Source organism: Streptococcus sp. V940 (assembly GCF_054353495.1).
In genome coordinates, this window is the sequence record NZ_JBTHHZ010000002.1 from 158,737 (window position 1) to 216,407 (window position 57,671).

Below are 57,671 nucleotides of genomic sequence, written 5' to 3' on the forward strand. Positions count from 1 at the left end.
ACCGTTCTCTGGGGTTTGAAGTCTTATCTACTTATGATTGTACAGGAATGATTTGGGTGGATCGAAAAAAATTTAAATAATTCTTTTATCTTAAGTTAACTTTAAGTTTACTCATGTATCATGTAATCATTAAGTAAAGACCTCCTAACTTTATTTAATAGAAATCCTAAACTTTTCTTTTTCATAATAATCTCCCTAAAGAAGCCACCAAATCAGGTGGCTTTTTTTATGTTCAAATGCTGAAGTTTAAAGTAGAATTGACCACATAATCATCCATTTCTACCACATAGCACCAAACTATATTTTTTCTTTTTCCTTTTTGTTAAACTGAAGGTGTAAAAAGGAGGAAGGAAATATGATTTTACAAGCAAAAGGCCTCACTAAGAACTATGGAGACCATACAGCAGTAAAAGATATAAATTTAGAGTTTAAAAAAGGAAGTTTTAACGCAATCTTAGGACCTAATGGGGCTGGCAAATCGACCACGATTTCAATGTTAATCGGACTTAAAAGAGCAACTAATGGTCAAATCATCTATGCGCCCAATACTCGGATTGGAGTTGTTTTTCAAGCAAGTGTATTGGATGAAAAGTTGACGGTCAAAGAAAACCTAGCCATTCGCGCCCAGCAGTATAAGGGGATTAAAGGTGGTCGTGTGGAAGATTTAATCAATCAACTAGGGTTGACTGCTTTTCAGAAACAACTTTATGGAACTTTATCAGGAGGACAGAAACGTCGAGTTGACATTGCTCGGGCTCTCCTATCCAATCCCGATATTTTATTTCTAGATGAGCCTACGACTGGACTAGATATTCAGACTCGCAAATCCATTTGGGATTTATTGTATCGTCTACAAAGAGATGAAGGGATGACTATTATCTTAACGACTCATTATCTGGATGAAGCAGATGAGGCAGATCAACTTTATATTATAGATCATGGAAAGGTTATTGCCCAAGGTTCTGCTGCTGAAATTAAAAGTGAGTACGCTTCCAATCTTTTAAAAATTTGTTTTAAAGACAAGCAGGTGGAGAAATTCTTACCTAAAAATATGCCTGTGGAAAAGGAAAATGAGTTTGAGTATAGTCTTTATCCTAAGAGCCAATTGGAAGCTATTGATTATTTGACCCAAGTTCGTGAGAAGATTGCTAGCTTTGAATTTCGTCCAGGAACTATGGATGATGCCTTCATAGCCCTTACAGGAAGAGAGGTACGCTAATGTTAGCCTTATTAAAACGTGATTTTTTGTTGTATTTTCGTAATCGTTCAGGAGTCTTTTTCTCATTACTGGGAGCTTTGATTTCCTTTCTACTCTATATCATTTTTTTGCAGAAAAATTTGATGGATGCCTGGTCCCAACTTCCTGATAATAAGAGCCTTTTAAATAACTGGCTGATGGGTGGAACCTTGGCTGTGACTGGGATTACAACCAGTTTTACAGCTTTGACCCAGATGGTACAAGACCGTGAAAATCAAGTGGATCAGGATCTCTTTTTGACAGATTTAGGGAGCTGGGGCTTGCAACTGTCTTATCTTATTAGTAGCCTTATCATTTCCTTTGTTATGCAAGCCTTTATGCTTATTGTTATGAGCCTTTATTTTCAAGAAATTCCAGCTATGAGTAAGCTATTTGAAATAAGTTTAATCATGCTGCTAAGTAGTCTCCTTTCAACATTGGTAAATGTACTCTTGATTTATCATTTCCAGTCAGTAGATAGTCTGGGTAAATTGGCTACCATTATAGGTACAGCTTCAGGATTTTTAGTGGGTACTTATGTTCCGATGGGAATCCTACCTAATTTTGCTCAACTTCTCATGAAGTGCACGCCAGCTACCTATATTGCTTCGCTCTATAGACAGGTCTTAATGAGGGAGCAATTAGATAGTACATTTATGGGGAATAATAGCTTGTTAGAAGAGTTTCAAGAAAAATTAGGAGTCCAGATTCATTGGCAGGAGCTATTAACAAAGGAAGAAACATACTTAATAGTGGTGAGTATCTGCCTCCTAACTTTTCTGCTTTGGTTGGTGTTGATTAAGATCTCTAGCAAGAAAAAATATAATCATTTTATCTTAAGTTAACTTTAAGTTTACTCATGTATCATGTAATCATTAAGTAAAGACCTCCTAACTTTATTTAATAGAAATCCTAAACTTTTCTTTTTCATAATAATCTCCCTAAAGAAGCCACCAAATCAGGTGGCTTTTTTGTTTGTAGGCTGGATTTTTGCTATAATAGGAACATGAGTAGAATTTTAGATAATGAAATCATGGGTGATGAGGAGTTGGTAGAACGTACCCTTCGTCCCCAATATTTACGTGAATATATCGGACAAGACAAGGTCAAGGATCAGCTTCAAATCTTTATCGAGGCAGCAAAAATGCGTGATGAGGCGCTGGACCATGTTCTTTTGTTTGGCCCTCCAGGTCTTGGGAAAACAACCATGGCCTTTGTCATTGCCAATGAATTGGGAGTCAATCTTAAGCAGACGTCTGGTCCTGTCATCGAAAAAGCAGGTGATTTGGTAGCGATTTTGAATGACTTGGAGCCAGGAGATGTGCTCTTTATCGACGAGATTCATCGCTTGCCCATGTCGGTAGAAGAGGTGCTTTACAGTGCCATGGAAGACTTCTACATTGACATCATGATTGGTGCGGGGGAAGCTAGTCGTAGTGTCCATCTAGATTTGCCACCATTTACCTTGATTGGTGCGACAACTCGAGCTGGGATGCTTTCAAATCCTCTTCGTGCCCGTTTTGGGATTACAGGTCACATGGAATACTATACCCATGATGACTTGACAGAGATTGTCGAGCGGACGGCAGATATCTTTGAGATGGAAATCACTCATGAAGCTGCATCTGAGTTAGCTTTACGCAGTCGTGGAACTCCTCGTATTGCCAATCGTCTCCTTAAGCGCGTGCGTGACTTTGCGCAGATTATGGGCGATGGCTTGATTGATGATGTGATTACGGATAAGGCCTTGACTATGCTGGATGTAGACCATGAAGGTTTGGACTATGTAGACCAGAAAATCCTTCGCACCATGATTGAGATGTATGGCGGTGGCCCTGTCGGTCTAGGAACTCTTTCTGTGAATATCGCTGAAGAGCGTGAGACAGTAGAGGATATGTATGAACCTTACCTAATCCAGAAAGGCTTTATCATGCGAACTCGTTCAGGACGAGTTGCGACAGCCAAGGCTTATGAGCATTTGGGGTATGAATATATTGAAAAATAAGGCTGAAATTTTAAACTCTTTTAGAGAAAATCCTGACATGATGGTTATTCTGACTGTCATCCGTGACTTGGAGTTGAAAGATTCCTGGCTAGCAGCTGGTTCGGTTCGAAATTTTATCTGGAATCTTTTGTCAGAGAAACCAGCCTTTGACCGTGAAACGGATGTGGACGTCATTTTCTTTGACCCAGATGTGAGTTACGAAGAAACGCTGGCTATAGAGAACAAGTTGAGAGAGGACTTTCCCCAGTATCAGTGGGAGCTGAAAAATCAAGTCTATATGCATCAGCATAGTCCCCATACGGATCCCTATGTGAATTCCTGTGATGCCATGAGTAAATATCCTGAGCGTTGTACGGCGATAGGTCTTCGCTTGAATGCAGATGCAACTTTAGAACTCTTTGCGCCTTATGGCTTGGAGGATATTTTGACCTTTCAAGTTCGTCCAACTCCTCATTTCTTGGAAAATGAAGACCGGATGAAGCTCTATCAAAAGCGTTTATCCAAGAAAAACTGGCGAGAAAAATGGAAAAATCTCACATTTAAAATAACTTAAGGAAACTTTAAGATAGGAGCTGTATACTTATCTCATAAGTTAAGAAGAACTTAACTTATACTCCTAAAACTTTTTCATAATAATCTCCCTATAAAAAATTAAGTCGCCCAATCAGGCGGCTTTTTTTGTTTTAAGGTCAAGAACTTTCATGATATAATAGCCCTATGAGATTAGATAAATTTTTAGTAGCCTGCGCTGTTGGGAGCAGAACTGAGGTTAAAAACTTTCTCAAGTCAGGGCGCGTGACGGTCAATGGTAAGAAAGAAAAATCTGCTAAGTTGCAAGTTAATGAAGAGACAGATGAGATTTGTTTTGATGGGCGAAAACTAGACTACGAGGAGTTTGTCTACTACATGATGAACAAGCCCCAGGGAGTTATCTCAGCAACTGAAGATCCCAAGCACAAGACGGTCTTGGACTTGTTGGATGACTATGCACGTGCCAAGGAAGTTTTCCCAGTAGGGCGCTTGGATATCGATACGCATGGACTCTTGCTCTTGACCAATGATGGCAAGCTAGCTCATGCCCTTCTTTCACCAAAACGTCATGTGGATAAAACCTATCTGGCGCAGGTCAAGGGAATCATGACAGATGCAGATGTTGAGACATTTGCGCAAGGAATTCCGCTCAAGGACTTTACCTGTCAGCCTGCCAAGCTAGAGCTTGTGTCTATTGATAGGGAAAAGGATCAAAGCCTGGTCCGAGTGACCATTGCAGAGGGGAAATTCCACCAGGTCAAACGGATGGTGGCCTACTGTGGCAAGGAAGTGGTGGACTTGCAACGTTTAACCATGGGAACTTTGACTTTGGATGAGGATTTGCAACGTGGAGAATGGCGTCGCTTAAGCAAGGAAGAACTGGAAGACTTGCTTGAGAGTGTTCAATAAACTGGATAATTGGAAAAGGTAGGGAAAATATCCCTGCCTTTTTCAGTTTTCGGTTGCTTCCTTTGTAAAAAGCGTTATAATAGACTGTAGATTAAAAGGAGGATTTTATGAACGCGATTCAAGAATCATTTACAGATAAATTATTTGCCAACTATGAAGCAAATGTAAAATATCAAGCTATCGAAAATGCAGCTAGCCACAATGGAATTTTTGCAGCCCTTGAGCGTCGTCAAAGCCATGTTGACAACACACCTGTTTTCTCACTTGACTTGACTAAGGACAAGGTCACTAACCAGAAAGCATCTGGTCGTTGCTGGATGTTTGCGGCACTTAATACTTTCCGCCACAAACTCATCTCTCAATACAAACTTGAAAACTTTGAATTGTCACAAGCCCACACCTTCTTCTGGGACAAGTATGAAAAATCTAACTGGTTCTTGGAGCAAGTCATTGCGACTGCTGACCAAGAATTGACAAGCCGCAAGGTTAGCTTCCTACTCCAAACTCCACAACAAGATGGTGGTCAGTGGGATATGGTAGTTTCTCTCTTTGAGAAATACGGTGTCGTACCTAAGTCTGTTTATCCAGAGTCTGTCTCATCTAGCAGCAGCCGTGAGCTCAATGCAATCCTTAATAAATTGCTTCGTCAAGATGCTCAAATCTTGCGTGACCTCTTGGCTTCTGGTGCTGACCAAGCGACTGTTCAAGCTAAGAAAGAAGACCTCTTGCAAGAAATCTTTAACTTCCTTGCCATGTCACTAGGTCTCCCACCACGTCAGTTTGACTTTGCTTATCGCGATAAGGATAACAACTACCAAAGCGAAAAAGGCATCACGCCACAAGAGTTTTACAAGAAATATGTCGACCTTCCACTAGAGGACTACGTTTCTGTGATCAATGCTCCAACTGCTGATAAACCATACGATAAATCATATACAGTTGAGATGTTGGGAAATGTCGTTGGAAGCCGTGCAGTTCGCTACATCAACGTACCGATGGAACGCTTGAAAGAATTAGCCATTGCCCAAATGCAAACAGGAGAAACTGTCTGGTTTGGTTCAGATGTCGGCCAGCTCAGCAACCGTAAAGCAGGGATTCTTGCGACAGATGTCTATGATTTTGAATCGAGCATGGATATCCAATTCACTCAAGACAAGGCAGGACGTTTGGACTATAGCGAAAGCTTGATGACTCATGCTATGGTCTTGACAGGTGTTGATTTGGATGAAAATGGTAAATCAACTAAGTGGAAAGTTGAAAACTCATGGGGAGACAAGGTCGGTACAGATGGTTACTTTGTTGCCTCAGATGCTTGGATGGACGAATACACTTACCAAATCGTTGTTCGTAAGGAATTGCTAACAGAAGAAGAACGAGCTGCTTACGAAGCAGAACCAATCGTGTTAGCACCTTGGGATCCAATGGGTGCCTTGGCAGAATAATTAAAGATAAAAAGAATCAGGTAATAAACCTGATTCTTTTTTTGTTTGTACATTCTCACCGAGATTACATGATACCGAAGAAACGAGCTGCGATACCAACTGCAAAGAGGGCAAGGATGATTGTGATTGGAGATACTTTTTTCTTAAGCAACCACATGCAGAGGAAAGTAAGGAGAAGTCCCATCAATCCTGGAATCAATGAGTTCAACTGACCTTGAAGCGTTTGTGGTTGAACGCTATCCAAGCTCATACCACTAAGTGCTTGACCAAGAATACCCTTCAATTCTCCACCTGTAACAGCACCTTCTGGGAAGTTGATGTAGGCACCTTCTGACAATTGTTTACCTGGAAGGTTGATAGTGAAGTTGATGGATACCCAACGTTGTACAAGAACGGCAAGGATGAACATACCAAGGATAGAAGCTCCTTTAGTGATGTCTTTCAAGATACCACCTGACATGTCTTTAGTGATTTCAGATCCAGCCTTGTAACCAAACTCTTGTGTGTACCATAGGAAAGACATACGAATTGCATTCCATCCAAAGAAGAAGAGGAGTGGTCCAACAATGTTACCAGTTGCAGCAAGTGAAGCACCAAGGGCACCAAGGATCGGACGAACTGTAAACCAGAAGACTGGGTCACCGATACCAGCAAGAGGTCCCATCATACCGATCTTAACACCTTGGATAGCAGCGTCATCGATTTCAGTACCGTTAGCACGTTCTTCTTCAAGTGCAAGAGTAACCCCCATGATTGGAGCGGCTACGTATGGGTGAGTGTTGAAGAATTCAAGGTGACGCTCAAGAGCAGCTGCTTGGTCTTCTTTTTTAGTGTAAAGTTTCTTGATAGCTGGGATCAAAGAGTAAGCCCAACCCAAGTTTTGCATACGTTCGTAGTTCCAAGAACCTTGAAGGAATTGTGAACGCCACCAAACTTTTTGGCGATCTGATTTTGATAATTGAATTTTTTCAGCCATGATTGTTCCCCTTTCTAGTAGTCTTCTAGGATATCACCGATTGGATCGTTAGAAGTTGCAGCTCCTCCGCCACCGTTTCCACCTTGTTTAGAAAGGTTGAGGTAGATGAAGGCAAGGGCAACACCGATGACACCAAGGGCAATCAAAGTCAATTGAGAAATCGCTGCAAGAGCAAAACCGATAGCGAAGAATGGCCATACTTCACGAGTAGCCATCATGTTGATAACCAAAGCGTAACCAACGGCAACGACCATGGCACCACCGACAGCCATACCACCGTTCAACCAGTCTGGCATTAAACCAAGAGCGTCTTGAACAGCAGAAGCTGGGATAGCGATAAGGAAGGCTGCAGGAATAGCGATACGAAGACCTTGAAGAATAAGGGCAAAGTAGTGAGCACGCTCAACAGCTGCGATGTTACCTTCTTTAGCAGCAGCATCTGCAGTATGAACCAAACCAACTGAGATTGTACGAACAATCATAGTCAAGAAAAGTCCAGCTACGGCAAGCGGGATAGCAGTTGCAGTTGCGACTGCGATACCTTCAGTAGTAAAGTTACCACCTTTAATCATGATGATTGCAGCGGCAACAGAGGCAAGGGCAGCGTCAGGAGCAACGGCAGCACCGATGTTTGCCCAACCAAGGGCGATCATTTGAAGAGATCCACCAAGCATAACCCCAGCTTCGAGGTTACCAGTTACAAGCCCGATAAGGGTACATGCTACGATTGGTTGATGGAATTGGAATTGGTCGAGGATACCTTCAAGACCTGCAAAGAAGGCAACAACTACAACCAAGATAGCAGAAATGATTGAAATATCTGACATGGTTTTATTCCTTTTCTATTTAATGTTAATTATTGAACGTTAGCTTTGCTAATCAAGTCAAACAAATCTTTTTTAGTGTCGTTTGGTACTTTACGTACGTCAAATTCAACACCAAGGTCACGCATTTTTTCAAATGTAGCAACGTCGTCTTTGTCCATTGACAATACATTGTTGATCATTGTTTTACCAGTTGAGTGAGCCATTGAACCAACGTTAAGAGTCTTGATTGGGACACCGCCTTCGATAGCACGGAGGGCATCTTGTGGTGTTTCAAACAAGATAAGGGCGTGTGTGTTACCAAAACGAGGGTCTTTTGCAACCTCAATCAATTTTTGGATTGGAACAACGTTAGCCTTCACTCCGTTTGGAGCTGCTTGTTTGATCAATTCTTTACGAAGGTCATCTTTAGCAACGTTATCTGAAGCAACGATGATACGATCCGCTTTTGAATCTGGTGTCCAAGCAGTTGCGACTTGTCCGTGAAGGAGACGTGTGTCAAGACGTGCAAGGTTGATTTTCAATTTACCGTCTCCAATTACAGTTCCTTCTGGAATAGCAGCTTGAGCTACAGGAGCAGTTGCAGCAGTTGCAACTTCCTCAGCTGGGTTTAGCTCTTCTGGAAGAGCCTTGATGCCATCTTTGGCTTCTTTAATGATGTTCGCAGCAACTTTAGCCACTCCGGCATTAGCGTCCATCAGGCGTTCGGTGTAGGCTTGGATTAACATCGGCAAGTTAAGTCCTGTGATGATGGCAAATTTACGCTCAGGATTTTCTCCCATTACGCGGCTAGCTTGGTTAAATGGAGAACCACTCCAAAGGTCAGCCAAGACTAGAACCTCATCTTCTGCGTCAAATGCAGCCACAGCATTGTTGAATTTTGCGTATAAATCATCTGGACCTTCGTTTGGCATAAAGGTTACAACTTGAACCTTTTCTTGTTCACCAAAGATCATAGATCCTGACTGATGAATACCCGCGGCAAATTCACCGTGACTCGCAATAATGATTCCGATACTCATTATTGTCATTCCTCCTTATAAAATGTTTGACTTGTAGTTTAAGAAAACTTTAAGACTAACTAAGTATAAACCGTTTTCATAAAAAAATCAACAAATTAAATTAAATTATACAAAAATTATAGGAGTAATGATTTTTGAAGATATTGATATATCAATATTTTTAGGAATTGCCTAGAGAATGGTAAAAAAATTTAATATAAAAAAGCGGTAGTGCAGAAGTCGACCAACCAAATCTCGGTAACTTACTTCCAGCCCCTTATACTTCACTCAACCACTGGATGCTGACAGAATGCGGATAGAAAAATGGTGTTTTCTTTAATGGTGTTATTGAGCGTTTAAAAAAAGAACTTTAAGTTCAATTAGTTGCTATGCCAAAATTTTATTGCTAAAAAACGAGGTGGGTCTTCTGTCCCTACCTCGTTTTGGTATTTATTATTTATCTTAATGAGTAAAGTCTAGAACCATGCGACCTTGGATGGTACCAGCAGCCATTTCATCAAAGACAGCAATGGCATCTTCGACAGGACGTTTTTGAACGACTGGAACAACGAGACCTTCAGCACCAAATTGGAAAGCTTCTTCCAAATCTTTACGTGTTCCAACAAGGGAACCGATGACCTGAATACCGTCAAGAACTGTTTTGACGATGCTAAGGTCCATCATTTCAGATGGGAGACCGACAGCTACTACACGACCGCCTGCACGAACAGAGTCCACTGCTTGGTTGAAGGCAACTTTTGATACAGCTGTTACGACAGCTGAGTGAGCGCCACCGTTTGTTTTTTCCTTGATAAGGCCTGGAACATCTTCGACTTCAAGACCATTAATCACGATATCAGCACCAACTTCTTTAGCTAGAGCAAGTTTATCGTTGTTAATATCTACTGCGATAACGTGAGCGTTGAATACTTTTTTAGCGTATTGAACAGCTAAGTTACCAAGTCCTCCAGCACCATAGAGTACAACCCATTGGCCTGGCTCAACTTTTGCTTCTTTAATAGCCTTGTAGGTGGTAACACCGGCACAAGTGATTGAAGAAGCTTGGGCTGGATCGAGACCTTCTGGAACTTTAACAGCATAATCTGCAGTTACGATACATTGTTCAGCCATACTACCATCAACTGAGTAGCCAGCATTTTTTACTGTACGGCAAAGGGTTTCGCGTCCGGTTGTACAATATTCACACATGCCACAGCCTTCAAAGAACCAAGCTACGCTGACACGGTCGCCAACTTTTAGGCTCTTAACATCAGGAGCGATTTCTTTTACGATACCAATCCCTTCGTGACCGAGAACACGTCCTGGCACTTTTCCAAAGTCACCATGGGCAACGTGGAGGTCTGTATGGCAAACACCACAATACTCAACTTCAACAAGTGCTTCGCCAGTTTCGAGCGGACGGAGCACTTTTTCTTCAATAGCAACACCAGTGCTTTCTGGATTTACAACAACAGCTTTCATAGCTATCCTCCTTGGTTAGTAGTTGAGGTGCAGAGGAAAAGGGGCTTACCTTAAATCGTGATTCAAGTGAAGTCAAATTTGAACTGCCCTCTTTTTTTGTTTATATGTGAATTATATCACTATATTTAATATAATACAAGGAGATTTATGCAAAAATATATGAAATCGCTTAACTAATTGATAAGTATGTGAAATTTGAACAATAATATCTGGTGTTTTTATATAAAATTTAATATAAAGAGGAACTTGTTTGGTCTCAAATATAGGGAGCGAGGTTGCAAACAGATTTTCTAAGATCCATCTCTAGGAGTTTTTGGTATAATAGAAAGTAATTTATTTTCTAGTATGAGAAGTTAGAGTGAGAGGTATGTATGTCCCCTTCAATTCAGTTATTAAAAGACCGCTATTTAAAAAATATCAAAGAAAATCCAGATCTCTACATCGGTATTGAGTTGGAGTTTCCTATTGTTCATACGAAAGGTCAGCCTACAGATATTGAGGTCAGCAAGGATTTGATGCGTTTTTTGGTTGATACTCTCAGTCTGGAAGTTGAAAAGGTAGACCAGGAGGGCAATCCGATTCAACTTGTAGAGCCGAAGAGTCAAGATCGGATTCTGTTTGAGGTTTCCTACACGACCTTGGAATTTGCCTTTGGTAGGGCTCAGAATATCCAAGAGGTTGAAGGACGTTTTCAGGCCTATATGAAGGTAATCCAGAAAAAGCTAGGCGAAAAGAATCATGCTATTCAAGGTTGGGGGATTCACCCGAACTGGGATAGCAATGATAATCGACCCGTGGCCTATCCACGCTACCAGATGCTGATGGATTATCTGAGTATGGGGAGTCACCAAGAAAGTGCGCATTTACATGACTTTCCGCAATACGGAGCCTTCATCTGCGGGAGTCAAGTCCAGTTGGATGTTTCGACCGATAACTACCTACGTGTCATCAATGCTTTCACACAGATAGAGGCAGCCAAAGCTTACCTGTTTGCCAATTCTGAGTTTTCTGGAGCGGACTGGGACACCCAGATTTCACGAGATATTTTTTGGGAAGACTCCATGCATGGGATTTATCCAGAGAATGTTGGTGTCAATACCAGACTCTTTAAAGATGAGGATGATTTCTTTGATTATTTAGACCATTCTGCGATTTTTACAGCAGAACGAGATGGAGAAACCTACTATTTTTCTCCGATTCGAGCTAGAGATTACCTAGCTACTGACGAGATTCCTGCCTATACTCTAAATGGGAAAGAAACACTTCTTGTCCCTCAAGAGAAGGATTTCCAAACGCACCGTAGCTACCAATTCCAAGATTTAACAACTCGAGGAACGGTCGAATTTCGGAGTGTTTGTACCCAGCCACTAGACCGCACTTTTGCTTCAGCAGCCTTTCATCTAGGTTTGTTGGTGAATCTAGATAAGCTTGAAACTTATCTAGAAACTGCACCTTTCTTTGAGAGATTTGGTCGTGACTACAAGTCTTTGAGAAGACAGTTTTCTAAGAAGCAACTCACAGATGAAGAAACAGTTGGGATAGTCCAGTTCTCCAAAGACTTGCTAGCGATAGCAGAGAAAGGACTTGAGATGAGAGGGCAGAGTGAAACGACTTATTTAGAACCTTTGAAAGAAGAAATGGACGTATAAATTTCTTATAACGGAAGAATTTTCTGAAAAATCATGTTATAATGAATGAGACTATAGATAAAGGATAGAGATTTATGACATTAGTTTATCAATCAACGCGTGATGCGAACAATACAGTAACAGCCAGCCAAGCGATTTTGCAAGGCTTGGCAACAGATGGAGGCTTATTTACTCCAGTTAGTTATCCAAAGGTGGACTTGGATTTTGACACATTGAAAGACGCTTCTTACCAAGAAGTAGCTAAGCTTGTCTTGTCAGCCTTTTTGGATGACTTTACAGCAGAAGAGTTGGACTACTGTATCACCAACGCCTATGACAGCAAGTTTGATACACCAGCAATTGCCCCTCTTGTAAAACTTGATGGCCAATACAACTTGGAACTTTTCCACGGTTCAACCATTGCCTTCAAGGATATGGCCTTGTCTATCTTGCCTTACTTTATGACAACGGCAGCTAAGAAACACGGCTTGGAAAACAAGATTGTCATCTTGACAGCAACATCTGGAGATACTGGGAAAGCTGCTATGGCGGGTTTTGCAGATGTTCCTGGAACTGAAATCATCGTCTTTTATCCAAAAGATGGTGTCAGCAAGGTACAAGAGTTGCAAATGACCACTCAAACGGGCGAAAATACCCATGTTATCGCTATTGATGGAAACTTTGATGATGCTCAGACTAATGTGAAGCATATGTTCAACGATGTGGTCCTTCGTGAAAAATTAGCAGCTAACAAGCTCCAGTTCTCATCAGCTAACTCTATGAATATCGGTCGTTTGGTCCCACAGATTGTCTATTATGTTTATGCCTACGCTCAGCTTGTTAAAACTGGCGAAATTAAGGCTGGTGATAAGGTTAACTTCACCGTACCGACAGGAAACTTTGGAAATATCTTGGCTGCCTTTTACGCCAAACAAATCGGCCTACCAGTCGGCAAGCTAATCTGTGCTTCAAATGACAACAATGTTTTGACAGACTTCTTTAAAACTCGTGTTTACGACAAGAAGCGTGAATTTAAAGTAACCACTAGCCCATCGATGGATATCTTAGTGTCTTCAAACTTGGAGCGCTTGATTTTCCATCTTTTGGGAAATGATGCGGTTAAGACAGCTGAACTTATGAATGCTTTGAACACTCAAGGTCAGTATGAATTGACAGATTTTGATACAGAGATTTTGGACCTCTTTGCAGCTGAGTATGCGACTGAAGCAGAAACAGCAGCAGAAATTAAGCGTGTTTATGAGTCAGATGCTTATATTGAGGATCCTCATACAGCAGTTGCTTCAGCAGTTTATAAAAAATACCAAGCGGCGACAGGCGATGCGGCTAAGACCGTAATTGCTTCAACAGCTAGCCCATATAAATTCCCAGTAGTTGCAGTAGAAGCTGTAACAGGGAAATCAGGCTTGACCGACTTTGAAGCTTTGGCTCAGTTGCACGAAATTTCAGGAGTGGCAGTACCACCAGCAGTTGATGGCCTCGAAACAGCTCCAGTTCGTCACAAGACAACTGTTGCAGCGGCAGATATGCAGGCAGCAGTAGAATCTTATTTAGGACTTTAAAAGAGAGGAAGTAAACTCGGTTGGGAAACTAACTGAGTTTCTTTTCATCAGGAGGAAGGATTGTTTAAGAAAAATAAGGATATTCTCAACATAGCTTTACCTGCCATGGGTGAAAATTTCTTGCAGATGCTCATGGGGATGGTAGATAGCTACTTGGTAGCTAGTCTGGGGTTGATCGCCATTTCGGGTGTGTCTGTAGCTGGAAATATGATCACCATTTATCAGGCTATTTTTATTGCCTTGGGAGCAGCAATTTCTAGTGTTATATCAAAAAGTTTGGGACAGAAAGATCCGTCTAGACTAGCCTACCATGTGACAGAATCAATCAAGATTACCCTGCTACTGAGTTTCCTTTTAGGAGTCTTGTCCATCTTTGCAGGTCAAGAGATGATTGGTCTTTTGGGTACTGAACAGGCTGTGGCTGAAAGTGGTGGCTTATATCTATCATTGGTGGGTGGATCAATTGTTCTCTTGGGCTTGATGACTAGTCTAGGAGCCTTAATTCGCGCTACCCACAATCCTCGACTTCCGCTTTATGTTAGTTTTTTATCCAATGCTTTAAATATCCTTTTTTCAAGTGTTGCCATTTTTATCCTTGATATGGGGATAGCTGGTGTAGCTTGGGGGACTATTTTGTCTCGTTTGGTCGGGGTTGTAATTTTGTGGTCACAATTAAAACTTCCATATATGAGACCGACGTTTGGGCTGGATAAAGACCTGCTGACCTTGGCTTTACCTGCAGCGGGAGAACGTCTCATGATGAGGGCTGGTGATGTAGTCATTATTGCCTTGGTTGTTTCCTTTGGGACGGAGGCAGTCGCGGGAAATGCTATCGGTGAAGTATTGACTCAATTTAACTATATGCCTGCTTTTGGTGTTGCGACAGCAACAGTCATGCAGGTAGCTCGAGCAGTTGGGGAGGATGATTGGGCAAGGGTGGACAGACTAAGTAAGCAAACATTTTGCTTGTCTTTCTTTCTCATGTTGCCTTTAACGCTTAGTATCTATGCTCTCGGGACACCACTAAGTTATCTCTACACCAGCGATCCTGTGGCTATCAAAGCCAGTGTTTTAGTGACTCTTTTTTCACTTTTAGGGACTCCTATGACAACGGGAACGGTCATTTATACAGCTGTCTGGCAAGGTTTGGGAAATGCTCGACTTCCCTTTTATGCGACAAGTATTGGAATGTGGTGCATCCGTATTGGAACTGGTTACCTGATGGGAATTGTTCTTGGTTGGGGTTTGCCTGGTATTTGGGCTGGAACGCTTTTGGATAATGGTTTCCGTTGGATTTTCCTACGCTATCGTTACAAATCTTATATAACATTGAAAGGATAAGAAATGCAAGAAACGGCTTTTATTTGGGATTTAGACGGGACCTTATTGGACTCCTATGAAGCTATTTTGTCAGGGATTGAGGAAACCTATGCACTGTTTTCCATTCCTTTTGACAAGGAAAAAGTTCGAGCTTTTATCTTGAAATACTCTGTCCAGGATTTACTAGTGCAAGTGGCAGAAGAAAGAGGGTTGGATGTTGATAGGCTCAATCAAGTCCGTGCTCAGAGCTTGGCTGAAAAGAATGCCCAGGTCATCTTGATGCCGGGGGCGCGCGAGGTTTTAGCCTGGGCAAATCAGCAAGGAATTCAGCAATTTGTCTACACTCACAAAGGCGATAATGCCTTGACTATTTTACGAGATTTGGACTTGGATGTTTATTTCACAGAAATTTTGACAAGCCAGAGCGGTTTTGCTCGTAAACCAAGTCCAGAAGCAGCGACCTACCTTATCAGCAAATACCATTTAAAACCAGAGCGCACCTATTATATAGGGGACCGTACTTTGGATATCGAATTTGCTCAGAATAGTAGCATTCAGAGTATCAATTTCCTTGGAACTCCGGTGGATTGCAATCATCAGATTTCTTGTTTAGCGGATATTCCTTCTCTCTCTTTATGAAAGAGAATATGTCAGCTTTGTGACAAAAATCATACAAACTATTTCAATTAATGTAGTTTGTTACAGAGCTTAGACAGTTTTATTAAATAGCCCCCAAAGGGCTTTTTTTCTTTTTTCTTTATGTTATGATAGAAAGGTACTACATTTGAAAAGGAGTTTGAATAGTATGAAGAAACGAATTATTTTAGCATCAACAGTAGCTCTATCACTTGCCCCTACCTTGGCGACTCAAGCAGAAGAAATTGTATGGTCACCACGTTCAGTTGAGCAAATTCAAAACGATGTTGCTAAAAGCGAAAATAAAACAAGTTACACAATTAAGTACGGAGATACCCTAAGCACGATTGCAGAGGCTTTGGGAGTAGACTTAAATGTCCTTGCAAACTTGAACAAAATCACAAATATTGACTTGATTTTTCCAGAAACTGTACTGACTACAACTGTGAACGACAATGAGGAAGTAACAGAGGTTGAGATTTATACACCTCAAGAAGTTGGTTCTGATGTAGCAAGTGCAACAGCAGATTTAACAACGAATCAAGTAACAGTAGATGAACAAACTGTTCAAGTCGAAGATCTGACACAACCAGTTGAAGAAACAACGACTACTGTTGAGAAGACAACTACAACAGAAGCAACAACTGAAGCTGTAGCAGAGACTACAGTATCGTCAGAAGCAACAACTGAAGCTGCGGCACCTGTCGTTGAAGAAACAACTACGGTCGCTGAACCAACAACTACAGTTGAGGAAACAACTACGGTCGCTGAATCAACAACTACAGTTGAGGAAACAACTACGGCTGCTGAACCAACTACAACAGTTGAGGAAACAACTACGGCTGCTGAACCAACTACAACAGTTGAAGAAACAACGACTACAGAAGCAACAACTGAGGCTGTAACAGAAGCTCAATCGGCTCCAGCAACTTACCAAGCTGAACCAAGTCAAGGTGCATCAGCAACTTATACAGCGCCAGCGGCTCCTGATTATGCAACTATTGCAGCAACAAAATCTGAAAATGCAGGTCTCCAACCACAAACAGCTGCATTTAAAGAAGAAGTAGCTAACTTGTTTGGTATCACATCATTTAGTGGTTACCGTCCAGGAGATCCAGGTGACCACGGAAAAGGTCTTGCTATTGACTTCGTGGTTCCAGTAAGTTCAGCTCTCGGTGATCAAATTGCAGATTATGCTATCCAAAATATGGCTAGCCGTGGAATCAACTACATCATCTGGAAACAACGTTTCTACGCACCATACGATAGCAAATACGGACCAGCATACACTTGGAATCCAATGCCAGATCGTGGTAGCGTAACAGAAAACCACTATGACCACGTTCACGTATCAATGAACTAATAATGAATGAGAAGTTGGGAACTGATTCAGTTTCCACTTCTTTTTTCTATTTCGATTGCTTAGGTAGTGAAAAAATTCAGGCATAAATATAGATAAAAAGCCTTATAGAAACATGACGAGGAGACTGTTTTATATTTTTGGAGAGTAGTTCTGGTTAAAATAAAAAAAGCAGCACTTTCTATGAAGGTGCTGGTTTTTAATAACTGATCTTAAACTTTTCTCCGCTTAATTTCAAGTAGTCTTTGATAGAAGAAGATTTGGCTACTATAGATATAAGGGAAGATAGAGATACTTGCGATTCCAAAGCTAATCCAGATAAGGATATACCAAGGAAGTAGCTGTAAATCAAGGACAAAGCGTTGGAACTTATAGCCTTTCATGAGAAAGCGGCTAGTATGTAGCACGCGGCTCGGTTTGGCAATTCCGATTGCAAGGGTGTCACATAAAAGTAGTTCAACTTGGGAATAGGCATAATATTGTGGCAGATAGATAATGGTTCCCAAAATCATTACTAGGACGCTACCAAAGAAATAGAGAGCGAAAGTAAGTAGGAAGTGTTCGATATCTGGATTTGTCACGTCGACAGATGGAAATTCGGGATGAAGTTCCACAAATTTACGAGCCATGGCACTGCTATAAAAGAGCAAGTAGACTCCAAAAAGATTAGGGATGCTCCATAAAAAGAGATAGAAACGCTTGAGTAAGAGCGTTAGAAAAGTTTGGGTAAAGAAGCGGTTGTCAAGCAAGGACAGACTATCTTTAAAGGAAAGCTCTATCTCAGAAATTCTGTAAAGATTAATCGTGGTAAAGAGAGCACCAGCTAGGATGATGGAACTTGTAAATCCAACGGCTATCGGAAAGAGAGCAGACTGGATTGTGATCCCTAGAAAACTCAAGAAGGACTGTTCAAGAATGCCTTCATCAAGTAGGGATAAAGGTCTGATAAAGCTCGATAGAATAAAGAGAATACTTGGTAATAAAAAGACAAGCAGCAAGCGAGGGTGCTCGGCTTGAAATTGTCTAGCCTGCTCGCGAACTTCTTTTAAATTAATTTTTGGGTACTTCATTCTTTCATTATACCATAGTTCGTGACAGTTCCTGTTTTTTTTGATAGAATCATACAGTATGCCCCTGGGCGCAAAGTAAGAACTGGGACTGTCTTTCCCAGCTTCGGAGGTAAAAAATGTCAGATTCGCCAATCAAATACCGATTGATTAAAAAAGAAAAACACACAGGAGCTCGTTTGGGTGAGATTATCACACCCCATGGCACCTTTCCAACGCCTATGTTTATGCCAGTAGGGACTCAGGCAACGGTCAAGACTCAGTCGCCAGAAGAATTGAAAGAGATGGGTTCCGGAATTATCCTATCCAACACCTATCACTTGTGGCTTCGCCCTGGGGATGAACTCATTGCCCGTGCTGGAGGTCTTCACAAGTTCATGAATTGGGACCAACCAATCTTAACGGATAGCGGTGGTTTTCAAGTGTATTCTCTAGCAGACAGCCGTAATATTACAGAAGAAGGTGTTACCTTTAAAAACCACCTCAACGGTTCTAAGATGTTCCTTTCGCCTGAAAAAGCTATTTCTATCCAGAACAATCTAGGCTCAGACATCATGATGTCCTTTGACGAATGTCCCCAATTTTATCAACCTTATGATTATGTGAAAAAATCGATTGAACGTACTAGCCGTTGGGCTGAGCGTGGGTTAAAGGCTCACCGTCGCCCACATGACCAAGGTTTGTTTGGGATTGTACAGGGGGCAGGATTTGAAGATCTTCGTCGTCAGTCGGCGCATGATCTTGTAAGTATGGACTTCCCAGGCTACTCTATCGGAGGACTAGCGGTTGGAGAAACCCACGAAGAGATGAATGCAGTTTTGGACTTTACGGCCCAACTGCTTCCTGAGAACAAACCTCGTTACTTGATGGGAGTGGGAGCGCCAGATAGCTTGATTGATGGTGTTATCCGTGGTGTCGATATGTTTGACTGTGTCTTGCCGACTCGTATCGCTCGTAACGGGACTTGTATGACCAGTCAAGGTCGCTTGGTAGTCAAGAATGCTCAGTTTGCGGAGGACTTTACACCACTTGATCCAGAGTGTGATTGCTACACATGTAAGAATTATACCCGTGCTTATCTACGCCATTTGCTTAAGGCAGATGAAACCTTTGGTATCCGCTTGACAAGTTACCATAATCTGTATTTCTTGATCAATCTGATGAAGCAGGTTCGCCAGGCTATCATGGATGATAATCTCCTGGAATTTCGTGAACATTTTGTTGAAAAATATGGTTATAACAAGTCAGGGCGAAATTTCTAAATTTAGCTTGAAACCAGCTAAAAATCCTAAGTTTTATCTTAGGATTTTTCTGTTTTTTTTGATAAAATAAAGGTACTATGAATGAAAGTTAGATGGTTTTTTTGCCAATCTAATGAATGGAGAATAAACTCGTATGCGTATTAAATGGTTTTCCTTGATTAGGATTACAGGTTTGCTTTTGGTACTCTTGTATCATTTCTTTCAGACGACTTTCCCAGGAGGTTTCTTCGGGGTTGACGTCTTCTTTACCTTCTCAGGTTTTCTGATCACATCACTTTTATTAGAAGAATTTGGACAAAAAGGGAAGATTGATATCTTAGGATTTTTTAGAAGACGTTTCTATCGGATTTTTCCACCAGTTGTTTTAATGATTCTTGTCATCATGCCATTCACCTTCTTGGTTCGCCAAGATTATGTGGCAGGAATTGGTGGGCAGATTGCCGGTGTTCTAGGATTTATGACTAACTTCTATGAAATGCTGACAGGAGGAAGTTATGAATCTCAGTTTATCCCTCACCTCTTTGTTCACAACTGGAGCTTAGCTGTTGAAGTTCATTATTATATCTTGTGGGGCTTGGCAGTCTGGTTCCTATCTAAGCGAGCAAAATCAAGCGGACAACTACGAGGAACAATCTTTCTACTTTCATCAGCTGCCTTTATCGTCAGTTTCCTTTCGATGTTTATCGGTAGTTTTATTGTAAGTTCTTATTCAACAGTATACTTTTCAAGCTTAACTCATGTGTATCCATTCTTTTTAGGTAGTGTGCTTGCTACCGTAATAGGGGTTCGTCATGCAACGCCACTTTTTAAACGTTTGAATAGAAGCTTGGATTTGAAGCAGACTTTGCTAGTCTTTGGAGCTGGACTCGGAGTCTTGCTCTTATTGACCTTCTTTGTGAAATTTACATATCTCTTTGCTTATTTACTCGGCTTCTTATTAGCAAGTTTAGCTGCACTTCTGATGATTGTTGCAGCACGCGTCTTGCATGAGAAAACACCGACGATCAAAGAGCCAAAAATTATCAGCTTTTTAGCGGATACAAGCTATGCTGTCTATCTTTTCCACTGGCCGTTTTATATTATTTTCTCACAGTTAATGGGAAATATTCCGGCAGTGATTCTAACGACCATCTTCTCTTATATCTTCGCAACCCTTTCTTTCTATGTTATCGAACCTTTAGTAGCAGGAAAATCTACTGATCTCTTGCAAAAGGCAAAAGAAATTCCGCACATTAAACCGGTCTTTGCTGGTAGTGCTGGAGTACTTGGTCTGATTACCGTTGTCGTGATATTGATAGCTCCTCAAGTCGGTGCATTTGAAACGGATTTGATGGTTAATGGTCTCAATCAGGCGCAAACCAATATGAACCGAACAAAAACCATGGCAGATCAAGCAGAAGCCAGTCGCTATAATATAGCTGAGGGCGTATCCATCATTGGTGACTCAGTAACCTTACGTGCTTCAGATGGACTAAAAGAAGTCTTGCCAGATGCGCAGATTGATGGTCAGGTCAGTCGAACTACCAAACAGGCAAATGAATTGATGCTGAATTACAGTCAGAATAAAGCCTTACCTAAAATTGTAGTCATTGCGACTGGCGTTAATAATCCTGAAAATTATAAAGCTGATTTGGATTTGCTGATAACAAACCTTCCAAAAGGACATCAACTTGTCCTTGTAACTCCATATGAGGGGGATACAACGCAGGAAACGCAACCTTATGTTGAGCAGTATGCAAGCTATGCGCGTGAACTGGCACAAAAATATCCATATATTGCACTTGCAGATTGGAACCAAGTCGCCAAAGATCATCCAGATATTTGGAAAGGGACAGACCAGGTTCACTTCGGTAGTGATACGACCAAGCAGGATGAAGGAGCTAAACTTTATGCAGAAACCATTAATGCTGCCGTTAAAGCTCTCGCAGACAAACCTGTCAAATCAAAATAATCACTAAAAAGTAGAGATTGTATCTCTACTTTTTTGCTTTAACGAGAATTGGGAAAAACTTGCCAAATTGTCAGAATTATGAGAAAATAGGAACAATCAAAAAATGGAGGGAATGCAATGAGAGAAGACATCAAGATTAATGATCGTGCTCTAGCATTGGAAGATCAAATCATTGAAGTACTCGAAAAAGTTTATGATACAGATGTAGAGTTAGATGTATACAATCTTGGATTGATTTATGAGATTCATTTAGATGAGGCTGGACTTTGTACAGTTGTTATGACCTTCACTGATACTGCCTGTGACTGTGCAGAAAGTCTGCCAATCGAGATTGTGGCAGGTTTAAAACAAATTGATGGGATTGAGGATGTCAAGGTTGAGGTTACCTGGTCTCCAGCATGGAAGATTACACGCATTAGTCGTTATGGGCGTATAGCTCTAGGGCTACCTCCACGATAATTATTTATTTTGAAAATACAAAAAAGCAAGCCAGTTGAGGCTTGCTTTTGATTTGCTTATTTTTTACCCGATTGTTCCATATTCCAGAAATCTGTAACGGCACCACGTGATGCAGAAGATACGGTATGGGCATATTTACCGAGGACACCACGGCTATAGAGTGGTGGCAAGGTTGTTTCTGCCTTGCGTTTTTCAAGTTCTTCATTGGAAACGTCCATGGAAATTTCTTTTGTATCTTGGTCAACCGTAACGATATCTCCTGTACGGAGGTAGGCAATTGGTCCACCATCTTGAGCTTCAGGAGCGATATGTCCAACAACCAATCCATAAGTACCACCAGAGAAGCGTCCGTCTGTTAAGAGGGCAACTTTGTCTCCTTGGCCTTTACCAACGATCATGGATGAAAGTGATAGCATCTCAGGCATACCAGGACCACCCTTAGGTCCAACGAAACGAACAACGACAACATCGCCATCAACTATTTCATCTGTCAGAACAGCCTGGATAGCATCTTCTTCAGAGTCAAATACCTTGGCTGGTCCAACGTGACGACGAACTTTAACACCTGATACCTTGGCAACTGCACCGTCAGGAGCAAGATTACCGTTCAAGATGATAAGCGGACCGTCCGCACGTTTAGGATTTTCAAGTGGCATGATGACTTTTTGACCTGGAGTAAGATCTGCAAAGTCAGCTAAGTTTTCAGCGACAGTCTTACCAGTACATGTGATGCGGTCTCCGTGAAGGAATCCATTTGCCAGCAAGTACTTCATAACCGCAGGCACACCACCAACTTCGTAGAGATCTTGGAAGACATACTGACCAGAAGGTTTCAAATCAGCCAAGTGAGGTACACGTTCTTGGATGGTATTAAAGTCCTCAAGTGACAAGTTAACATTAGCTGCGTGGGCAATAGCAAGCAAGTGAAGAGTGGCGTTAGTAGAACCACCTAGAGCCATTGTCACTGTAATGGCATCTTCAAAGGCTTCACGAGTCAAGATATCAGATGGTTTGATGCCAAGTTCAAGCATTTTGACTACAGCACGTCCAGCTGCTTCAATGTCTTCTTTCTTATCAGCAGATTCTGCTGGGTGAGAAGAAGAACCTGGCAAACTCAACCCCAAAACTTCGATAGCAGTAGCCATAGTATTGGCAGTATACATACCACCACAACCACCAGGGCCAGGGCAGGCATTACATTCCAGACGTTTCACGTCCTCAGCAGTCATATCGCCGTGATTCCACTTACCGATTCCTTCAAATACAGAAACTAAGTCGATGTCTTTACCATCAAGATTTCCGGGTGCAATGGTTCCCCCATAGGCGAAAATGGCTGGGATATCCATATTGGCAATGGCAATCATAGAACCAGGCATGTTCTTATCACAGCCACCGATAGCTACAAAGGCATCTACGTTGTGACCACCCATAGCAGCTTCGATAGAATCTGCGATGATATCACGAGACGTCAAAGAGAAGCGCATACCAGGCGTTCCCATGGCAATCCCGTCTGCTACCGTAATGGTTCCAAATTGAACAGGCCAAGCACCAGCAGATTTGACACCTTCTTTTGCAAGCTTACCAAAGTCATGCAAGTGAATATTACAAGGTGTATTTTCTGCCCAGGTTGAAATGACCCCTACAATCGGTGTTTCAAAGTCTTTATCTGTCATACCAGTCGCACGAAGCATGGCACGGTTTGGTGATTTTACCATACTGTCATAAATGCTGCTACGGTGACGTTTATCTAATTCTGTCATTCAAGTCCCTCCCGTTTCAGTTTTTACCATTATAGCACAATTTTCATATGAATAACAGAAGAAAATTTTTAAATTTTCAGACAATTCAACAGTGTACGATAAAAAAATACAACTTTTTTTGTCAAGTAACTTTACTTTACAAAAAAGTTTTGATATACTATTAAAGTTGATGAAAATCAAACCTAATTGAATTTATATCTTAAAAGGAGAAAAACGAAATGGCAGTACCTGCACGTCGCACATCAAAAGCGAAGAAAAACAAACGTCGTACTCACTACAAAGTAACAGCTCCATCTGTAAACTTTGACGAAACTACTGGAGATTACTCACGTTCTCACCGCGTATCACTTAAAGGATACTACAAAGGACGTAAGATCGCTAAAGCTGCATCAGCTGAATAATAGAAGGGAGATACCATGCGCGTAAATATTACACTTGAACACAAAGAATCTGGTGAACGCTTGTACCTTACTTCTAAAAACAAACGTAACACTCCAGACCGTCTTCAATTGAAGAAATACTCACCAAAACTTCGCAAACACGTTGTGTTTACAGAGGTTAAATAGTGGGTCATTACGTTTCAGTAGAAACGAAAAAGCCTTGATTTAACGCGATTCTTGAATTTTTAAATTTCAATGTATTGCAATAAAAATCAACCGAATGACTACATTTTTGACTACATTTTTTGTGAAATAAATTAGATGTTCGGATATATAGAAAATGCTCTAGTCACAATGACTAGAGCGTTTTTGTGTTGCTTAAGAAAAAAAGATGGTGGTTTTAGATAACTACACATTTCCGTTTTTTAAAATGAGATTTAATTGATGATAACTAGAAAGGATTATTATGTTTACAAAAAATAAATTTCAATACTGTATTTACGATCATGAGAGACTAGAACTTCATGAGCTACAAAAGGAATATCAAAAGGATAAAGCTGGGACAAAACTTAAGTATGAAATCCAATTGTTCGTAATCCTTCATGGATAGAGCACAAGTTGTTCTTAATAGCCCTGAGATTAGCTTGCTGTATTATTCATTTAGCCATAATATCCCCCTTTTAGCTGTTATATTACTAAGCAGTGCCTTTCTACTGTAAGTTAATTAATTTTTATATGATTGAAATAAATCTGATAAAACAGTTGCTCGTTCAAGAAAGAATGTTCATATTATTTTGTGGTTTTCCTCCTCGGTTTTATAACGATAATATTATAATGATGTAATAATGTAATAAAATCGACTTATATTGAAGATGGAATGATTAGGTATTTTTTGAGCTACAAACAAAAAATACTAATAATTGTTCGAAGCGCTTTTATCTGATATCAGCTAGTCTTTGTAAAGATTTATCTGTAAGCAAAAGGCGGTGTTTAAATTCTTAAGGAGGCAACTTTCGTATAATAAACAAGCAAAAATAGGCTCGCTTATATGATTTTAAGATTGAGCATTTTTTAAGCGTATGAAAACTTGAATACAGGTTTCTTTCTGTTTAAATGTTTTTGCAGATACTTTTTTGTAAAAATGTGTATTACGAGTGTGTGATTGATAGACAAACATTAAAATATATGATAAACTAAAGTAGATAAAAATTTTAAAGGAGAATCCTTATGTCAGCAATTAGTTTAACTCCAGAACAGTTACAATCTCAGGCGGCAATTTATCTTAGCGCTAAAGATCAAATCGAACAAGCGGTACAAACCGTTAATCGAACAAATGGAGAAATGGCATCACAATGGAAAGGGCAAGCATTTAGTGCTTACCTTGAGCAATACAACCAGTTGTATACACATGTTCAAAAATTCGAGGAGCTTCTAGTGAGCATCAACCAACAATTGAACAACTATGCTCAAACAGTAGCTGAACGTGACCAACAAGATGCACAAAGCTTTGGTTTGTAGTTAATTTTGAGGAGCGTCAGGGAAACTTGACGCTTATTTTTATATCATGATGAAGAAAATTAAAAAGTACCTTTTAATTCTTTGTATCGTATTTCCTGTGCTAGTTTATGCAGACGATGGTAGCTTAAAACTTGATACAGATATCATTACAAATAGTACACAGGAAACGGTCAAAAATAGGATAGAATCCAAATATGCTCCAAATTTATTTTTAAATCGTACCCAAAAGGTTGTGGATCAGAGAACTCAAACGACGAACGAACTTTTACAGGGGGCAGAGAAGACTATATTTACCGATAGTGAAAATCATTCTATTTATCGCTTAGAAACTACTGTCGTTAAAACATCATTGTTTAATAAATACACTGTAGAGGAGAAACCCTCTTTTAAACAAAGTGACTATTCAATTTTTAAGGATTGGCTGGGAAGTGTATTTACAAGTTTTTTCTTGTTATTTATGGTTTTTTTGGGAGTCTATTTAGGAAGGAAATGGCATGGATTACGGAAAAATAAAGTTAACTCTAGAGTATAGAACAAAACAAATAGATATCCGAGTTTCAAAATCCCTTACTTGGTTAAGATTAGAAGAATTATTAAAAGATACCAAAGTTAGAGAACAGTTGAATTTACCTCTAGATAGTTCATTTTATTTCAAAGTTAGAAATAAACAAATTCATATCGAGTCAACGGACATCTTGGCTGCTTATCCAGTTAGTGATGGGGATTATATAGAGATTGAAGATGTATCATAGGAGAAAAAATGTTTGAAGCAGATCAACTACAATTTGTGAGAGAAGGCAACCAAATATCAGTTCAAATTTCTTCATCAGGTTATCATAGAGAACAACTTGAATTGATTAAAGAATATTGTCCAGTAGAAATAGTGCAGAAAGATGGAGTCCTTTCTTTGCATTATATTATTCCAGAGTATTTTAAAACTGTTAAAGAAGAAATTTTAGACAGAACTACGGAACTTGAACGCTTTGGTTTGGCGCAAAGTATGTCGGTATTAGTTCATTCTGAAAATGATTATAAAATTCCGTATATTCATCCTGAAAATATCATTGTTTTTGGGAGTAATGTACAGATGTTACATTATGGAATCGAAAAATTACTTGCACCTCAACAGTATAGTTCTGAACTCTATTTAGAATCTTATAAAGCTTTAATAATTTCAATTTTACTACCTAAGGTAGATTTTGACTTAGTCATCCATGGGATTGATGCAATAAAGGAAAAGGTAGCACAGGATATTATTCCCTTAGGGAGTGTAGCTGATGTTAATAAATATATTGCAGAAAAGTATGCAAAATTATCAGAAGAGAGTTCAAAAGCTAATTTGTTGGTGAACAAGAAAAAATGGAAGGCTTTGTTAATAGGGGGAGCCTTGCTTGCTACAACCACAGTGATTTTAAGTTTTGCCACTTATAAGTCTATGTTTAAAGACGGCCCCCTAAAATCATCAGTCATTATGGCCCAATCAAATTTCATGCGAAAAGACTATTCTGAAACAGTTGAATCATTAAAAAATTATGGTGCAGAATCATTGCCAAAGGAAGCTAAGTATATCTTAGCAGCAAGCTATGTTCGTTTAGATAGTTTGAGCGATAAGCAAAAGGAAGTTATTTTAAATACGATTACAGAATCAACAGATGATACAATTTTCTATTATTGGATTTATCTTGGACGTGGAAAATTTGAAAAAGCTCTAGATGTGGCACAAAATATCGGGGACACACAATTGATTTTACACGCTTATACAAATCTATATGAATCAGTCAAAGCAGATATCAATATGAACGGTTCTGAAAAACAAAAGAAACTTGAAGAATATGAAAAGAAAATAAAAGAACTTTCTGCTGAGATTGGAGAAGCTACTACAAATAGTAGTGATAAAAAAGCATCTACTGAGACCACAACTCCTAAGGACAACCAAACAAAAGAAAAGAGTGAACGATAAATGAAGGCAAAAAAGCTAGAATATGATCATCAACTGGGAGACCAACTAGGAGAACTTCATAAACCTCTTTATACCTTGTTGATTGAACAAGAAAAACTGGAAAAAATAGATTTGTTTGAAGGACAAGAGGTAAGAGTAGGTGCTAACAAGTATACAGTAGAAGGCAGAAGAGTCTATCGAAACGGTAAGGAATTAGAAAGAGGAAAATCTACCTTTGATAAAGAAACTGTAACCTTATTGGTCCCTGAAGAGGATATTTTTGTCACTTATATTTTTCCGCCACAACGGTTTATTTGTAGCAAGAAAGAATCGGCTGACATTAGTTGGTCACTTTCAAATCAACTTATTTTCTCAAATAATCAAGTACAGGTTACTCTTGGGGAATCTCCAATTTATCTAAATGACCGTCTTATCAAAGAGGAAGGGCTTTATCCGTTTGAAGTGGGAAACCGAATGAAGGTTTCTAACTATTTTATAGAAAAAAGAAAAAAACAGTGGAAGATTGGATGTCTTTTTGAAGAACCACAATTGAATAAGAATCGAATTCTGATACAAGAAAAAAATAATGAATATCCGATGGATTTTCCAGAGTATAGAAGGAGTCCGAGAGTCAACCCTATTATCCATAGTGGGAAAATCATTATCAATCAACCTCCGCAGCCGATAAAGCCACCAAAAAACTCGCTCATCCGAGCAATTGTTCCAGCTTTAGGGATGTTTACTTTAACTGCATTTAGTTCAATTTGGACAAAAGGGAATCCTGTAATGATGCTAGGAATGGGTGGTTTTAGTCTCCTGACTGCAGCGACAACTATGAGTCAGTATTTTGAGGAGAGAAAGGATACTAAAGAGCAGGAAAAAAATCGTATTCAAGACTACGAAGCATATTTATTAAAACAAGTATCCGACTTAGAAAGATACTACAAAGAAGAAACTAATATTTTACATTACAATCAACCGTCAATATCAACCATTACTGAACTGATTGCAAAGTATGATTCTAGAATTTATGAGCGAATGGACTATAATGAAGATTTCTTACAGGTGTCTTTAGGATTAGGAGATAAGTTAAGTCAGCTAGAGTTGCAAACAAATTTTGATGAGCAAAGTAAAGATGAAATATCGCAATTTGCTCGAACAGTCTTGCAGGATTACAGTTTGCAAAAGAAGGTTCCAATCACTGTTAATATTTTTGAAGCGACAGTTGGTCTTGTTGGTAACAGTGAAGTAACTAGGACAGCTATGTATAATATGCTTTTACAGATGGCAATGTTCCATAGCTACTTAGATGTTAATTTTATCAACCTTGTTCAAGAACAGAGATATGAGAAGGATTGGTCTGAGTGGCGCTTTCTTCCACATTTTAATATGCAGGAACGAAATATTCGTGGTTTTGTTCATGATGCAAGAAGCCGTGATGCTGTTCTAAATTCGCTTTATCGTATCATTCAAAAACGTTCTCAAATCAAACGTGAAATGGGGGAAAAAGATGCACGCTTTAAACCTCATTATGTTTTAACGATTATGGATGACTCCCATTTACTTGGCCATAGTTTGAATGAGTATCTAGCCAAGGATTTGACAGAGTTGGGTGTAACAGTCATTTGGGTGAAAGAGGCACGTCGTCTTTTGCCAGAAACTATCACAACTCTAATTGAATATAAGAATCAAAATTTAGGTCAAATCATTAATGATGAAGGTGCCTATAGTGCTCAAACCTTTATTCCCCACCCGCTGTTGGATTGCTATGAAGATTCTATTCGTACTTTAGCAAATCTAAAACACACGGAAGTAGAGAAGAACACGATTCCTAAATCTGTTACTTTTTTGGAACTCTATCAAGTCAGAGAAGTTGAAGAGTTAGAGGTTGCGACTAGATGGTCCAAAGCGGATACTTTTAAAACGTTAGCAGTGCCATTAGGATTGCGCGGGAAGGATGACCAGGTGGAGCTCAACTTACATGAACGTGCACATGGACCACATGGTCTTGTGGCAGGAACTACTGGTTCGGGTAAATCGGAGATTCTTCAGTCTTATATATTATCCATGGCTGTAAATTTTAGTCCGGAGGATGTTGGATTTCTTACGATTGACTTCAAGGGTGGAGGGATGGCGAATCTTTTCAAAGATCTCCCACATATGCTTGGATCTATTACTAACTTAGATGGCGCGGCTAGTGCGCGTGCCTTAGCTTCTATCAAAGCAGAGTTACAAAAACGCCAACGGCTATTTAATCAATTTGGTGTCAACCATATTAATGGATACACTAAATTATATAAGGAAGGGCAAAAATCTACTGACAAATCAGGTTATCCAGATAAACCATTACCTCATCTCTTCCTTATTAGTGATGAGTTTGCTGAATTGAAAGAACATGAACCAGAATTTATGACAGAGCTGGTTTCGACAGCCCGTATCGGACGTTCGCTTGGAGTCCATCTAATTCTTGCTACACAAAAGCCATCAGGTGTCGTGAATGATCAAATATGGTCAAACTCTCGTTTCAAACTAGCTTTGAAAGTGTCAGATGAGTCTGATTCAAATGAAATTATCAAAACGCCAGATGCAGCGAGTATTACTGAACCAGGGCGTGCTTACTTACAAGTAGGAAATAACGAAATCTATGAATTGTTCCAGTCTGCTTGGAGTGGTGCGCATTATGCCCCACAAACAGAGGGAGTTCAAGAAGTTGTTGATGAACGAATCTGGTTGATAAATGACCTAGGACAATACGAATTGCTATCTGATGACCTATCTAAGGATGAAAACTATACTGCTGATCAGACGGAAGAAATCACGGAACTCTCAGCTGTTGTAAACTATATAGCAAGAGTGAGCAAGACTGTTCCTCTCAACCTGCCAGATAAACCGTGGTTAGAACCACTAGAGACAGCCATCATATCCCCTCAAACAGATATTCACTGGACCGATAACAAAGTATTGGCCGTTCCCTTTGCTCGAATGGATATTCCGACAGAGCAACGTCAGAAGGATTATCATTTTGATTTGGAAAAAATGGGGCATACAGTTTTCTATGGTTCACCTGGTTTTGGGAAATCCCTAGCTCTTCAAACTCTAGTGTTAAATCTCGCTCGTTTGAATACTCCAGAGCAAGTACAAATCAATTTATTTGACTTTGGGACAAATGGACTCTTGCCACTAAAAGATTTACCTCATGTGGTTGATTTGACACGCTTTGATGAAGAAGAAAAACTGGTTAAGTTTTTAAAACGTATTGACCAAGAGTTGAAGATTCGCAAGGAGAAGTTTGCGCTCTATAATGTAGCAAGTCTTTCTCAATACGAACAAAAATCGGGTGACAAACTCCCTGCTATTCTTACTATTTTTGATGGTTTTGATACTATAAAAGACACACAACTAGAAGAGGCTATTGAAAGTACGATTAACCGCCTCCTACGTGAGGGAGCGAGTCTTGGATGTTATGTGATTTTGACAGCACTCCGCTCAAATACCCTTAAAATCAGCATGTCAAGCAACATCACCTCGCGCTTGGCCTTTTACCTGGTTGATGAAGGAGCTTCTAAGGAAATTATCGGACGCGATGCTTTAATTCAACAAGAAATTTTTGGTCGTGCCCAGTTGAAAGAAGATATCCCTTATGCCATTCAGGTTTATCTCCCAATAAGTGGAGAAGGGGACATTGAGCGCCTATATAACTTGGAAGAAGAAGTCAAGTTGATTGCAAGAAGCTGGACAGGGGTTTGCCCAGAACCAATCCCAATGTTGCCAAATGAAGTGACGCTTACACACTTTAGTAATCATCCTAAAGTACTTGAGATGTGGTCGAGAGGGGAATTACCAATAGGGTTTGATAAAGAAACAACGGATCCTCAAGGGTTTGTTCCCGATAGAGATGGGTATTTTGAATTCTTATATGATACCCCGCAACAATTGGAATATTGTGAAAATAGTTTGATACCAGGTCTGAATAGATTAGTAAATATTGAAAAAATATTATTAAATACCAACAATAGTTACAAAAAAACAGAAGTATTTAATAAAATTATTGATAGAGATAATATACCTAGTTTCTTTAACGATATTCAAGGAGAAATTGAAAGCCGTCAAAATGGTAAAGAGGCTTCAATGATGTACGTATTTATCCCGGAAGCACATATGCTGGGGACTTTATTAAATATGAAAATAACCGAGGATGTATTTAAAAAGATTGTTAGAAATAGCGGAAAAGTTCACATTCATTTTGTATTTATGGGAGAACAACAAGCTATTAGTGTAGGCTACTTAGATGTTGACAAGGTCTTAAAGAGCAATGTTCCTGCGGGATGTGTTGGAACAAGGTTCAAAGATCAAAATATTTCAAAAGTACAAACGAGCTTCAGTGAGCCAGTTGTAGCAGAGGATGAGACAAACTTTTTTGTGGGTAGAATAGGTTATCGTTTACGGTTGGTTACAGATAATGGATAGAATCTTTAACATAGGTTGATAAAAAACAAAGGAGATATAGCTATGTCTCGTGATTACAGTTATGAGATTTACTCTTTACGACAACAGATTTCAACAATGTCTAGTGAAAGAGCAGATATATTAAATAAAATTAGTATTCTAAAACAGAATAAGAGTAAAATACAGAGCAAGAAAAGCGCAATTTCAGAACAATTGTCTCAATACGATTTGATAAAGACAAAAGCTACTTCTAATTTTGCTGGAAATAGAAGAGATGATTTTAATAATAAAATTGAGACGCTAAAAGGGTCGATTTCCCAATGGTTGAAGAATACCCAGAATAATATTGATTTGATTGACCAAAAAATCTCAACCTATACGGCTGAAGCTTCTAATTTAGCAATTGGTATGAATTACGCTAGCCAATCACTAAATACTTATATTTATCTTCAAAGTCAAAATGAAGATTAGGGGGGAGATTTATGGGAGAAGTAAAATTAGATTTAAATATTTGGTCTGTTGATGTTGTTTCATATTCTTCATCAATTGATGCTTTGTCCGATCTTTCAAAACCTACCTTGAGCGAGAATGACTTACAACCTTTCTTTAAAATTAATTCTATGATAGATGAGTTAAACAGTTCGATAAAAACATTTAAAAGCAATTCAATAGATCAGACAGGAAATATGTCTAGGGCTGTAGCGAATAAAATGTCTGATGATGCTGCTGGGGCTGCAGGTTTTAGAGGAGGATAAGATGATTTCACAAGAAATGTTATGGGCGCAGTATTTTACAGAGTCCTATCTTGGTTTTAAGCCAAATTCACTCATCGATCAAATCGCTAAAGCTATTATTTATAGACCGGATTTATTTAGAACATTGGTTTTAAATTTGTCTCAGAGTGATGTGAGTTATGAGTACAATCCAACAATTGGAGCAAGTATTGATTTTCGCTTCAATAAGGGAGAGGTTATTATCACTCGTCTTGGGGAAACTCAGCTTTTTTCCACATCTGAGTTTGTGCGTTTACTTGGATTAATTGATAAAATTTATACAGAAATTCTGCCATTAGGTAGTGTTATTCAAATAAATAGAGAAAAGTTACCCAAAGATGCTCTTGAGGATTTTATTGAAGAAATGCCTATCTATGTATTAATTACAGGACAACGGGTATCAATTGAAAACAAATTTTATCTAGATTACACAGGATATTTTTGGCCAAAAGGTTTGATTCCAAATCAAGAAACCTTAGTTATATCCGATGACATGATTGCATCCGTCCTTTTTAGGGGGCTAGAGAAGAATGATATTCAGGAACAACATGTCTTAAACCTACGTCGCCAACTACTTGCAAAGGATCTGGATTCTTATACTTTTCACAATTATCAAATGGAGGCTAGCCAATGAAATATAAGTATTCTGAATTATTGATAGCGCGCGAGGGACTTTATCGTTCAAAAAGTGGATTTGAGGATAAGATTCTAGCAGCGATTCAAGGTACTCGAGAGTTGATTGGCACGGAAAGTTTTCGTTCTGCCACCAAAGATGCGATTAATGCAGAGCTGAGTAATTATAACCTGCCTTTATTATTTAGTTACCATGATTTAGCCAATGGTTTATATAATGAGTGGGATCGGCTGATGTTACGCTTTCAGGAGTTGGTTGATGAGCATAGTCCTGCTGCTGTCATTGATACGTCAGAATTTTCCGGTTTAAAAATAGCTGTGAAACAACCGACTCAAGATATTTTGAACTTGATTGCCCATCCAGACCTGACAATAGCCTACTCTGCAATTGGAGGTATGGTTGGCATCAGCAATCCTTCTACAGCAGATATCAAAAGCCATAAGGAAGAAGCCCTGCAATCTCTTCGTACAACTGAAAGTCGGATGGAATCATTTAATGGTGAATTGTTGGGGAGCGGTGTGACCACTACCCTCTCCACAATCGCAAGTGGTTTGAGTCGGTCTCGCAAAGCTGTTGGTATGACAGACCCTTATCACAATGTGGAAGCCCTTGCAATTTTTAAGGACACGAAGTTACGGGATCAACAGATCGAGAATTCTAAAACTCTGCACGAAGAACTAATCCGTTATATTCGACATTATAATCCAGAAACGGCCTTTGACTTGAGCCAGATGAGTGAGCAGGAACTACAGACCTTGGGTCGTACGATCTCTCTTGCCTCCCATGGGAATGGCGGTAAGAAACCTCAGGAACTGATTGATTTCTTGAAAGGGAATGAAGTTACGTTTGAGAAGGAGATAACAGTATATGACAATGGTCAGCACTACCTTAAGAGTAAAATCCAGATAAAAGGTCACTTCAAAGGGGAAAGTGCCATCACTTTTAACACTAAATATAAAGATGGTAAGTTAAGTCAAGAAGGAGAGTATAGCGTTGGAGGTTTGAGTACAGATTTTCTAGAAGAAAAGGCCAATTATAAGACGAAGATAGGGCTAAAGGACTATTCTATAACGGGTGAGTTCAGTCTAGCAGACCAGATTAGTTCGAAGTACGGGAGACTCGCACCCAACCTTTCCATTGGCTTTGGCTATAAGAATCGCTCTCTTGAGGTTGGTACCAAGTCAGAGGATGGCTACCGCGTGACTTATGTGAAGGAACATAATCAGGTCAAACAAGACTACGGAACAGTTAAAACAACCACTGAAACAGGAGTGAGAAGTGTGGATCATCTCCAAAGGACATTTGACTATGTCGCAGAGCATCCAGTTGAGTCGGTAACAATAGCTTTTGGTGCAGTTGTTGCTGTAGGTGCCGCTGTAGCGTTTGCTCCTTCAATTATCGCTGCTCTATCTGCTTTTGGAACTCTAAAATTACTAGGAGGGTTAACTAGCATCCTTATTGGAATATCTATTTTTAATAATAAAGGGGAGTAACATATGAAATTAGTAGAAAAAAAAGTAAGTAGGGCGACAGAAAACACTCTTCTACAACTTGATAGGACTATTCTAATTTGCTTATTTTTAGTCTTGGCTGTTTATCTGATGGTAGTATTTTTAGTATTTCAAAGTAATTTGAAAATATTGGGACTCATATTATTAGTTATTGACTTTTTAGCTCTCGTCTTTGTATTTTATTTAAGATTTATATCTAGCAAAGTTGCTTATCTAATGTTAAACGATGCTATTAATCTTAAACTCTATGAAGACATGTTTAGGGTTCAATCTGAAAAATCTATTAAGCCCTATAGAGCAACGTACCAAGAAAATTTCCATTTTGTTAAGGGACAAGTGACTTATTTGAAAGGAGATTTTCAAGCTGCGAAAGAAAATTTTGAAAAAATTAATTTAAAAAAAGTTTGGAAGAGATTTAGTACAGACATGTTCCTAAGATTAACTTATGGTCAATTGTTGGTTTCCATCCATCTTCAAGATGCGCAAGATATTGCTTTCTTTGAGGAACAGTTGTCCAAGGCGCCAGATTCGAAAGGTGGTAAGGCTAAACTAATCGCCCAAACTCAAGCCATAAAAGATATTGTGTTCAATAAAGAAGTGAACGACTACTTCGACACCACTGAACCAGAAAGTAATCTAGCTCGAATCATGTTTTCTTATTACGGCGCTCTTAATGCTCAATTAAAAGGAGATGAAGCTCGTGCCCGTAGTTTGTTTGAAAGCATCGCCCATGAAAATCCAGAACTCTTTTATGTTCAGGAAGCGCAGAGATATTTAGAAGGAGAAAACTGATGTCAGAACGTACTGCTTTACCTATTGGGAGTGTTGTTCGAGTGAGAGAAGGTGTAGAGCCTGTCATGATTGTTAATCATTGTCCAGTTACTGAAAAAGACGGCAAGCAAGGTTATTTTGACTTTGGAGCTGTCAGCCTTCCGCTAGGACTCATTAATCAAAACATTATCTTCTTTAACAAAGAGGATATAGATGAAGTTCTCTTCTTTGGCTACATCGATCGTCGATTTCAAGACTTTTTGAGTCGTTATGATGAGGAAGTCTCAAAAATCACCTATGACCATTTCACCATAGAAGACTTCAAAAAATGACATACAAATCCTAGGATTTTATTCTAGGATTTTCTATATGGTGAGAAAATGTTATAATGAAGATTAGGTAGAATGGCCACTGATGTAATCATAAATATCCAGACCTGACAATAGCCTACTCTGCAATTGGAGGTATGGTTGGCATCAGCAATCCTTCACGCTTGAACTTGATAAGAGTCCATCCCCAAAAGTTAACTAGAGGACTTCTCACTTTTGGGGATTGATTCAAAGGGAGTAAGTTTAATAAAAAGGATATGTATATAGGTTGTTAATTCTACGCAAAATATGCTAAAATGAATTACAGTTTATAAAAAGGAGAAGGGAAATGGGGTCGTATTATAAACAAATTGCTGCTAGATTTCGTCGACAAGCTGCTGAAGCTCAAAGAGAAAAAAGTGTAGTTGATGGGAAAATATCTAGATTAAGAAAAGCTAGCAGTAGTTTAGCAAGTGAGATACAGTCTATTGATAATCGTGCAAGATCTTTAGGTCAGATTCTTCCTTTAGATTCCTCTAGTTTTAAGGGGAGTCGTCAGCAAGATTTTGAAGGTCATTTTTATAATTTAGGAACGAATATTACTAATTTTCGAAATGGTCACAACAATAATAAAACGGCTATAGAGGATAAGATACGTAGTTTGGAAACTCAATCAAGTGAACTACAGTCTGCAATAGCATCTTATTATCGTCAGGCTCGTGTCTATGAATATATGGAGGATTAGGGAGAGAAATGGTAGATACAGGTGTAAATCAATCCAGTTGGAACACTATTACAAGAGGTGTTTCTACATCAACTACAGGAATCGGTAAACTAGGTGATATGCGGTTTAGTCGCACAGACCTTACCCCTTTTACCACTTTTAATGACGTTTTGGAGCACTTTAACAAGTCTATTGTTACTTTGAAAAATTTTACCAGCTCAGACGCGCTAAAAATGGAACAAGCAGGACAGAATAAGATAGATGATGACACGCATGAAGCAGGAGCTATCGCAGCAGGAGCTATCGCATCAGGAGGGTTGCTACCATGAAGGAAGAACAAATGGTTTTATTCGCCCGAGCGTTGTCTAGATGTAACCTATCTGAGAAGGACCAAGAAGTATTGACAGCGGTAGCGATGACCCTATCAGGACATCCGGATGTTTTTCGAGCCTGTTATATAGCTTTTATGAATGACGAACCTAGTTATCATTATCATCCAATGATAGGGGCGCCGTTGGAGTTTTTCTATGAAAAAGAACTCGTGCGGATTCGGCGTCTCCAAGAAGAAGTCACCTTACCTCGTTCAGTTTTTATCCAGTATGCTTCCTATGTGGATCTCTGCTTAAGTCGTATCTATCCTTTAGGTACTGTTGTCGAACTTGATCGTGAGCTTCTTCCTAAGGACTTGGTTGAATCATTTGAAAGCGAACAGATGGACTTTTTTGTAGTTCTTTCAGGTCGTCGAGTTGATTTGGCAAATGGCCATTATGTGGACTACATTGGTCATGGCTATCCATTTGGATTACGCTTTGACACTTCACCCTTGTTTTTAAGCAATCTCTTGATCAAGAGAGTAGTATCAGAAGGGTATTCGGATACCACGGATGAACACTACTGCCAAGAAGCTCTGCGTAAGGACTATCTAGACGCAGGGTTGATTTCCAGTGTTTACGCAGAGGAGGAAGTGAATGAAGATTGATGTAACTGAAGTTCGAGTTCAAAAAGAGTTGTTAGTTATTTCGGTAAATAGTATCAAGGAACAGCTATCTGTTTCGAGAAGTCGTCTATCAGAGGTCGTTTCAACCGATAGTCTTAAAGGGACGGTAAAGGATGCCATTAACCAGAAGGTGACCAACTATCAGATACCACTGGTTGATAACTATGTCAATGCCCTAGATAGCATTGTCAGTCGCTATGATGAACTTGTGAAGCTCTTTCAAGACATGGTGTCAGAGACTGACAACAGTGCGATAATTAAGACAGAATACCTAGAACGCATCAAGCAACGGATGAAAGATCCAATCGAGGGATTAAAGAGTAGTTCCAGTAAGACACAAAATATCTATGCAGGGATAAGTGATATCCTAACGTTGACGAATCCAAGCTTGGATAGTGTGAATACAAGTTATAATCAAGCAGTCAAGAGTTTAGATGATACCATAAAGAACATGGAGGCTTTTAATCAACTTGTTGGAGATAGTAGCTTTACAGATTTGATAAATGTTCAAAATAATCAATTAAAGTTTCTCGCCCTTCGTTCAAGCACTCCATATACCGAATACGCGGCAATAAGTTATTATCGTAGTACAGGTTTTAAAAACGATGTTGCAGAATATACTAAGGCTGTGCATAGTGGAGGAAAGAAAGTAGAGTTACAGAATGATTTAGCCAAACGATTAGCTGAGTCTAAGTATAGCGGAGAAAAAGTTAAGACCCTTCCACCTGGAGTTGTGGTTGATGATGATTTTTCTGATTTAGATATGGGATTTGAAGCTTATGCTGGGAAAACTACTGCAGGTGATAAGAATTTAGGCGGTGAAGTTTCGGTACTTAAGGCAGATGTTTCTGCTGGTATAATCAAGCCACGAGCGTCTGTCAAAGAAAGTAAAAAAGGTGACTCAGAAAATAAAAAACCTTCTCAAAAATATGGCGCTGGAGTTAAAGCTAAAGCGAAAATTACCGGCGCTGAGGCGGAAGGTCATGCTCGCTTGGGAGATGATAGCAACGATATCCATGGGAAACTTTCTGGATCTGCATATACAGCTTCGGCAGATGCAAGCGCCGAAATTGGTTTTTTTACTAATAAGGAAGGAAAACTAGAGGGAGGATACCAATTAGAGGCGGGAGCTGATGCTTATATTGTAGAAGGAGAAGCCAAAGCTGGATTTAAAATATTTGGTCTTACGATTGATGTAAGTGCTTCTGCTGGAGTGGGTGTTTCTGCTAGGGCAAAAGTGGGAGTAACAACTGAAAAAGCAGAGGCAAAAATGAAACTAGGACCATTTGGATTGGGCTTATCAATAGGGTGGTAAAACATGGAAATACAATTACAATTACGTGGAAACTCAGAAGGATTTATCCTTGAGTCAAAATTACCTGATGATGAACATTGGACTGAAAGAATTGAAATCGTTCAAGAAGAGGAAGGTTACCGTCTATATGCAAAAGATGTAGAAATTCTTGTCTTGAAAGAATCAGAATTCATTTCTAAAAAGAAAAGAATAGTCGCAAAAGGGGTAAATAAGGATTTGATTTATTTTGAAGAAGAAAGATTTGACCATTTATGGGAACAAGCATACTGGCATGGAGTTTTTCAATTTAATTTAAATAACTATGAAATGACGTGTGTAGGTTCAGGTAGTAAAGGAGATATTTCACCTGTCACAAAAGATGGCATTCCGATTGCCGTTTATGCTGCAAGTAATATTGCAATTGCTGGAAAGAGAAATTTTTCTCTCTATACTGAAAATATTGACGAAATTGACAATTTACTGATGTTTTACGTAATTGATTATATTAGGGGATATGACTTTTTAGATATTGATTCTTTATCTGCAAGATATCGTTTCTTTTATCAATTCACTAATCGCTCAGCTCTAACGAAGGAACATTTAGATATGCTTCCAGAGGCTAGAAGACCATCTAAGTTAGAGGCGTTTATCATTTATTTTTTATCAGCCTTCTTTGTTGTGGGTATCAGTTTGGTATCATTACGCCCTTTGTTCTCACTTATAGTAGTACTACTGATACATTCTATTTATAATATCATAAAGAATTGGAGAAATAGAGATGAATAAAAATTGGTTGCCACTCGGAACAACTGTTTTGTTAAAAAATGGGACTCAACCTATTATGATTGTCGGGCGCTATCAACAGAATAGTGAAGGGAAAGTTTTTGATTATTCTGGGGTCCTAAACCCTCAAGGCTTTGAAGATTCCCAGTCAATGTATTTGTTTGATGCTGAGAAAATTGAGCAGGTGTTATTTAAAGCTCACGTAACAGAGTTTGAGAAAGAGTTTATCACAAGATTAGAAGAGTTCATTTCTAGTGATAAATAGTCTGAGTTTTATTAACAGCTTGTGAAAACTTTCGTTACTAGCAAAATGAATAATGAAGGAGTAGTAGGAAGTGTTTTGATAAACTGAAAAGGACGGCAAGCAAGGTTATTTTGATTTTGGAGCTGTCAGTCTTCCGCTAGGGCTTATGAATCAAAACATTATCTTCTTTCAACAAAGAGGATATAGATGAAGTTCCATTCTTTGGTTACATCGATCGTAGATTTCAAGACTTTTTGAGTCGTTATGATGAGGAAGTTTCAAAAATCACTTATGACCATTTCACCATTGAAGACTTCAAAAAATAACATACAAATCCTAGAATTTCATTCTAGGATTTTCTATATGGTGAGAAAATGGAACGACTGAAAATTTAGTATATAAGTCGGTGCATAAGCAAGTTGCAAATTGCTAAGTTTCATTAATAGAATAAAGATTATAAGCATTCCTTGCCGAACTCTAGTATTCATGGTATAATAAAGAAATAAATGAGAGAGGTTAGTTATGAAAAAAATAATTATAGGTAGTAGTGTTTTTGTAACTTTGTTGGTTGGTTCAGGAGCAACATTTATTTATTTAAAGAATCAAGAAATTTCTGTAACAAATAAGGTTAACGATCGTAAATTAAATATTGCTCTGGTAAACGAAGATGCTGGAGGCGTATTAAATGGTAACGCCTATAATTTAGGAAATGATTTCACAACTTTATTATCAAAAGAGAATACAAATCAATGGACTGTCATGACTCGTAATGTTGCTGAAAATCGATTTGAAAATGGATCGGTTGATGTAATTGTTTATATCGAACAACAGTTTTCAGAAAAAATAGCTCAACTGGAAAGTTTTAATCCTGATAGAGCGAAGATAACATATAAAACTAAATCAAATTTAGATCCAGTTAAATCTAAGAATGTTGAGCTACGAGTAGGTGAGTACCTTAATACTATTAACCAAAATGTTATAAAAATGTATTTTTCGAGTGTTATCAATAACCTAGATGATGCTAAAAGAAATGTTGATAATATTGTTAATGAACAATCTGGCACTCATTCAAAAATTTCTCAATATATCTATGGCCCGTCAAACGAAGCAAGTCAGTCTATGTTAAGCACTTTGGAATTAGCTTCAAATCTACAGAAAACGAATTCGTCTTATGAAGATTCTCAAAAAGCGTTTTCTGATTCTGTTGCTAGCCTTTTAAATAATACAGGAATCGGATTAGAAAAACAACTTAAGGAAGTTAAAACTTATTTTGATTTTCAGAAGGGTATATTTGAGCAGAATGTCTTAACAACCAATAGCACCTTGAAAGAACAGCATGAAGAAAATTCTAAAATAATAGATGGTTTAAATAATTCTATTCTTAAATCATTGTATAAATTTGGGAATAGTACAGATGAGGAAAAATCTGAACAAGCTAAACTAGAAGATTTAGTAGCTAATTATCATAAGGTTATTGTTGATTATCAAGGTAAAACAAAAGATAGAAAAACTGAATTTGAACAACTCAAAACAGAATTAGAAGCAGAGAAAAAGAAAATATCACTCTTTTACTTTGGCAAAGAAGATGTTGATTTAAAATCGGACCTTACTTCGGATGCTAAAGCAACACTTGTAGATCAGATTAATAAAAGTTTGATTACTGAAAATCATTTGCCTGAAACTTATCAAAATTTGATTCGTTCAAATCTAACAGATATTAGTGTTGAACCAACTGATTACCAAACTTTATTTAGTAAATTGGAGAAACTCAATGTTCTAACAGCTAATCAAGTTAAAGAATATAATGAAAAAATAGATTTACTTAAGAATTATACTAAATTTGATAATAAGGCCACCTCTATAAGTGGATTACCTATTTTTGAATTTTTATCGATTGAAAATGATAAGCTCGATAAAGTAACAGAAACGATGGAATTGACAGTTAAATTACCCCAAGCTGAGTCTAAAACTGTCGAGGCATCTGTGACAAAACCATCAAGTAGTTCGCCTGAATCATCAACGGTAGTTGAGGCTAGCGGAGTTTCTACTAGTTCTGAAGGGACAAAATATTTATCTCCTAAAGCTAAAGTTTATGTTACAGGAGATGCTACTTTAGTTGGAGGAGAGCAAACTATAACAGATGATAAGCTTTATACTATGACGGTTGAATATACTTTAGAACCACATTATGGGAAAAATGAAATTTCATTTGAAGTACACATTGGTGAAACTACAATTCCTATCAAGAAAACTATTTATCGTAGTGATAAAGAAGAGTCAGATGTTTTAGTGAAAAAAGATTTAAAACATATTTTTGATAAATTAAGCAAAATCGATCGTACAACTGGTATGATTCAAGCAATTTATGGAAGTCCAAGTAGTTCCTCTATTAATTTTTCTGCTTTATCACCAGATTCTGTTTACCATATGTACGGTAACATCAGTCGTGATGATATAGCAGCTCAGTTGTCAGGAAATCAAGTTGATAAATTTAAAGAGTCAGGTATAGCTTTGTTGGGACAAATTCAAAACTCTTTGGAGTCATTAGAAAAATCAAGCAACGCATTGCCTGAATTGGCTGAAGCTGAGTTACCAAATGATTATTTCAAAAATCAAATTACAAACTTAGCTGATTGGTATAACAATTCGATTAAGACCTTATCAACCGAGTACGATAAGTGGAAGGAAACGAAAGCGAAACAATTGGAAGTGACGGGTACAGCTTCAGATGCTAATAGCGGAACATTAATAAATGATAGTGAGTCATCAAATCGCTTATATAGTTCAATTGAATCATTAGTGTCTACAACTTCTAATGGATCAAAAGAAACTAGTCAAAATCATGAGGCGGTTGGAACTATGAAGGATCAGTTTACTCAATTTGTTGACCAAGTTCAGACTATTAAAGGTAATGTTGATAAGACTATTTCAACTACGAATGATTTGATATCTAATGAAGCAGAAGTTATTCAAGGGAATAGAGACTACGCAGAGTCCTTTAAAACTGTTATGAAGAATATTCGTGATGGTGGAACGACCAATCAAAATGTGATGAATTTTTTATCTAATCCAATTGAAACTAAAAAAGAAACATATGAAGCGCCAATTTCAGTGGATAATAACAGAGTATGGGTTATTTTAGCGATTATTTTGTCAGCAATTTCATCAGCAGGAATCACATATTGGTTGACAAAAGAAAAAGTCAAATAATGTAGACAACAAAGCTTAAAATGAAATGAGGTTGGGCAAAAAGTCTTTAAAATCCCCAATTGTCAAGTCAAGTGCAACAAAGTTGTTCCTCTGATTAAGTGAATATCTTTCCAGCTGTTTGAGTTAGCTCAAACAGCTTTTTTGCGGACTGATAGCCATGGATTTTTCTTAGGCTTTCATTGATAGTTTTGATATAGGCTTCTAAAAGGTTCGAACCTAGTTCTTTGAGTGAAACTCCCTTTGGTATGAATTCTCTCAAAAGTCCATTAAAATTCTTATTTGTATCTCGTTCATAAGATGAATAGTTATATGGAAAATAAATATTTTAGCCCTCTATCTTGCTCAATAATGGGATAAAGTTTTATACACTCTAAGATGTTTGATTTACATACTATACTTTCTTTTCGACGAATTTCTTTGCGACAGCATACCATGTTTGTCGTTCTACCAAGGTCAAAATAGAAGGTTCTCCCATTGTCTTTACACCTAGAACAGAATCGATTTCCCAATATTCAAAACGGGAACGATTATTGATCTCTTCGGGTCTTTCTTAAATTGACTTTCTTAGATGTTTTTTGTAGAGGGACACTTGGTAAATTAATGACTTTAATCTCTAATAATCCTTGATGGGTATAGCTATAGAGCGTCTTGGTTGAAGGAAAAACTGCATCTAAATGCTGTAATTTATAGGTGTGAACAAAAAGTATTCACGTTATGTCTCCTTGGCTTCTATTTCATTACTTTTGTAAATTTTATCAGAAAGTCATCCGATACACGGCCCAGTTTCAGATAATAGCTGGCTTCTATACTATGACGATAACGGTTATGGGCAATATCTGCATAATAGTGTTGGGAATAGACTTTCTGCCCGATTTACTTTTTTCACTTGTGTTAGGGAATCACGATTGATTTCACGGGAAATAGTAGAGTGATTTCTCCTCAGTCGACAAGCAATCTCTGTAGGTTTGAGTCCTAAACATAAATAAGCCTCAATTTTTCCTCGTTCAGTGTCAGATAAGTGTTTGTAGGATTGATTTGCGGTAGAATAATTAGTGGACATATTCATTTTCCTTTAGACTGTTTTTGTGTTGTTTTTAAAAATAGACATTTTATTAAAGCACATATTCGTGAGCATATAATTTGAGTGCGCTCTCATATTTTGATATACTATATTTAACCCAGATATATAGGGGTAATGAAAGGAGGCGCATATTATGTTGTGGTCCATTATTGTAGGAGGCTTTATCGGCCTTGCAGCAGGGGCAATCACTAAAAAAGGTGGCTCAATGGGAGTAATTGCTAATATATTTGCCGGTTTAATCGGTTCATCAGTAGGTCAATCACTCCTTGGTACTTGGGGACCTTCACTAGCTGGTATGGCTATCATTCCATCTATTGTTGGTGCAGTGATTGTAGTTTCTGTGGTATCGTTCTTTTTGAGTAAAAAAGGTTAATGTTTTACTCGAAAGCAGACTATAGCTTTTAATTTATAATGACGGGTAAAGCTATGGTTTGTTGCACTAATTGAAAGGATTTTATATGTCAAAATCAAAGAAAATATTATTGTTTATTTTCTGTATTTTAATCTTGACAATTTTCCTTCCTATTTTGATAGATTACCACCAGGTTAGTGATTTAGGGATTCAATTGACTAGCTGGCGACAGACATCATTTGAATATTATCTCGCTAGATATGTATTTTGGGGGCTTCTAGGCCTGTCTATCTTAGTTTTATTATGGATGTTAGTAATCCTGTTTTATCCTAGACAATATCTGGAAATAAAACTTGGAACTAAAGACGATAAATTAAAACTAAAAAATTCAGCTATTGAAGGGTTTGTTCGATGTTTATTGGATGAACACAAGATAGTCAAAAATCCCAAAATTCAGGTACATACTCGGAAAAAGAAATGTTTCGTTTATGTAGAAGGTACAGCTGTTCTTTCAGATAACATTGCTAACAAATTTGAAGTAGTTCAAAACGAAATCACTCAAGGATTGAAAGAATTCTTTGGTATTGATCGAGAGGTTAAACTGGAAGTTTCAGTGAAAGAATATGACCCTCAAAAAGCAGCTAAGAAAATTGTTAGTCGTGTAAAGTAAGGAAGTAAAAAATGGAATGGTTTAAAAAATATCAATACCCAATTCTGTGTGGTGTAGTAGGTATTATTCTAGCCTGCTTCATCCTATCCTTCGGTTTCTTTAAAACATTGTTCGTTTTAATCTGTGGAGCCCTAGGAATTTGGTTGGGATACTATGTACAGAAGAATTATTTAAATAAATAAAGGAGTTTCATATGTCAAACGTAGAAAAAAATGTAAATGTAAATACTGAAAAAAAAGATGTTGTTGTTTCTAAAGATGTTCGCGGAGAATTAACTTACGAAGATAAAGTTATTCAAAAAATCATCGGTCTTTCACTAGATAGAGTCCCAGGACTATTACATGTTGACGGTGGATTCTTCTCAAATCTTACAGAAAAACTTGTTAACACTAACGATGTAACACACGGTGTTAACGTTGAAGTTGGTAAAGAACAAGTAGCAGTTGACTTGAACGTTATCGTAGAGTACAGAAAAAACGTTCCAACTCTATACAAGGAAATCAAAGACGTTATCGTATCAGAAGTTGCGAAAATGACTGATCTAGAAGTAGTTGAAGTTAACGTTAATGTTGTTGACATCAAAACTAAAGAACAACATGAAGCAGACTCAGTTAGCCTTCAAGATCGTGTAACTGACGTGGCAGAATCAACAGGTGAGTTCGCGTCAGAACAATTTTCTAGAGTTAAAGCTGGAATCGGTTCAGGTGTTGAAAAACTTGGCGAAGGTGCTGAATTCGTTCAAGAAAAAGTTGGGCAAGGCGTTGAAACTGTTAAAGACGCTGCAGCCAAAGCAGAACCACGTGTACACTAATTTATAATTTAGAAAAAATAAAAGGAGGACATACTTATGTCTACAGAAGAAAAATTCAACCAAGCAGCAGGAGCTGTTAAAGAAGGCGTTGGTAAATTGGTAGGTGACAAAGGGCTTGAAAGCGAAGGAGCTGCTGAAAAAGTTGCTTCTAAAGTTAAAGAAGTCGCTGAAGATGCAAAAGATGCTATTGAAGGCGCTGTTGAAGGTGTTAAAAATATCTTTAAAAAAGACGACGCTAAATAATAAAATTTAGGTAATCTTGCTATTTTCCTTGAAAACACTCCCTAACTGGGGGTGTTTTTGTTATTCGTTTTTATCAATGCACGTTTTATAGAGAAAAAAAGAATACAGGACAAACAAATTCCTGTATTCTTAAAATAACTTAGAACAGATATGTTAATGAAATGACTAACATGATTATAGTGCAAATTATTTTTACGATTTTTACATATTGTTGTTTGAACAATTTATCAGAGAAAAGACTCAAAATAAGAGCAATCCAAAACACGGTAGTTCTTAAAATAAAAATAGTCATGGTCCATACTCCTTTCGTTATTTTACCAAGCCAATAATTAAGTTGAATAGCAATGAACTAATCTTCAAATATGTCCATCTGTCCTGGAGAAAGGTTTATTCTTTGATTATTAATCGGTTTCTCTATCTATCTTTATTATAGTACAAAGATCCTTATTAAACCAATAAATGTATTTATTTTTAGTGCTCCTATTTTTGAGAGCGCTTGAAATATGTTATAATAAAACTAGATTAATTTATAGGAGGCAAACCGTGGGAAATTTCATTGAGCTAGTCTTTCATCGTTTCTTTTTGGGGATGATTGCGACGGCTTATTTTTGGTTATTGACACTAGCAGGAGGAGTGGTCTTTGGTATAGCACCCGCTAGTGCAACTCTCATGAGTTTATTTGCTGAAAACGGCTATTCTTACCGTGCTTATCGCTTCAAGGAAGCATGGGCATTATTTAAGAGCAATTTTGTTAAAAGTAATCTCAGTTTCTACACCTTTATAGGGATTGACTTGCTCTTGATTTATGGCTTGTATCTGATGATTCAGTTGCCAAACCAGACCATTATCCACTTGGCAGCAACATTTCTAAATATCTTTTTAGTAGCCTTGGTATTTTTGGCCTATACGGTATCTTTAAAGCTACAGGTTTACTTTGAATTATCCTATAAAAACACCTTAAAGCTTGCCTTTATCGGAATTTTTATGAGTTTGTCAGCAGTGGCCAAGGTTCTCCTTGGTAGCGTCTTGTTGGCCATTATTGGTTTCTATATGCCAGCCCTCATCGCCTTTGTAGGTATTGGAATGTGGCACTTCTTTATTAGTGATTTATTGGAGCCTGTTTATGAAAGTATTCATGAAAAATTGGCAACCAAATAAGACCAAGCAATTCCGCCTCCACTCACTCCTAAGAATCTATAGCCTGGTGATGATTATCATCATTTCCTGCTTTGCTCTCTTGATTTCTTATGCAGACTGGGATATGCGTGAAAGGGAAGCCAATCGTGTCGGTCAGCGTGTTCTCGCTCGAACAGTTGATGAAGTTGAATACTACTATCGGGAGTCAACCCGCCTAGCCCAGAGTTTAGTAGATAATCAAGCTCGGATTGAAGGGATTTACAAATATTTTAGCCTCAGTACGCCAGATTATTTTTACTGGCAGTTAGAACGCAAGGCGTCGCCCTATATTTCCGTTTCTATTTATGAAAATATCGATGATATATACGTGCGAAACGATTTTGTAACAGGAATTTCGATTGTTCTACAGGATTCAACAGACGTATTTGTTTCCAAAAGAGGAAACCGAGGTGGGCAAAAGATTCCAGCTGAGAGCTTTAAACCAGATGCCAATAGTTTCGCTGTTCCAGTGTCTGATCCCATCTCGGACCAAGCTCTAGGGGTCATTTATATTTCCGTAGAACCAGAATTCCTCTATAAGGCGATTGACAATACCAGGGGAACAATTCCTGTTGCCGTAACGGTAATTGCACCATATGAAACAGATATGTTCTATATTGGAGCGAAGGGAACGAATGAGTCTTGGTTGGTAGGAACAACTGCCCATGGTTATCAAGTTCGAGTAGCTGTACCAAAGGATTATGTTTGGAGTGGGACTTTAGCGAGTTCGGCACTTATTTTAGGTTTGAGCGCCCTCTTTATCATCATTTTATATATGACTTTAAGAAGGACTTTTTCTGACTATCAAAGTCAGGTTGTGGACTTGGTGGACTCCATCCAAGCCATTACTAAGGGAGAGCAGACCAAGAGAATTGACACAGATAAAAAGGACCAGGAATTGCTACTAATTGCTGAGTCGACAAATGATATGTTGGATCGACTAGAAAGTAATATTCACGATATTTATCAACTGGAACTCAATCAAAAAGATGCCAACATGCGAGCCTTACAAGCTCAAATTAATCCGCATTTCATGTACAATACTCTGGAATTTTTGCGGATGTATGCAGTGATGGAGAATCAAAATGAGCTAGCAGATATCATCTATGAGTTCAGTAGTCTCCTGCGCAATAATATCTCTGACGAGCGAGAAACGACCCTCAAACAAGAAGTGGAGTTTTGTCGGAAGTACAGTTATCTCTGTATGGTTCGCTATCCAAAATCCATTGCCTATGGATTTAAGATTGACCCTGAATTGGAAGAAATGCGTATTCCAAAGTTTACCCTCCAACCTTTAGTGGAAAATTATTTTGCCCATGGAGTTGACCACAGAAGAACAGATAATGTTATCAGTATCAAGGCTTTGAAAAAAGATGGCTATGTCGAAATCTTAGTAACCGATAATGGTCGTGGGATGTCTGCTGAAAAACTAGCAGAAATTCAAGGGAAACTGGCTCAAAGAACCTTTGAACACACAGCAGATTATAAGGAACAGCGACAGTCTATTGGGATTGTGAATATCCACGAACGTTTTGTGCTCTACTTTGGAGACCGCTATAACATTAGTGTAGCATCTGCTGAACAAAAAGGTGTTCAATATCGAATCACCATTCAGGATGAAGAGAAAGGATAAACATGTATAAAGTACTATTAGTTGATGATGAGTACATGATTACAGAAGGACTGAAGCGTTTGATCCCTTTTGAAAAATGGGATATGGAAGTCGTTGCAACAGCCAATCATGCGGATGACGCTTTGGACTATGTTCGGGAGCATCCCGTAGATATCGTCATTTCTGATGTCAACATGCCTGACAAGACAGGACTTGAAATGATTGGGGAGATGAAGGAACTCTTGCCAGAGGCTTACTATATCCTTCTCTCAGGCTATCAAGAATTTAACTATGTCAAGAAAGCCATGAACCTCAATGTTGTAGATTATCTTGTCAAACCAGTTGATAAGGTTGAGCTGGAGCATTTGCTCGAGAAAATCCTTGGTCAGCTTCGTGAGAAAGTGCATGAACCAGAAATGTTAAGTCAGAAGTTAGACGACGAAGCATTTAAAGAACACCTGTCTCAAAAAGAAAATTGGTGGATTGGTCTTTCCCGAGAAAAACAAGGGGATTTTGTCATTCCTTACTATGTTCTAGGTCAGGACTGGCAGATTGTGATTGCAGCTCAGAAATTCGATGGTTTACTCGTTATGCCTTTTGAGTCACCTTATCAGGCAAACTTTGAAAAATGGAAATTTGACGTTGAAAAAGCACTCTTCTATGGGACTGTAAATCTAGATCAATCTGAAAGTCTCTTTTCTTATTATGAACCCATCTATCGAGTGATTATCCAAGGAAATCTTCAGCAGATTATCGAAGAGTTGAACCTGCTTGAGAAGATTGTGCTGGAAAACACACCGAGGGTGTCCATTACCAAGCAACTCTTTACTCAGTTTGTGATGGATGTCTTCCACCTCTTTGAGCATCTGAAAGCAGATGATATGACAGATATTGTCAAAAGAATTCATGCCATTACAAACTTTGAAGACTTAGTGGCTTATACCAAGGAAACCTTGACGTCCTTCTTTGGTCAATATCGTATGAATGAAAATGTCGTCAGTGTACTTGAAGTTATTGGCAGAGACTATAAAAAAGAACTTTCTCTCAAGGATATCAGCAAGGATCTCTTTATCAATCCTGTGTATTTAGGTCAGTTAATCAAGAAGGAAACCAATTCAACCTTTGCTGAACTCCTAAATAAGCAACGGATTAAGGCAGCCCAGCAACTTTTACTATCTACAAATGATAGTATTGAGGATATTTGCTATACGGTTGGTTATAGTAATGTAGGGTATTTCTACAAGGTCTTTCGAAAACTATGTGGAAAGTCTCCTAAGGCCTACCGCAAGCAGATTGAGGTCACCCTCTAAGATTTGTTATCCATTTTAAAATATGCTATAATAAGTTCAAAAATATGAGGAGGTTACTTTTATGAAAAAGAAACCAATCTATCTATGGGTTTTATTAGTCTTATCTGCGATTAATTCGGTCTTGGCAGTAGTTGGAATATTCACTCCAGTACCTAGTAAGGACGCACTTCGTGCTAGCCAAGAAAATGTTGGGACACTTAGTGCTCAACAAATAGAAGATGCTGTTAACTATGCCCACCAAGTGTCAGAGTCATCCCACTCTATTTTTAACACGATACTCATTATTCTATCTGCTATCCTAGTTGTAGTAGCCTTTGTTTTCTTAATTCGTAAGAACCTGCAGTTGGCAAACTACACTTATGTTGGATATGCCTTGCTAGCTATTGTTGGACTAGTCCATGACAATATGAATCTACAAGATGCTATGCAATTGATTAAAGATGACACCCTACGTTTAGGAATGGAAGTCATGTCAAAAGTAACCACTATCATATTCATCGTCATCAATGTTATCTTTTTGGGAATCGTCTTCTATAAAATATGGCGTCAGCAAAAAGAATTAACAGAATCTCAAGAGGAAGAACTCGCCTAAGAGTTGACAAAGGATAACTATCAAGATACAATCTTGGTAGTTATTTTTTTGGATTCGAGAAAGAGGGAGGAAAAGATGAAAAAAATTTCCTTAGTTTATATCAGTCTAAGTGGCAACACGGAGAGTTTCGTAACACGTTTGAAAGCTTATTTGTTGGAGCAGTATGCGAACATTGAAGTAGAAAAAATTCATATTAAAGACTTGGTCAAGGATGGAGAAGACTTCTTTGAAATGACCAACCCATATGTGGCTTTTCTACCGACTTACCTCGAAGGTGGCAATGGGGTTGACAATGGTGATGTAGAAATTTTGACCACTCCGGTAGGTGACTTTATCGCATATGGTGATAATGCTAGCAAGTGTTTTGGTGTCGTAGGATCGGGTAACCGTAATTTCAATAACCAATACTGTTTGACCGCCAAGCAATACAGCCAGCGCTTTGGTTTTCCAGTCCTAGCTGACTTTGAAATGCGTGGTATGTTGGGAGACATCAAAAAGGTTGCTGGAATTATTGCAGAGCTTTACGAACTTGAGGTTTCGTAAGAGGCAGATTTTCTAAGCCTATGGATAATGGAATTACTAGGACTTATTATTCTGGAATGTGTTTTAACAATCAGTGGACAAAAAAAACTCGAGAATTTTCATCTCGAGTTTTTTATTATTTGCGAATTTCGTCAACTATTTCTTTTGAAATTGGAATTCCTAAACGGTAACCTTTGTTGATGTAGTCAATGACATCATTGATGTTTTCTGTCGATTGGATTTTCTCTGTGATAGTTGCACGAAAAACTGGATCTTTCAATAGTTGGTCTTGAAGCAGTCTTTGAAGTTTCTCTTTTTCATATTTGTTGACAAGAAAGAGAAAAAGAAGACTGATAACAACTAGAATATAAGCATACTGGCTCATAAAAATTCTCCCTAAGTGATAAAGAAGTAAGTGGTTAGAGAAAAACGAATATCTTCGCCTTTCGAGTGATGATAGTATAAAGCAATTCTTATAGGCTTGTGCCTTAGTTACTTAGATTGCTTTGCAATAAATTAATTTAATAGATCACGACATGCATCCAAATAAGTCGATATTATTTATTTGGATGCATTAGTAAGGCGTTTAGGCAAATCACCTCATTTACGACGTCTTTCGGTAGAAATCGATAATATTTCTATCGAAAGACTAGTGAGGCGCCTAGCCAAAGTCCAAATAGGATTTGGCGTTAGTTACTTAGATTGCTTTGCAATCAAGTAACTTTGGCGAGTTACATCTTCTCTGGCGCCTCTACACCCAACAGACGAAGGGCTTCCTTGAGGACAACTGCTGTTGCATAGCTAAGAGCTAGACGACTGTCACGTTCTGGACTCTCATCCAAGATGCGAGTGTGGGCATAGTATTTGTTAAAGGCTTGCGCTAAGCTGATTGCAAATTTAGCGATGATAGAAGGTTCGTAATTATCAGCTGCACGTTTAATGATACGCGGGAAATCCTGGATGAGCTTGATGATTTCCCAGCTTTCAGCATCGTTCAAGCTATAGTTGGCACCTACTTCAGGTTTGAAATCGGCTTTACGCAAGATCGATTGGATACGAGCGTAGGCGTATTGAACATAAGGACCAGTCTCCCCTTCGAAGGATACCATAGCTTCAAGGTCGAAGTCATATCCATTTGTACGGTCAGTTTTAAGGTCATAGAATTTAATGGCCCCAACTCCAACAGCATGAGCGACCTGGTCTTTGTTTTCAAGTTCTGGATTTTTGGCTTCAATCTGCGCTTTAGCACGACTGATGGCTTCTGCAACAGTTGGTTCTAGCAAGATAACATTCCCTTTACGAGTAGAAAGTTTCTTTCCTTCTTTTGTAACCAAGCCAAACGGAACATGGACAATGTCTTGGCTCCAATCGTAACCCATCTCTTGCAAGACAGCCTTGAGTTGTTTGAAGTGAGCAGATTGCTCTTGACCAACGACATAGATTGATTTGGCAAATTGGTATTCGTTTTTACGGTAGAGGGCCGCAGCCAAGTCACGTGTGATGTAGAGAGTTGCACCGTCAGATTTCTTGATAAGAGCTGGGTGTTCAATTCCATATTTTTCAAGATTAACAACTTGAGCACCTTCTGATTCGACTAATAGTCCTTTTTCAGAAAGGATGTCCACAACTGCATCCATTTTATCATTGTAGAAAGCTTCTCCGTTATAGCTGTCGAATTCAACTTGTAGCTCATTGTAGAGACGGTTAAATTCTACTAAGCTTTCATCGCGGAACCATTGCCAAAGAGCGAGAGCTTCCTCATCGCCGTTTTCAAGCTTGCGAAACCATTCGCGTGCTTCTTCATCCAAGCTTGGATCGTTCTCAGCTTCAGCATTAATGCGGACATAGAGTTTGAGAAGTTCATCAATTGGATGTGCTTTGACAGCTTCTTCATTACCCCATTTCTTGTAGGCAACAATCAACATCCCAAACTGTTTACCCCAGTCTCCCAAATGGTTGACCTTGACAGTTTTATAGCCGATTTTTTGGAAGATATGTGACAAGCTGTCTCCGATAACTGTTGAACGAAGGTGACCGATTGAAAATGGTTTAGCGATATTAGGGCTAGACATGTCAATCACGACATTTTCTTGTTTACCGATCTCTTGGTCAGCATAGTGCTCTTTTTCAGTGATAACGTCTTGGAGTACTTGACCAGAAATAGCAGCTTTGTCCAGGAAAAAGTTGACATAAGGTCCTGTCGCTACTACCTTTTCAAAGGCTTGACTATTAATCTTTTCAGCGATCTCAGCAGCAATCATTTGAGGGGCTTTACGCTCAACCTTTGCCAACGAGAAGGCAGGGAAGGCGATATCTCCCATATCTGAGTTTTTAGGTGTTTCTAGTAAATTTAAAATAGCCTCTTGGTCCAGGCTATCAATGACGCTAGCCAGCTCGCTAGCAATCAATTCTTTTGTATTCATTTAGGGCTCCTTTAGGGCTTTTCTACTATTTTATCACAATTTACTACATTTTTTTTGAAAGAAGAGATATTTTTTGAAATATCCAGTTTTTTTGATATAATGTTCTTACTAAAAAAATGTAAAATGTTATAAATATACACTTGAAAGGATCTTATGAGAAAAAGAGAACGTCATCAGCTCATCAAGCGAATGATTACAGAAGAAAAATTAGGAACTCAAAAAGAAATTCAAGATCGATTGGAAGCCTGTGATGTCTTTGTGACACAAACGACATTATCTCGTGATTTGCGAGAGCTTGGCTTAACCAAAGTTAAGAAAAACGATGTTGTTTACTATGTGCTAGCAAATGAGACAGAGAAGATTGATCTAGTCGAATTCCTTTCACATCACTTAGAGGGTGTTGCAAGAGCCGAATTCACCTTGGTTCTCCACACTAAACTTGGAGAAGCATCCGTTTTAGCCAATGTAGTAGATTCAAATAAAGATGGGTGGATTTTAGGTACTGTTGCCGGAGCGAATACCTTGTTGGTTATCTGTAAGGATCAACATGCAGCTAAAGTCATGGAAGAACGCTTGCTAGAGTTAATGGAAGATAGATAAGGTCTTGAGAGCTCCTCTCAGGACTGTTTTTACAAGGAGAGAGTAAATGACTACTGAAAAATTATCACCTGGGATGCAACAGTATGTGGATATCAAAAAACAATATCCGGATTCTTTTTTGCTCTTTCGCATGGGTGATTTTTATGAGTTGTTTTATGAAGATGCCGTCAATGCTGCTCAGATTCTAGAGATTTCGTTGACCAGTCGCAATAAAAATGCTGAAAATCCTATTCCTATGGCAGGTGTACCCTATCACTCTGCCCAACAGTACATCGATGTCCTAGTTGAACGTGGCTACAAGGTTGCCATCGCTGAACAGATGGAAGACCCCAAACAAGCTGTGGGTGTCGTTAAACGTGAGGTTGTTCAAGTTATTACACCAGGGACAGTTGTTGATAGTAGCAAGCCAGATAGCCAAAACAACTTTTTGGTAGCTATTGATCATGATGGGTCTCAATATGGTTTGGCCTACATGGACCTGGTCACAGGTGATTTTTATGTGACAGGACTATCAGATTTTTCTCTAGTCTGTGGTGAAATCCGTAACCTCAAGGCCAGAGAAGTAGTGATTGGCTACGAACTATCCGAAGTGGAAGAGCAGATTCTAAATCGTCAAATGAATCTAGTACTTTCCTATGAACAGGAAGCGTATGAAGATGTACATCTACTAGATTCAGAATTGGCATCTGTTGAAAGAGTAGCTAGTGGAAAACTTCTTCAGTATGTTCATCGGACGCAGATGAGAGAGTTGAATCACTTAAAGCCTGTTATCCGTTATGAGATCAAAGATTTCTTGCAGATGGATTTTGCGACCAAGGCCAGTCTTGATTTGGTTGAAAATGCTCGTTCAGGCAAGAAACAAGGCAGTCTTTTCTGGTTGCTAGACGAGACCAAGACCGCCATGGGTATGCGTCTTCTGCGTTCTTGGATTCAACGTCCTTTGATTGATAAGGAGCGTATCCTTGAGCGTCAGGAGGTTGTGCAAGTCTTTCTGGATTATTTCTTTGAGCGCAGTGATTTAACGGAAAGTCTCAAGGGAGTCTACGATATCGAGCGTCTGGCGAGTCGAGTATCTTTTGGCAAAAGCAACCCTAAAGACCTCTTGCAATTAGCCACTACCCTGGGTAGCGTCCCACGAATTCGAGCAATTTTAGAAGGAATGGAGCAACCAGCTCTAACTTATCTCATTGAACAACTAGATGCTATTCCTGAGTTGGAAAGCCTGATAAGTGCCGCCATTGCCCCTGAGGCTCCTCATGTGATTACAGAGGGTGGGATTATCCGGACTGGCTTTGATGAGACCTTGGATAAATACCGTCGTGTGCTGAGAGAAGGCACTAGCTGGATAGCTGAGATTGAGGCTAAGGAAAGAGAAAATTCTGGTATCAATACTCTCAAGATTGATTACAATAAAAAAGACGGCTACTATTTCCATGTGACCAACTCGCAGCTCGGTAATGTTCCAGCCCACTTTTTCCGTAAGGCTACGCTAAAAAACTCTGAGCGTTTTGGAACAGAGGAGTTGGCGCGTATCGAGGGCGAAATGCTAGAGGCGCGTGAGAAATCAGCAAACCTAGAATACGAAATCTTTATGCGTATTCGTGAGGAGGTTGGCAAGTATATCCAACGTCTACAGGCTCTGGCTCAAGGAATCGCTACTGTCGATGTCTTGCAAGGCTTGGCAGTAGTTGCAGAAAAACAACACCTGATTCGACCAGAGTTTGGGCAAGAGTCTAGAATTGCTATCCAAAATGGTCGTCACGCAGTTGTTGAAAAGGTCATGGGAGCTCAGACCTATATTCCCAATAGTATCCAGATGGATGAAGATACTAGCATCCAACTAATTACAGGTCCGAACATGAGCGGGAAGTCAACCTACATGCGTCAACTAGCCATTACAGCGATTATGGCCCAGATGGGTTCTTATGTCCCTGCGGAAAGTGCTTGTTTGCCAATCTTTGATGCAATTTTTACACGTATCGGGGCGGCAGATGACTTGGTTTCAGGCCAATCTACCTTTATGGTAGAGATGATGGAAGCTAATAATGCCATTAGTCATGCGACAAAGGATTCATTAATTCTATTTGATGAGCTTGGTCGAGGAACCGCAACTTATGATGGTATGGCTCTAGCCCAGTCTATTATCGAGTATATCCATGAGCATATTGGTGCCAAGACTCTCTTTGCTACGCACTACCATGAATTAACTAGTCTGGAAGCTAGTCTTGAACATCTAGTAAATGTACATGTGGCTACGCTTGAGCAAAATGGCCAGGTTACCTTCCTTCATAAGATTGAACCAGGTCCAGCTGATAAATCATACGGTATTCACGTTGCTAAGATTGCAGGATTGCCAGCAGACTTGCTAAAAAGAGCGGATGCGATTCTAACTCAACTAGAGAGCCAAGGTCAGGAAAATCCAATTTCTATCAATCAAAGGAATGTTGTCAATGAGCAAATGTCTCTCTTTGATGAAAAAGAAGAAAATCCTATCCTAGCAGAATTGGCCCAAGTAGATGTGTACAATATGACACCGATGCAAGCCATGAATCTCTTATTAGAGCTAAAACAAAAATTATAAGCAAAAACCCACTCCGTTTTGTGAGTGGGTTTTTAGGTCTTATTTTTTCTTAGCCAATAATTGGTTGATATGGGCAACCTTCTTTGATTCTCTCTTGTAGAGAACGACCCAGATGATGAGGTAGACGATTGCAAACTCTGGGATGAGTTGAAGGATGAAAGTCCAGTGAAGAGGAAACCAGCCTGCTAGGATTGCTAGAGGTACAAAACCTAGTAGCATGAGGAAGAAGTGAGTGACAGTCGCACGAAGAAGGCTCCAATCTTGAGCGAATAGACGGCTACCAAAACTAAAGAGGACTCCAATAGCTGACCAGATAAGTGTACAGTAGAGCAAAACTAGAGCACCGTGAACCTGATGACTGCTCATGAATTGACCAACAGGAGATTCAGGGCTGAGAGGTGCGTAGTTGCTTGGTGAATAGATAAAAGAAAAGATAATAGATAGGGTGAGGCCGATGAGGATACCAGTTGTGGCATCGTGGAAGACTTGTTTTTTCATAGTTCTAATTTCTCCTTAATGGTTTTGAGGTAACGGCGAGATGAGTAGGTGAAACTTTCGTTTTTAAGATAAATTTCAATCAAGCCGTTAGAGGTTAGTTTTAGATGACTAATTGCATCAATGTTGACAATTTCCGATTGGGAAATTTGGATAAAGGAAGCAGGTAGAAGTTCACTTGCTTGGTAGAGACGAATGTCAAGTGCATAGGTTTGGCTATCCGTTTCGGCCAGAACCTTAC

General features: G+C 38.8%; 56 protein-coding genes and 2 pseudogenes (1 of these 58 running past the window's edge). 47 read left to right on the forward strand and 11 right to left on the reverse strand.

Annotation, left to right across the window (positions count from 1 at the left end):
* From ACXYSM_RS06670 to pepC, 7 genes and pseudogenes are all read left to right on the forward strand, one after another.
* Nucleotides 1-80, forward strand: a pseudogene (locus tag ACXYSM_RS06670) (GNAT family N-acetyltransferase); the annotation flags it as partial.
* 275 nt (nt 81-355) lie between these two features.
* Complete coding sequence (locus tag ACXYSM_RS06675; RefSeq protein WP_060955161.1) at nt 356-1,219, forward strand: ABC transporter ATP-binding protein; 864 nt, start codon at nt 356-358, stop codon at nt 1,217-1,219.
* Complete coding sequence (locus tag ACXYSM_RS06680; RefSeq protein WP_458634811.1) at nt 1,219-2,082, forward strand: ABC transporter permease; 864 nt, start codon at nt 1,219-1,221, stop codon at nt 2,080-2,082. Before ACXYSM_RS06675 ends, ACXYSM_RS06680 begins: the two co-directional genes overlap by 1 nt.
* Before the next feature lie 161 nt (nt 2,083-2,243).
* Nucleotides 2,244-3,242 (forward strand): Holliday junction branch migration DNA helicase RuvB, encoded by a 999-nt coding sequence (ruvB, locus tag ACXYSM_RS06685; RefSeq protein WP_006151318.1) that lies wholly within the window; start codon nt 2,244-2,246, stop codon nt 3,240-3,242.
* A complete protein-coding gene (locus tag ACXYSM_RS06690) occupies nt 3,223-3,795 on the forward strand; it encodes a nucleotidyltransferase family protein (RefSeq protein WP_458634812.1) in 573 nt (190 codons plus the stop codon). Before ruvB ends, ACXYSM_RS06690 begins: the two co-directional genes overlap by 20 nt.
* Before the next feature lie 164 nt (nt 3,796-3,959).
* A complete protein-coding gene (locus ACXYSM_RS06695) occupies nt 3,960-4,682 on the forward strand; it encodes a pseudouridine synthase (protein WP_458634813.1) in 723 nt (240 codons plus the stop codon).
* A 107-nt stretch (nt 4,683-4,789) separates the two neighbouring features.
* Entirely contained in the window at nt 4,790-6,124 is a 1,335-nt protein-coding gene (gene pepC / locus ACXYSM_RS06700; RefSeq protein ID WP_458634814.1) for an aminopeptidase C, read from the forward strand.
* 64 nt (nt 6,125-6,188) lie between these two features.
* Here the strand turns inward: pepC and ACXYSM_RS06705 are convergent, their stop codons facing one another.
* The 4 genes from ACXYSM_RS06705 to adhP form a co-directional block, all read right to left on the reverse strand.
* Nucleotides 6,189-7,100, reverse strand: coding sequence for a PTS system mannose/fructose/sorbose family transporter subunit IID (locus ACXYSM_RS06705; protein ID WP_006149277.1), 912 nt, complete (start codon nt 7,098-7,100; stop codon nt 6,189-6,191).
* Nucleotides 7,101-7,114: 14 nt separating this feature from the next.
* Entirely contained in the window at nt 7,115-7,927 is an 813-nt protein-coding gene (locus ACXYSM_RS06710; RefSeq protein WP_001280315.1) for a PTS mannose/fructose/sorbose transporter subunit IIC, read from the reverse strand.
* A gap of 29 nt (nt 7,928-7,956) precedes the next feature.
* Nucleotides 7,957-8,946, reverse strand: a complete 990-nt coding sequence (locus tag ACXYSM_RS06715) for a PTS sugar transporter subunit IIB (RefSeq protein ID WP_458634815.1) — start codon at nt 8,944-8,946, stop codon at nt 7,957-7,959.
* Between the two features lie 441 nt (nt 8,947-9,387).
* Nucleotides 9,388-10,407: an alcohol dehydrogenase AdhP gene (gene adhP, locus ACXYSM_RS06720; RefSeq protein WP_458634816.1), complete on the reverse strand. Its 1,020-nt coding sequence runs from the start codon at nt 10,405-10,407 to the stop codon at nt 9,388-9,390.
* 371 nt (nt 10,408-10,778) lie between these two features.
* Here adhP and ACXYSM_RS06725 point away from each other — a divergent pair, with 371 nt between their 5' ends.
* The 5 genes from ACXYSM_RS06725 (at nt 10,779) to ACXYSM_RS06745 (ending at nt 16,934) form a co-directional block, all read left to right on the forward strand.
* The gene (locus tag ACXYSM_RS06725) at nt 10,779-12,056 is read left to right on the forward strand and encodes a gamma-glutamylcysteine synthetase (protein WP_458634817.1); all 1,278 of its coding nucleotides are present in this window, start codon (nt 10,779-10,781) and stop codon (nt 12,054-12,056) included.
* A gap of 74 nt (nt 12,057-12,130) precedes the next feature.
* Nucleotides 12,131-13,615: a threonine synthase gene (gene thrC / locus ACXYSM_RS06730; protein WP_458634818.1), complete on the forward strand. Its 1,485-nt coding sequence runs from the start codon at nt 12,131-12,133 to the stop codon at nt 13,613-13,615.
* A 60-nt stretch (nt 13,616-13,675) separates the two neighbouring features.
* Nucleotides 13,676-14,956 (forward strand): MATE family efflux transporter, encoded by a 1,281-nt coding sequence (locus ACXYSM_RS06735; protein ID WP_458634819.1) that lies wholly within the window; start codon nt 13,676-13,678, stop codon nt 14,954-14,956.
* A 3-nt stretch (nt 14,957-14,959) separates the two neighbouring features.
* On the forward strand, nt 14,960-15,574 hold the full coding sequence (locus ACXYSM_RS06740) for an HAD family hydrolase (protein WP_458634820.1): 615 nt from the start codon (nt 14,960-14,962) through the stop codon (nt 15,572-15,574).
* Nucleotides 15,575-15,740: 166 nt separating this feature from the next.
* On the forward strand, nt 15,741-16,934 hold the full coding sequence (locus ACXYSM_RS06745; RefSeq protein WP_458634821.1) for a LysM peptidoglycan-binding domain-containing protein: 1,194 nt from the start codon (nt 15,741-15,743) through the stop codon (nt 16,932-16,934).
* A 209-nt stretch (nt 16,935-17,143) separates the two neighbouring features.
* Here the strand turns inward: ACXYSM_RS06745 and ACXYSM_RS06750 are convergent, their stop codons facing one another.
* Complete coding sequence (locus tag ACXYSM_RS06750; RefSeq protein ID WP_074324505.1) at nt 17,144-18,001, reverse strand: DUF975 family protein; 858 nt, start codon at nt 17,999-18,001, stop codon at nt 17,144-17,146.
* 116 nt (nt 18,002-18,117) lie between these two features.
* Between ACXYSM_RS06750 and tgt the strand changes: the two genes are divergently transcribed.
* The 3 genes from tgt (at nt 18,118) to ACXYSM_RS06765 (ending at nt 21,670) form a co-directional block, all read left to right on the forward strand.
* Nucleotides 18,118-19,260, forward strand: coding sequence for a tRNA guanosine(34) transglycosylase Tgt (gene tgt / locus ACXYSM_RS06755; protein WP_458634822.1), 1,143 nt, complete (start codon nt 18,118-18,120; stop codon nt 19,258-19,260).
* A 133-nt stretch (nt 19,261-19,393) separates the two neighbouring features.
* Complete coding sequence (locus ACXYSM_RS06760; protein WP_458634823.1) at nt 19,394-21,211, forward strand: acyltransferase family protein; 1,818 nt, start codon at nt 19,394-19,396, stop codon at nt 21,209-21,211.
* A gap of 117 nt (nt 21,212-21,328) precedes the next feature.
* Nucleotides 21,329-21,670: a metal-sulfur cluster assembly factor gene (locus ACXYSM_RS06765; RefSeq protein WP_004250665.1), complete on the forward strand. Its 342-nt coding sequence runs from the start codon at nt 21,329-21,331 to the stop codon at nt 21,668-21,670.
* Nucleotides 21,671-21,726: 56 nt separating this feature from the next.
* On the opposite strand, the gene ilvD is transcribed toward ACXYSM_RS06765, so the two are convergent.
* Complete coding sequence (gene ilvD / locus ACXYSM_RS06770) at nt 21,727-23,430, reverse strand: dihydroxy-acid dehydratase (protein WP_458634824.1); 1,704 nt, start codon at nt 23,428-23,430, stop codon at nt 21,727-21,729.
* Between the two features lie 218 nt (nt 23,431-23,648).
* Between ilvD and rpmF the strand changes: the two genes are divergently transcribed.
* From rpmF to esaA, 20 genes are all read left to right on the forward strand, one after another.
* Nucleotides 23,649-23,831, forward strand: coding sequence for a 50S ribosomal protein L32 (gene rpmF / locus ACXYSM_RS06775; protein WP_000290417.1), 183 nt, complete (start codon nt 23,649-23,651; stop codon nt 23,829-23,831).
* Between the two features lie 15 nt (nt 23,832-23,846).
* Nucleotides 23,847-23,996, forward strand: a complete 150-nt coding sequence (gene rpmG / locus ACXYSM_RS06780) for a 50S ribosomal protein L33 (RefSeq protein WP_001265622.1) — start codon at nt 23,847-23,849, stop codon at nt 23,994-23,996.
* Between the two features lie 1,041 nt (nt 23,997-25,037).
* Nucleotides 25,038-25,328 carry a WXG100 family type VII secretion target gene (locus tag ACXYSM_RS06785; RefSeq protein WP_024054396.1) on the forward strand — a complete coding sequence of 97 codons (291 nt, stop codon included), beginning with the start codon at nt 25,038-25,040 and terminating at the stop codon, nt 25,326-25,328.
* A 46-nt stretch (nt 25,329-25,374) separates the two neighbouring features.
* On the forward strand, nt 25,375-25,860 hold the full coding sequence (locus tag ACXYSM_RS06790) for a hypothetical protein (RefSeq protein ID WP_024054395.1): 486 nt from the start codon (nt 25,375-25,377) through the stop codon (nt 25,858-25,860).
* The gene (locus tag ACXYSM_RS06795; RefSeq protein ID WP_458634825.1) at nt 25,823-26,080 is read left to right on the forward strand and encodes a type VII secretion protein; all 258 of its coding nucleotides are present in this window, start codon (nt 25,823-25,825) and stop codon (nt 26,078-26,080) included. The genes ACXYSM_RS06790 and ACXYSM_RS06795 overlap by 38 nt, the downstream gene beginning before the upstream one ends.
* 8 nt (nt 26,081-26,088) lie before the next feature.
* Nucleotides 26,089-27,288, forward strand: coding sequence for a type VII secretion protein EssB (gene essB, locus ACXYSM_RS06800; protein ID WP_458634826.1), 1,200 nt, complete (start codon nt 26,089-26,091; stop codon nt 27,286-27,288).
* Nucleotides 27,289-31,734: a type VII secretion protein EssC gene (gene essC / locus ACXYSM_RS06805; RefSeq protein WP_458634827.1), complete on the forward strand. Its 4,446-nt coding sequence runs from the start codon at nt 27,289-27,291 to the stop codon at nt 31,732-31,734.
* A 42-nt stretch (nt 31,735-31,776) separates the two neighbouring features.
* Complete coding sequence (locus ACXYSM_RS06810; RefSeq protein ID WP_458634828.1) at nt 31,777-32,184, forward strand: YwqH-like family protein; 408 nt, start codon at nt 31,777-31,779, stop codon at nt 32,182-32,184.
* Between the two features lie 11 nt (nt 32,185-32,195).
* The gene (locus ACXYSM_RS06815) at nt 32,196-32,468 is read left to right on the forward strand and encodes a hypothetical protein (protein WP_458634829.1); all 273 of its coding nucleotides are present in this window, start codon (nt 32,196-32,198) and stop codon (nt 32,466-32,468) included.
* Nucleotide 32,469: 1 nt separating this feature from the next.
* Complete coding sequence (locus ACXYSM_RS06820; protein WP_458634830.1) at nt 32,470-33,120, forward strand: DUF4176 domain-containing protein; 651 nt, start codon at nt 32,470-32,472, stop codon at nt 33,118-33,120.
* Nucleotides 33,117-34,613, forward strand: coding sequence for a hypothetical protein (locus tag ACXYSM_RS06825; RefSeq protein ID WP_458634831.1), 1,497 nt, complete (start codon nt 33,117-33,119; stop codon nt 34,611-34,613). The genes ACXYSM_RS06820 and ACXYSM_RS06825 overlap by 4 nt, the downstream gene beginning before the upstream one ends.
* 3 nt (nt 34,614-34,616) lie before the next feature.
* Nucleotides 34,617-35,423 carry a hypothetical protein gene (locus tag ACXYSM_RS06830; RefSeq protein ID WP_458634832.1) on the forward strand — a complete coding sequence of 269 codons (807 nt, stop codon included), beginning with the start codon at nt 34,617-34,619 and terminating at the stop codon, nt 35,421-35,423.
* Nucleotides 35,423-35,734, forward strand: a complete 312-nt coding sequence (locus ACXYSM_RS06835) for a DUF4176 domain-containing protein (protein WP_084925287.1) — start codon at nt 35,423-35,425, stop codon at nt 35,732-35,734. Before ACXYSM_RS06830 ends, ACXYSM_RS06835 begins: the two co-directional genes overlap by 1 nt.
* Nucleotides 35,735-36,059: 325 nt before the next feature.
* Nucleotides 36,060-36,455 carry a YwqH-like family protein gene (locus ACXYSM_RS06840; protein WP_458634833.1) on the forward strand — a complete coding sequence of 132 codons (396 nt, stop codon included), beginning with the start codon at nt 36,060-36,062 and terminating at the stop codon, nt 36,453-36,455.
* A gap of 8 nt (nt 36,456-36,463) precedes the next feature.
* Nucleotides 36,464-36,763: a variable surface protein mvspG gene (locus ACXYSM_RS06845; RefSeq protein ID WP_458634834.1), complete on the forward strand. Its 300-nt coding sequence runs from the start codon at nt 36,464-36,466 to the stop codon at nt 36,761-36,763.
* Entirely contained in the window at nt 36,760-37,413 is a 654-nt protein-coding gene (locus ACXYSM_RS06850) for a DUF4176 domain-containing protein (RefSeq protein WP_458634835.1), read from the forward strand. Before ACXYSM_RS06845 ends, ACXYSM_RS06850 begins: the two co-directional genes overlap by 4 nt.
* Entirely contained in the window at nt 37,403-38,746 is a 1,344-nt protein-coding gene (locus ACXYSM_RS06855) for a T7SS effector LXG polymorphic toxin (RefSeq protein ID WP_458634836.1), read from the forward strand. Before ACXYSM_RS06850 ends, ACXYSM_RS06855 begins: the two co-directional genes overlap by 11 nt.
* A gap of 3 nt (nt 38,747-38,749) precedes the next feature.
* Nucleotides 38,750-39,511 carry a hypothetical protein gene (locus tag ACXYSM_RS06860; protein ID WP_458634837.1) on the forward strand — a complete coding sequence of 254 codons (762 nt, stop codon included), beginning with the start codon at nt 38,750-38,752 and terminating at the stop codon, nt 39,509-39,511.
* Nucleotides 39,504-39,773, forward strand: coding sequence for a DUF4176 domain-containing protein (locus ACXYSM_RS06865; protein ID WP_061421768.1), 270 nt, complete (start codon nt 39,504-39,506; stop codon nt 39,771-39,773). The genes ACXYSM_RS06860 and ACXYSM_RS06865 overlap by 8 nt, the downstream gene beginning before the upstream one ends.
* A 501-nt stretch (nt 39,774-40,274) precedes the next feature.
* Nucleotides 40,275-42,962, forward strand: a complete 2,688-nt coding sequence (gene esaA, locus ACXYSM_RS06870; protein WP_458634838.1) for a type VII secretion protein EsaA — start codon at nt 40,275-40,277, stop codon at nt 42,960-42,962.
* 94 nt (nt 42,963-43,056) lie between these two features.
* On the opposite strand, the pseudogene ACXYSM_RS06875 reads toward esaA, so the two are convergent.
* Nucleotides 43,057-44,028 (reverse strand): annotated as a pseudogene (locus ACXYSM_RS06875) (IS30 family transposase).
* A 148-nt stretch (nt 44,029-44,176) separates the two neighbouring features.
* On the opposite strand from ACXYSM_RS06875, the gene ACXYSM_RS06880 reads away from it, so the two are divergent.
* The 10 genes from ACXYSM_RS06880 (at nt 44,177) to nrdI (ending at nt 51,352) form a co-directional block, all read left to right on the forward strand.
* Nucleotides 44,177-44,416 carry a GlsB/YeaQ/YmgE family stress response membrane protein gene (locus ACXYSM_RS06880; protein ID WP_458634839.1) on the forward strand — a complete coding sequence of 80 codons (240 nt, stop codon included), beginning with the start codon at nt 44,177-44,179 and terminating at the stop codon, nt 44,414-44,416.
* 85 nt (nt 44,417-44,501) lie between these two features.
* Nucleotides 44,502-45,065, forward strand: coding sequence for an alkaline shock response membrane anchor protein AmaP (gene amaP, locus ACXYSM_RS06885; protein ID WP_004250677.1), 564 nt, complete (start codon nt 44,502-44,504; stop codon nt 45,063-45,065).
* 11 nt (nt 45,066-45,076) lie between these two features.
* Nucleotides 45,077-45,247: a DUF2273 domain-containing protein gene (locus ACXYSM_RS06890; RefSeq protein ID WP_004250679.1), complete on the forward strand. Its 171-nt coding sequence runs from the start codon at nt 45,077-45,079 to the stop codon at nt 45,245-45,247.
* An 11-nt stretch (nt 45,248-45,258) separates the two neighbouring features.
* Complete coding sequence (locus tag ACXYSM_RS06895; RefSeq protein WP_458634840.1) at nt 45,259-45,876, forward strand: Asp23/Gls24 family envelope stress response protein; 618 nt, start codon at nt 45,259-45,261, stop codon at nt 45,874-45,876.
* A 36-nt stretch (nt 45,877-45,912) separates the two neighbouring features.
* A complete protein-coding gene (locus ACXYSM_RS06900; RefSeq protein ID WP_004250682.1) occupies nt 45,913-46,119 on the forward strand; it encodes a CsbD family protein in 207 nt (68 codons plus the stop codon).
* Nucleotides 46,120-46,662: 543 nt separating this feature from the next.
* Nucleotides 46,663-47,277, forward strand: a complete 615-nt coding sequence (locus tag ACXYSM_RS06905; RefSeq protein ID WP_458634841.1) for a YesL family protein — start codon at nt 46,663-46,665, stop codon at nt 47,275-47,277.
* Nucleotides 47,255-48,928 (forward strand): sensor histidine kinase, encoded by a 1,674-nt coding sequence (locus ACXYSM_RS06910; RefSeq protein ID WP_458634842.1) that lies wholly within the window; start codon nt 47,255-47,257, stop codon nt 48,926-48,928. The genes ACXYSM_RS06905 and ACXYSM_RS06910 overlap by 23 nt, the downstream gene beginning before the upstream one ends.
* Nucleotides 48,929-48,930: 2 nt before the next feature.
* Nucleotides 48,931-50,217 carry a response regulator transcription factor gene (locus ACXYSM_RS06915; RefSeq protein WP_458634843.1) on the forward strand — a complete coding sequence of 429 codons (1,287 nt, stop codon included), beginning with the start codon at nt 48,931-48,933 and terminating at the stop codon, nt 50,215-50,217.
* Nucleotides 50,218-50,278: 61 nt separating this feature from the next.
* Complete coding sequence (locus ACXYSM_RS06920; protein ID WP_458634844.1) at nt 50,279-50,809, forward strand: ABC transporter permease; 531 nt, start codon at nt 50,279-50,281, stop codon at nt 50,807-50,809.
* 75 nt (nt 50,810-50,884) lie between these two features.
* Nucleotides 50,885-51,352, forward strand: coding sequence for a class Ib ribonucleoside-diphosphate reductase assembly flavoprotein NrdI (nrdI, locus tag ACXYSM_RS06925; RefSeq protein ID WP_458634845.1), 468 nt, complete (start codon nt 50,885-50,887; stop codon nt 51,350-51,352).
* 115 nt (nt 51,353-51,467) lie between these two features.
* Here the strand turns inward: nrdI and ACXYSM_RS06930 are convergent, their stop codons facing one another.
* Both ACXYSM_RS06930 and argS read right to left on the reverse strand, forming a co-directional pair.
* A complete protein-coding gene (locus ACXYSM_RS06930; protein WP_458634846.1) occupies nt 51,468-51,716 on the reverse strand; it encodes a MarR family transcriptional regulator in 249 nt (82 codons plus the stop codon).
* A 346-nt stretch (nt 51,717-52,062) separates the two neighbouring features.
* Entirely contained in the window at nt 52,063-53,754 is a 1,692-nt protein-coding gene (gene argS / locus ACXYSM_RS06935; RefSeq protein WP_458634847.1) for an arginine--tRNA ligase, read from the reverse strand.
* Nucleotides 53,755-53,907: 153 nt separating this feature from the next.
* On the opposite strand from argS, the gene argR reads away from it, so the two are divergent.
* Nucleotides 53,908-54,354, forward strand: coding sequence for an arginine repressor (argR, locus tag ACXYSM_RS06940; RefSeq protein ID WP_004250715.1), 447 nt, complete (start codon nt 53,908-53,910; stop codon nt 54,352-54,354).
* 46 nt (nt 54,355-54,400) lie between these two features.
* On the forward strand, nt 54,401-56,935 hold the full coding sequence (mutS, locus tag ACXYSM_RS06945) for a DNA mismatch repair protein MutS (RefSeq protein ID WP_458634848.1): 2,535 nt from the start codon (nt 54,401-54,403) through the stop codon (nt 56,933-56,935).
* A gap of 39 nt (nt 56,936-56,974) precedes the next feature.
* Here the strand turns inward: mutS and ACXYSM_RS06950 are convergent, their stop codons facing one another.
* Both ACXYSM_RS06950 and ACXYSM_RS06955 read right to left on the reverse strand, forming a co-directional pair.
* The gene (locus tag ACXYSM_RS06950) at nt 56,975-57,433 is read right to left on the reverse strand and encodes a DUF3021 domain-containing protein (protein ID WP_458634849.1); all 459 of its coding nucleotides are present in this window, start codon (nt 57,431-57,433) and stop codon (nt 56,975-56,977) included.
* Nucleotides 57,430-57,671, reverse strand: the 3' portion of a protein-coding gene (locus ACXYSM_RS06955) for a LytTR family DNA-binding domain-containing protein (RefSeq protein WP_458634850.1). Its footprint extends 199 nt past the window's final position; 242 of the gene's 441 nt are visible here — the last part of the coding sequence; its start codon lies off the right edge, out of view; the stop codon is at nt 57,430-57,432. Before ACXYSM_RS06955 ends, ACXYSM_RS06950 begins: the two co-directional genes overlap by 4 nt.

What these genes read in the sequence shown, in the direction of transcription:
- ACXYSM_RS06690 (WP_458634812.1), top strand. Translation starts at nt 3,223, where the DNA reads ATGAATATATTGAAAAATAAGGCTGAAATTTTAAACTCTTTTAGAGAA.
- ACXYSM_RS06835 (WP_084925287.1), top strand. Translation starts at nt 35,423, where the DNA reads ATGTCAGAACGTACTGCTTTACCTATTGGGAGTGTTGTTCGAGTGAGA.
- ACXYSM_RS06890 (WP_004250679.1), top strand. Translation starts at nt 45,077, where the DNA reads ATGGAATGGTTTAAAAAATATCAATACCCAATTCTGTGTGGTGTAGTA.
- essB (WP_458634826.1), top strand. Translation starts at nt 26,089, where the DNA reads ATGTTTGAAGCAGATCAACTACAATTTGTGAGAGAAGGCAACCAAATA.
- ACXYSM_RS06795 (WP_458634825.1), top strand. Translation starts at nt 25,823, where the DNA reads ATGGATTACGGAAAAATAAAGTTAACTCTAGAGTATAGAACAAAACAA.
- ACXYSM_RS06950 (WP_458634849.1), bottom strand. Translation starts at nt 57,433, where the DNA reads ATGAAAAAACAAGTCTTCCACGATGCCACAACTGGTATCCTCATCGGC.
- ACXYSM_RS06910 (WP_458634842.1), top strand. Translation starts at nt 47,255, where the DNA reads ATGAAAAATTGGCAACCAAATAAGACCAAGCAATTCCGCCTCCACTCA.
- ilvD (WP_458634824.1), bottom strand. Translation starts at nt 23,430, where the DNA reads ATGACAGAATTAGATAAACGTCACCGTAGCAGCATTTATGACAGTATG.
- ACXYSM_RS06915 (WP_458634843.1), top strand. Translation starts at nt 48,931, where the DNA reads ATGTATAAAGTACTATTAGTTGATGATGAGTACATGATTACAGAAGGA.
- ACXYSM_RS06785 (WP_024054396.1), top strand. Translation starts at nt 25,038, where the DNA reads ATGTCAGCAATTAGTTTAACTCCAGAACAGTTACAATCTCAGGCGGCA.
- ACXYSM_RS06820 (WP_458634830.1), top strand. Translation starts at nt 32,470, where the DNA reads ATGATTTCACAAGAAATGTTATGGGCGCAGTATTTTACAGAGTCCTAT.
- ACXYSM_RS06880 (WP_458634839.1), top strand. Translation starts at nt 44,177, where the DNA reads ATGTTGTGGTCCATTATTGTAGGAGGCTTTATCGGCCTTGCAGCAGGG.
- ACXYSM_RS06745 (WP_458634821.1), top strand. Translation starts at nt 15,741, where the DNA reads ATGAAGAAACGAATTATTTTAGCATCAACAGTAGCTCTATCACTTGCC.
- ACXYSM_RS06930 (WP_458634846.1), bottom strand. Translation starts at nt 51,716, where the DNA reads ATGAGCCAGTATGCTTATATTCTAGTTGTTATCAGTCTTCTTTTTCTC.
- ACXYSM_RS06725 (WP_458634817.1), top strand. Translation starts at nt 10,779, where the DNA reads ATGTCCCCTTCAATTCAGTTATTAAAAGACCGCTATTTAAAAAATATC.
- argR (WP_004250715.1), top strand. Translation starts at nt 53,908, where the DNA reads ATGAGAAAAAGAGAACGTCATCAGCTCATCAAGCGAATGATTACAGAA.
- amaP (WP_004250677.1), top strand. Translation starts at nt 44,502, where the DNA reads ATGTCAAAATCAAAGAAAATATTATTGTTTATTTTCTGTATTTTAATC.
- ACXYSM_RS06760 (WP_458634823.1), top strand. Translation starts at nt 19,394, where the DNA reads ATGCGTATTAAATGGTTTTCCTTGATTAGGATTACAGGTTTGCTTTTG.
- ACXYSM_RS06695 (WP_458634813.1), top strand. Translation starts at nt 3,960, where the DNA reads ATGAGATTAGATAAATTTTTAGTAGCCTGCGCTGTTGGGAGCAGAACT.
- ACXYSM_RS06825 (WP_458634831.1), top strand. Translation starts at nt 33,117, where the DNA reads ATGAAATATAAGTATTCTGAATTATTGATAGCGCGCGAGGGACTTTAT.
- ACXYSM_RS06790 (WP_024054395.1), top strand. Translation starts at nt 25,375, where the DNA reads ATGATGAAGAAAATTAAAAAGTACCTTTTAATTCTTTGTATCGTATTT.
- adhP (WP_458634816.1), bottom strand. Translation starts at nt 10,407, where the DNA reads ATGAAAGCTGTTGTTGTAAATCCAGAAAGCACTGGTGTTGCTATTGAA.
- ACXYSM_RS06675 (WP_060955161.1), top strand. Translation starts at nt 356, where the DNA reads ATGATTTTACAAGCAAAAGGCCTCACTAAGAACTATGGAGACCATACA.
- ACXYSM_RS06865 (WP_061421768.1), top strand. Translation starts at nt 39,504, where the DNA reads ATGAATAAAAATTGGTTGCCACTCGGAACAACTGTTTTGTTAAAAAAT.
- ACXYSM_RS06750 (WP_074324505.1), bottom strand. Translation starts at nt 18,001, where the DNA reads ATGAAGTACCCAAAAATTAATTTAAAAGAAGTTCGCGAGCAGGCTAGA.
- ACXYSM_RS06680 (WP_458634811.1), top strand. Translation starts at nt 1,219, where the DNA reads ATGTTAGCCTTATTAAAACGTGATTTTTTGTTGTATTTTCGTAATCGT.
- ACXYSM_RS06740 (WP_458634820.1), top strand. Translation starts at nt 14,960, where the DNA reads ATGCAAGAAACGGCTTTTATTTGGGATTTAGACGGGACCTTATTGGAC.
- ACXYSM_RS06895 (WP_458634840.1), top strand. Translation starts at nt 45,259, where the DNA reads ATGTCAAACGTAGAAAAAAATGTAAATGTAAATACTGAAAAAAAAGAT.
- ACXYSM_RS06860 (WP_458634837.1), top strand. Translation starts at nt 38,750, where the DNA reads ATGGAAATACAATTACAATTACGTGGAAACTCAGAAGGATTTATCCTT.
- ACXYSM_RS06705 (WP_006149277.1), bottom strand. Translation starts at nt 7,100, where the DNA reads ATGGCTGAAAAAATTCAATTATCAAAATCAGATCGCCAAAAAGTTTGG.
- ACXYSM_RS06850 (WP_458634835.1), top strand. Translation starts at nt 36,760, where the DNA reads ATGAAGGAAGAACAAATGGTTTTATTCGCCCGAGCGTTGTCTAGATGT.
- ACXYSM_RS06765 (WP_004250665.1), top strand. Translation starts at nt 21,329, where the DNA reads ATGAGAGAAGACATCAAGATTAATGATCGTGCTCTAGCATTGGAAGAT.
- ACXYSM_RS06845 (WP_458634834.1), top strand. Translation starts at nt 36,464, where the DNA reads ATGGTAGATACAGGTGTAAATCAATCCAGTTGGAACACTATTACAAGA.
- pepC (WP_458634814.1), top strand. Translation starts at nt 4,790, where the DNA reads ATGAACGCGATTCAAGAATCATTTACAGATAAATTATTTGCCAACTAT.
- ACXYSM_RS06815 (WP_458634829.1), top strand. Translation starts at nt 32,196, where the DNA reads ATGGGAGAAGTAAAATTAGATTTAAATATTTGGTCTGTTGATGTTGTT.
- ACXYSM_RS06900 (WP_004250682.1), top strand. Translation starts at nt 45,913, where the DNA reads ATGTCTACAGAAGAAAAATTCAACCAAGCAGCAGGAGCTGTTAAAGAA.
- ruvB (WP_006151318.1), top strand. Translation starts at nt 2,244, where the DNA reads ATGAGTAGAATTTTAGATAATGAAATCATGGGTGATGAGGAGTTGGTA.
- tgt (WP_458634822.1), top strand. Translation starts at nt 18,118, where the DNA reads ATGTCAGATTCGCCAATCAAATACCGATTGATTAAAAAAGAAAAACAC.
- ACXYSM_RS06710 (WP_001280315.1), bottom strand. Translation starts at nt 7,927, where the DNA reads ATGTCAGATATTTCAATCATTTCTGCTATCTTGGTTGTAGTTGTTGCC.
- argS (WP_458634847.1), bottom strand. Translation starts at nt 53,754, where the DNA reads ATGAATACAAAAGAATTGATTGCTAGCGAGCTGGCTAGCGTCATTGAT.
- esaA (WP_458634838.1), top strand. Translation starts at nt 40,275, where the DNA reads ATGAAAAAAATAATTATAGGTAGTAGTGTTTTTGTAACTTTGTTGGTT.
- mutS (WP_458634848.1), top strand. Translation starts at nt 54,401, where the DNA reads ATGACTACTGAAAAATTATCACCTGGGATGCAACAGTATGTGGATATC.
- thrC (WP_458634818.1), top strand. Translation starts at nt 12,131, where the DNA reads ATGACATTAGTTTATCAATCAACGCGTGATGCGAACAATACAGTAACA.
- ACXYSM_RS06855 (WP_458634836.1), top strand. Translation starts at nt 37,403, where the DNA reads ATGAAGATTGATGTAACTGAAGTTCGAGTTCAAAAAGAGTTGTTAGTT.
- rpmF (WP_000290417.1), top strand. Translation starts at nt 23,649, where the DNA reads ATGGCAGTACCTGCACGTCGCACATCAAAAGCGAAGAAAAACAAACGT.
- ACXYSM_RS06830 (WP_458634832.1), top strand. Translation starts at nt 34,617, where the DNA reads ATGAAATTAGTAGAAAAAAAAGTAAGTAGGGCGACAGAAAACACTCTT.
- ACXYSM_RS06810 (WP_458634828.1), top strand. Translation starts at nt 31,777, where the DNA reads ATGTCTCGTGATTACAGTTATGAGATTTACTCTTTACGACAACAGATT.
- nrdI (WP_458634845.1), top strand. Translation starts at nt 50,885, where the DNA reads ATGAAAAAAATTTCCTTAGTTTATATCAGTCTAAGTGGCAACACGGAG.
- essC (WP_458634827.1), top strand. Translation starts at nt 27,289, where the DNA reads ATGAAGGCAAAAAAGCTAGAATATGATCATCAACTGGGAGACCAACTA.
- rpmG (WP_001265622.1), top strand. Translation starts at nt 23,847, where the DNA reads ATGCGCGTAAATATTACACTTGAACACAAAGAATCTGGTGAACGCTTG.
- ACXYSM_RS06840 (WP_458634833.1), top strand. Translation starts at nt 36,060, where the DNA reads ATGGGGTCGTATTATAAACAAATTGCTGCTAGATTTCGTCGACAAGCT.
- ACXYSM_RS06920 (WP_458634844.1), top strand. Translation starts at nt 50,279, where the DNA reads ATGAAAAAGAAACCAATCTATCTATGGGTTTTATTAGTCTTATCTGCG.
- ACXYSM_RS06715 (WP_458634815.1), bottom strand. Translation starts at nt 8,946, where the DNA reads ATGAGTATCGGAATCATTATTGCGAGTCACGGTGAATTTGCCGCGGGT.